Consider the following 56561-nt stretch of genomic DNA (forward strand, 5'->3'; position numbering starts at 1 on the left):
GCCCGGGCGCTGGTCGAGCGCGTACTGCCCCGGGTCGAACGGCGGCTCGATCCCCAGCGCTGGCTGGCCTCGTCGTTCGAGCGCACCGCCCTGCAGGCGCTGCGCCGCCTGCGTCCCGACCCCGAGCGACTGCGCCTGGGCCTGCTCTACGAGAAAGCGCCCCGCCAGTGGGCCGCTCAGGCGGCGTCGCTGTCGGCCTTCAGCGTGCATGTCGACTACCGCCGCCTGCGCGAGCCGCTCGCCCGAACGATCGCCGCCAGCCCCTACCGGCTGGTCTGCTACACCGTCAACGATCCACTGGCCGCCCGCCGACTTCGCGACTGGGGCGCCGCCGCCTTGATCAGCGACGATCCTCCGCGACTTGACCGAGGTCAATTGACGCGGGCAACGCCGTCGGCGGCCCTCAACCCCTGAGCCACCTTGCCGATAGGAGGGTAATGACCCTTCCATTGGCAAGGAGACCCGATGAATGCCTCGACCCTGATCGGCATGGTGGCCAGCTGCCTGCTGCTGGCTTGCGTGCTGCTGTTCACCGCCGAATCCCCGGACAGCTTTATCAACCTGCCGGGCCTGGCGATCGTGCTGACCGGCACCCTGGCCGCCACCTTCATCAGTTATCCCTTGCGGGAGGTGGTGCGCGTGGTCCGGCTGGTGGGGCTGGTCTTTCGCCGCGAGGACACCTACGTACGCGACGATATCCAGGAACTGGTCGACATGGCACGCCTGTGGTTCAAGGGAGACGTGCGCGCCGTCGAACGCGCCCTGGAAACCACCCGCAATCCCTTCCTGCGTACCGGCATCCAACTGGTGATCGCCAACACCAAGGAGCAGGAGATCATCGACCTGTTGCGCTGGCGCATCGCCCGGCTCAAGGCCCGCGAACATGCCGAGGCGCAGATCTTCCGCACCATGGCCGCCTATGCACCGGCCTTCGGCATGCTCGGCACCCTGGTGGGGCTGGTCAACATGCTCGAGGTCATGGACGGCGGCAGTCTCGCCCAGGTCGGCCCGCGCATGGCAGTGGCGCTGCTCACCACCTTCTACGGCATCCTGCTCGCCAACCTGGTCTTCAAGCCGATCGCGGTCAAGCTGGAACGGCGTACCGAGGAGCGACTGATCGCCATGAACATGGTGCTCGAGGGCATCTCGCTGATTTGCCGGCGACGCCTGCCCTCCTTCATCGAAGAGACCCTGAACTCCTTCATGGCCAGCTATCGGGACGAGATCCGCGACCATCGCCCCGTATCGGACACCACCGTGCCGGTTGACGGTGCCGCCCATGAGTGAAACGCATCAGGACCTGCTGCCCGGCCAGGGCGGGCCGAGCGAGGATGGCGAAAGCTGGCTGATGAGCTATCTCGACGTGCTCACGCTGCTGATCACGCTGTTCGTCCTGCTGCTGAGCCTGAGCGACCCGGCCACCGACGACCGGCCACCCTCGGCAGCGACGGCCGACCCCGGACGCCCCGCCACGAGCGGTGTTCAGCCACGGCACTCGGGATTGCTGCCCCAACTGGAGGGGGTCGACGTCTCGCGCAGCGCCGCGGGTCTCAACCTGCGCATCCAGGATCGTCTACTGTTCGCCAGCGGCCAGGCCGAGCTGACCGATGACGGCCGCCGCATCCTGCAAGGCCTGGTTCCCTTCCTGTCGGACGTTCGGGGCGAGATCTCCATCGAAGGGCACACCGACGACATTCCCATTCATACCGCCCGCTACCCGTCCAACTGGGAACTCTCCAGCGCCCGCGCCAGTGCCGTGCTGCGCTATCTGCTGGAGCGCGGCATTCGTGGCGAGCGCCTGCGGGCCATCGGCTATGCCGCGACCCGTCCCCTGCAACCGGGCGAAGACGCCGAAAGTCGGGCGGCGAACCGGCGCGTGGAACTGCTGATCCACGAGAAAAACCCGCGCGATAGCGGCAATTGAGGCCCGATAGTCTTTTTAAGCTATCGATTTTTTTGAGTTTTCATAACCTGTGTTAAACGCAAACCCCGAGTCCCGTGCCATGTTAAAGATGTTGAGCATGGATACGCCCAACGGGACAGCAGGGATGCACAGCGCACGCCCGGTCAGGGACGACCGGGACTTTGAACCCGCCATGGCCCTGTCTCCCGGTCGCGGCGTTGACTTGCCCTCACCACCCCCGCAGAATCCCCCACCGTCGAGTCACAGGTGCTCGGGAAGCGGGTGAGACTCCCGCACTGCCCCCGCAACGGTATTCGCGTCCCTCGATGACAGGCTCAGGCCAGCCACTGCCCCACGGCGGGAAGGCGTCATCGGTTGTCGAGTCGAAAGCCCCCTTTCGTCCGCACGCGTCAGTCCGGAGACCGGCCTGCGTCTCTTCACTGGCTGATGCGGAGGGCTTCACCAGTGGCGACCGGTGCGTGGCTGCCCGGCGGCGCTTACCGTGTCGTCCCGGGCGATCCCCCGAGGCCCCTTGGCGGGCCGTCGTCACCCGTCCTCCTCATCGCGTAGCGATCACACAATACGCGCTTGAGGATCATTCCATGCCGTTCAAGAAGAATCCGCTGTGGCTGGCCCTGGGCCTGACCGCGGCGACCGGCGCCCAGGCCGATCAGCGCCTGGACACCCTGCAGGTCACCGCCAACCGCCTGCCCCAGACCCAAACCGACGTGCTCGCCAGCACCACGGTCATCGACCGCGACGAGATCGAACGCCTGCAGGCCGACTCCGTGGTCGACCTGCTGCAGGCCCGTGCCGGCATCGAACTCACCCAGAACGGTCCGCCCGGCACCCAGTCAAGCCTGTTCCTGCGCGGCAGCGAGTCCGACCACACCCTGGTGCTCGTCGATGGCGTGCGGATCAACTCGGCGACCAGCGGCGGTGCCAGCCTCGAATTCCTGCCGCTCTCCGCCATCGACCGCATCGAGATCGTGCGCGGCCCCCGGGCGGCGGCCTATGGCGCGGATGCGCTGGGCGGCGTCATCCAGATCTTCACCCGGCGCAGCACCGGCGCCGGGACCCAGGGCGCACTCAGCGTTCGCGCCGGCGGCAACGACACGACGCGCCAGTCGGCCTGGGTCGCCACCGGCGATGACGACACTCGCCTCGATGCCACGCTCTTTCACCGCCGGGGCGACGGCTTCAATGCCACCCGCGCCGATACCAGCGGCGAGCGCGACGGCTTCGACCGCGAAGGGGGCCAGCTGGGCTTCAGCCAGCAATTGAGCGACAGCGCCTCGCTGCGGCTCGATGCCCTGCGTCAGAACGTCGACGCCGAGTACGATAGCTGTTATCGCAGCGGCGACTTCTCGGCCCCGGAATCCCAGGACTGCCTCACCACCGGCTACCAGCAGACCTTCAGCGGCCAGCTGGATGTCGCCGTCGACGACAGCTGGCACATGCAGGTCACCGCCGGGCATTTCGACGAGCGGCGCGAGGAGCGCTACGCGGGCGAGCGTCAGAGCCTGACCGAGACCCATCGCGACGAACTCGGCCTGCAGCATCGCTTCACTCGCGACAACGGCGTCGACCTGATCGGCGTCGACTACCGCCACGACTGGATCGACTTCGACAATCGCGCCGGCGCCGACTACCAGCGCGACAGCCGCGAGAACGTCGGCGTCTATGCCCGGGTCCAGCGCGACTACGGCCCGCACTCGCTGAGCGCATCGCTGCGCCACGACGACGACTCGCTGTTCGGCGGCCAGACCACCGGCAACCTCGGCTACGGCTATCGCCTGAGCGCCGCGCAGCGCATCGGCGCGAGCTACGGTACCGGCTACAAGGCGCCCAACCTGAGCGACCTCTACGGCACCTTCAATCCCAACCCCGACCTGGATGCCGAGACCTCGAAGAACCTGGAAGCCTTCTGGGCCTTCGAACGCGATGCCTGGAACGCCCGCGTCACGGCCTTCGAGAACCGTATCGACGACCTGATCGTCTATACCGGCGTCTACCCCGACGCCAGCTACCGCAACGTCGACGAGACGCGGATTCGCGGTCTCGAACTGAGCGGTGGCTGGCAGGGGCAGCGCCTGACCGGCCAGCTTTCGCTGACCGTCCAGGATCCGGAGGTGCGCCGCTGGTCGGATGACTACGCCGGCATCGAGCCCGGTGACCGGCTGATCAACCGGGCCGAGCGCTATGCCCGCCTCGATCTGGACTACGCGCTGACCCACGACTGGCGGATGGGTTCGACCCTCTGGGCCTACAGCGAGCGCAGCTCCTACGGCGGCGGCGAGGTCGGCGGCTATGGGCGGCTCGACCTGAGGGCGGCCTGGCAGGTCACGCCGCGCGTCGAGCTCTCCGCCAAGCTCGAGAATGCGCTCGACCACGACTACCAACTGGTCGATGGCTACGATACCCGGGGCCGCTATCTGGAGGGCGGCGTCACCGTGCGCCTGTAAGCGAGTCCCGCGCCCCCGGCATGGATTGCCGGGGGCGTATGCGCCTCGTTATATTGACGCGGTTACCGGACGCCCGACGGGGAAGCGAGTCGCCATCGCGGCGTCCCGGCTACGGACCGGCCACGTGCCGAACGCACAGGCACCCGGCCCCATCACGTTCCAGGGAAGACACGATGAACCGACGCGATTTCTTGAAGGCCACCAGTGTCCTGGGTGGCGCCTTTCTCCCCCTGTCATCGGTGCTGGCCGCCGTCGATGCCCCCGCCAAGACCATCGGCCCCAGCGAATCCTTCAGTTATGCCTGGCTCAAGGGGCTGGCCCGTCACCTCTCCGAACAGAAGCACGACGGCGCCCAGGAGAATCTCCCCGCCGAGCTCCAGGGCCTGAGCTGGGACGAGTACCAGGCGATCAGCTTCCGCAAGGACCAGGATCTCTGGGCCGATATCGACCGGGCCCGCTATCGCGCCGAACTGTTCCATCTGGGCCTGTATTTCAGGAAGCCGGTGAAGATCTACGAGATCGTCGACGGCCAGGCCCGCGAGATCGCCTACGACCCGGCGATGTTCGACTACGGCAAGTCCGGCATCGACGGCGACGCCCTTCCCAAGGACCTCGGTTTCGCCGGGTTCCGACTGTTTCACGACAACGACTGGAAGCGCGACATGGTGGCCTTCCTCGGCGCCAGCTACTTCCGGGCCGTCAGCGACTCGATGCAGTACGGCATGTCGGCACGCGGCCTGGCGATCGACACCGGCCTGCCGCGTGACGAGGAATTCCCCGACTTCACCCGTTTCTGGCTGGAGCGTCCCGACCCGCAGAGCAACGTGGTCACCGTCTATGCCCTGCTCGAATCGGCGAGCACCACCGGCGCCTACCGCTTCGCGATCAACATCGACGACGGCGTGACCATGGATGTCGACACGGCCCTCTACCCGCGCAAGGCGATCGAGCGACTCGGCATCGCGCCGATGACCAGCATGTACATGGTCGGCGAGAACGACCAGGCCGCCTACTGGGACTGGCGTCCCGAGATCCACGACAGCGACGGCCTGGCGATGCACACCGGCAGCGGTGAATGGCTGTGGCGGCCGCTGCTCAATCCCCGTCAACTGCGCTTCAACGCCTACGCCGACCAGAACCCGAAGGGCTTCGGCCTGCTCCAGCGCGATCGCAACTTCGATCATTACCAGGACGACGGCGTGTTCTACGATCGCCGACCGTCGGTATGGATCGAACCCAAGTCCGACTGGGGCAAGGGCGCCATCGATCTCATCGAGATTCCCACGCTCGACGAGACCTTCGACAACATCGTCGCCTTCTGGAATCCCGACCAACCCGTCCAGCCCGGCGACGAACTGCTGTTCGGCTATCGCATCTACTGGTGCGACTATCCGCCCTCGCAGCCGGAGCTGGCGCGCTGCGTGGCAACCCGCACCGGGCTGGGCGGCGAGGTCGGCCAGAAGCGCGAGTACTTCAGCTGGCGATTCGCGATCGACTTCCAGGGCGGTCCCTTCCCCTTCGACGCCGACCAGGACGTCGAGGTGGTACCGGTCATCGAGAACTCCGCCGGACGCATCGAGATCACCTCCGCCCGGCCGCTGCATTCGATCAATGGCTATCGGGCGATGTTCGACGTCGTGCCTCCCGACGACGGCAGCGAACCGATCAACCTGCGGGTCTATCTCAAGGCCGGCGACGAACCGTTGACCGAGACCTGGGTCTACCAGTGGACGCCGCCGCCCGCCGAGGATCGCGAACTGCACAACCCCGGGCACCTTTCCTGAGTTCATGGCCTGAATCCATGGCCCTTGCCGTCACGCGGCACCGCCCTATACTGTACATGAATACAGTATAGGGCGAGTCCCGCCATGACCATGAAACATCCCAGCCAGGCCCGCAAGGGCCGCGGCGCGACCTTCGATCCGCACAACCGCTTCGCCCCCAGCGTCAGCGAGGCCGTCGACGATGGCTGGTGGCAGGAAGCGTCCCCCGAACACATGGCCACCGAGGTCCGCGACGAACCGGCCAAGAGCGCGCTGTCGTGGAACCACTCCCCCGATCTCGGCTTCGATCGCTCCCTGAACCCCTACCGGGGGTGCGAGCATGGCTGCATCTATTGCTTCGCGCGCCCCAGCCACGCCTACTGGGACCTGTCACCGGGGATCGATTTCGAGACCCGGCTGATCGCCCGCACCGGCCTCGTCGAACGTCTGCGCGAGGACCTGTGCAAGCCCGGCTACGTCTGCCGACCGATCAACCTGTCGGGCAACACCGATTGCTATCAGCCGCTGGAAGCCCAGCGTCACACCACCCGCCGGGTGCTCGAACTGCTGCTGGAGTGCCGCCATCCGGTGACGCTGGTCACCAAGAGCGCACTGATTCTGCGCGACCGGGAACTGCTCGCGGCGATGGCCGAACGCCGCCTGGTGCGGGTGTTCGTCAGCCTCACCAGTCTCGACGACGATCTCAAGCGCACGCTGGAACCGCGCACCGCCTCGCCCGCGGCGCGCCTCAAGGTGATGCGCGAGCTGAGCGCCGCCGGCGTGCCGGTCGGCGCCCTGCTCTCGCCGATCATCCCGGCACTCAACGATCACGAGATGGAACGCCTGCTCGACGCCGCCAGCGACGCCGGCGCACGCACCGCCGCCTGGATGCTGCTGCGCCTGCCTCACGAGGTCGCGCCGCTCTTCGAGGATTGGCTCGCCACGCATTACCCACAGCGCGCCGCCAAGGTGATGAGCCTGATCCGCCAGAGCCGGGGCGGGCGCGCCAACGACCCGCGCTTCGGCCACCGTCAGCGCGGCGAAGGCGTGTTCGTCGACATGCTCGAACAGCGCTTCCAGCGGGCCAGCCGCCGGCTCGGCCTGGGGCGGCGTGCCGGGATGGGGCTCGAGTGCGGGGATTTCCGGCCACCGCATCGCCAGGGCGACCTGTTCGGGTAGGATGGGGGCCTGTCGATGTCGAGAGAAACCCCATGACCCTCAGCAAGACCCGCAGCAGTTTTCTTCGCCGCCTGTATGTCGCGCATCTGATCGACGCCGGCACCGCCAGCGTGCCGGCGATCGTCACCGCCACCGGCATGCCGCGGCGCACCGCCCAGGATACGATACAGGCCCTCGCGGAGCTGGATATCCACTGCGTCTTCGAACAGAGCCCCGGGGAACGCCACCACATCGGCCGCTACGTGATTCGCGACTGGGGGCCGATCGACAGGGCCTGGGTCGAACGCCATGCCGAGTCGATCGCCACCCAGCTGGGCTATCGCTGAAGGGGATCGACTCCGTCGCCGACGGCCAGCGGGGCCCGGCCGGGATGCACCGTGACGCGATCGCAACCACTCTGCTTGGACTGATACATGCCGGCGTCGGCGGCGCGCAGCAGCTCGCTCGCATCGCTGAATGCGTGCCATTGCTGGGTGGCGATCCCGTAGGAGGCCGTCACGAACAGTGGCCCGCTCTCCAGGTTGGCCAGGGGGGTCACCGCCAGCCGGGCACGCAGCCGCTCGGCGAAGGCCTGAGCGCCATGGGTGTCGCATCCGCCGAGCAGCACCACGAACTCCTCACCGCCGTAGCGACCGGCCGGCGCCTCGTTGCCCTGGGTCAGTTCCGCCAGCAAGGCCCCGAAGCGGCGCAGGACCTCGTCGCCGACCGCATGGCCGTACTGGTCGTTGACCGCCTTGAAACGGTCCAGATCGATGAACACCAGCGACAGGGGCCGTTCGGCCCGCTGCGCGTCGTCGAAGGCGCCGGCCAACGCCTCTTCGAGCTGCAGGCGATTGGCGAGGCCGGTCAAGGCGTCACGGCGTGCCTGCTGCGCCAGCTCGGCATGTTCGCGGCGCAGGGCTTCCAGCTCCTGGCGCTGCCGAAGCAGATCCTGCTGCAACTGCGCGTTGCGCTCCGCCAGCAGCATCTTGGCCTCGAGCATCAGCTGCTGGGGGTCGAGCCGCTCCGGCACGGCGACGTCGTAGAGGTTCGCCACGCCGGGCAACTGTTCCTGCAACCCCATCAGGCGCTCGATCAGGCTCTCGGTATCCAGGGAAAAGCAGGCCTCCACCGCCGCCATCTCGAGACTGAGGGCCGCTTCACCCTGCAGCCAGCCATCGGCGATCCCGCCCGCGGCGATGATGCAGTTGGCCGCCCGAGCGGCCGGTCCGGCATCCTCGATCAGCGGGTCGTGACTGCCCGCGATCCAGTCGCGCATGCGCTGGGACAGCCCCCAACGCTCGGCCAGCCAGGCGCCGACCATGGCGTGGTCGACGCCGAAGGCTTGCCGTTCGGCCTCGACCAGGCGGCGATGGTCGCCGGCCTCGGCGTGCAATGCCCGATAGCGTGCCGGGACACTGGCATGGAGCGCCAGAATGCCGATGTCCTGCAGCAGGGCAGCCGTGAAGAGCGCCCCGCTATCGGGCAGACTCAGCGATTCGGCCAGCGAGCGAGCGATCAACGCGCCGATCAGGGAACGCTGCCAGTAACGCTCGAGATCGAGCGCCTGCGCATCGTGCTCCGTGGCGGTGAAGACGAGACTGCAGCCCAACGCCATGGACAGGGTGCCTTCGAGCCCCACCCGGTGGACCGCCTGAGACAGGTCCTCGGCCGGCCGATAGCCCGCATAGATGACGGTATTGGCCAGCGACAGCAGGCGCGCCGAAAGCGCCGGGTCGCTGCCCAGCGTGGTCACGATCTCCTGGGTGTTGACATCGGGAGCGCGCGCCAATTCGATGACCCGCATCACCACCGTCGGCAGCGAGGGAAGCGTCGAGCAACGTTCGAGGGATTGGCTGAGCGTGTCGGGCAGCACGGGGGTCTCCTTGTCGTGTGTACCCGCATCGCGGTGAAACCGCCGGCGCTGGCGTCGACTCACGTCACCGCTCGATGTTGCCTGTCCCCTCGTCCCTGACGGATTCAGACATTCTTCGGGTATCTGGGCCAATACTTGTCATTCGGGGGCCTTACGTCAACCGAAATCGAGGGAAAAACCGGCGACATGACGGCATAATCCTGATGCAGTATCGACGGGCATTTTCACCGCATTTCTTGACCGGCATGAAAGCCATTGCGATCAAAGACCTGCCCGGTTCTCTTATCACCGTCCTTAAATTCAATCGTTTCAATCAGGCGTTTTTTTTCAGAGGCTTTTTCATGAGCGATCGCGACACACGACACCAGCGTTCCATGCAGAAACTCAAGCACCGCGTCGACGAACGCGTCGCCGCCGCGCAGGAGCAACGCGGCCTGCTGCTGGTCTTCACCGGCAATGGCAAGGGCAAGACCACCGCGGCCTGGGGCACGGTGACGCGGGCACTCGGCTATGGCTACAAGGTGGGGGTGGTCCAGTTCATCAAGGGACTGTGGGAATGCGGCGAGCGCGAGCGACTGCACGACGACCCCAACCTCGACGTCGCGGTCATGGCCACCGGTTTCACCTGGGAAACCCAGAATCGCGACAGCGACACCCGGGCCTGTGAGCAGGCCTGGCAGCACGCAGAGCGCATGCTGGCGGACCCGGGGACCTATCTCGTGGTACTCGACGAGATCACCTACATGCTCAAGTTCGGCTATCTGGATATCGATACCGTGACCCGCGCCCTCACGCAGCGCCCTGCCGAGCAGACGGTGATCGTCACCGGGCGCAACGCCCATCGCGAATTGATCGAGATGGCCGATACCGTGACCGAGATGCACGACGTCAAGCACGCCTTCAACGCCGGCATCCAGGCCCGGCGGGGTATCGACTACTGAGTCGCGGCGGTGTCCGCCAGCGCCGCGCAGACCTCGGCCATGCCGTCGAGAAGCCGCGGCCCGGGACGGCTGATCAGATCCGGGCTCAGCGTGTAGAGGTGGTTCTCGCGCACCGCCGGAAGCAGTGACCAGCGCTGCCAAGCCGCCTGCCAGCCATCATCGGGCGCGGCGGCCAGAATCGCCTCGGGGTGCGCGGCGATCAACGCCTCCCGGCTGACCTGGGCCACCAGTACCGGCTGGTCGGCGAACAACGGCTCGCCGCCACAGGCGCGGATCACCTGGGTGACGATCTGACCGCCGGCCAGGGTGGTCAACGGCTCATGGCCGAGCTGGTAGAACACGCGAGGCGGCTCGGCCAGACGCTGGCGCTGGCTTGCCAGGCGTGCCAGGAATGCCCTGGCCCGCGTCTCGCCGCCGGCGGCGTGTCCAGTCAAGCGGCCCAGCTCGCGCAGTTCCTCGGGGACGTCCGCGAGACGCCGCGGCTCGCTGGCGTAGACGGCCACCCCCAGTTCGCGCAGCCGAGCCACCAGCGCCGAGGGCGTGCCGCTGAGCCAGGTCACCACGAGATCGGGGCGCCGGGCGAGGATCGCCTCCGCCGACAGGCCTCGATAGCTGCCGACCCGGGGCAGCGCCCTGGCGGCCGGGGGATAGTCGCTGCCCGCGATGGCACCGACCAGGGCGTCGCCGGCACCCACTGCATAGAGCATCTCCACGGCGTGCGGGGCCAGGGCGACGACCCGCGTCGCCGGCGATTCGAGCGTCACCCGCTTGCCAGTGGCGTCCACCGCGGAGACACTGGCCCGAGCCTCGGGCAGGCAGGCACTCAGCACCAGGGCCAGCAGCAGGCAAGGCCCGGGCCCGATTCGTGAAAGAAACGTGCAACGCCGGAGCCGCCGGGAACCGTCGGCGTTTCCCGGGCTCCCATCAGGATACCGTGCCGCGGCGCTAACCCGACGATCGCCTCGGCCCCGGTCGGCGCGGTGTTCGGCCGCTCTTTTCCAGACAGGAGGTCTCATGTTGTCAGCCATCCCTCGCCGCTCGCTGTCGCGAGCCATGATCTTCGCCGGCCTGATGGGCGCCAGTCTGCTCGCCCAGGCCCAGCCCGACACGCCCCCCAACCGGCTCAGCGTCCAGGCCCAGGCAACGCTGGCCGTGGCCCCGGACATCGCCACCTTGAACGCACGGCTCTGGGAGCGCACCCCCGCGGTGGCCGAGAGCGACGCCCGGCATGCCGATCCCGAGGCGCTGGCCAAGGCCAGGGAGCGGCTGGAATCACGCACCGCCGAACTGATCCGCACGCTGGAGAAACAGGGTATCGACGACGGAGCGATCAACGCGGGCTCGCTGGTGGTCCGCCCCGACAGCGTCCAGCGTCGCGACGGCGATGGCCCTGGGGAAACCCTGGTGCGCACGCAACTGGAACGCCCGATCAGCCTGCGCATCGACGACCTCTCGCGGCTGCCGGCGATCCTCGACGCCCTGACCCGAGCCGGCGTCGATGCCCTGGACGGCGTGAGCTACGACCTGGCCGATCGCGACGCCGCCACCGACCAGGCCCTCGAGGACGCCCTCGAGAAGGCCCGTCACAAGGCCCAGTTGATGGCCCGGACGCTGGGCGTCGAACTCGGTGAGGTGCTGCAGGTCGACGAGACCGGCGTGCCCCGCTACACCCCGCAGATGATGAGCCTGCGTGCCGACGGCGCCGAGCGCAAGACGACCGCCGAATACCGCCCCGGCGAGATCGAACTCGATGCCGGAGTGTCGGTGGTGTGGTCGATCGAGAGCGCCGAAACACCGTAGCCGCAAGCCCCGGCGATCGACGCCGGGGCCGGGTGACCCTCAATCGACGTTGATCACCTCGAGGCCGCCCAGATAACCGCGCAGGGCCTCGGGCACGCGAATCGAACCGTCCGCCTGCTGGTAGTTCTCGAGCACCGCCAGCAGGCAGCGCCCCACCGCCAGCCCCGACCCGTTCAGGGTGTGCAGCAGTTGCGGCTTCTTCTGCTCCGGGCGCCGGAAGCGCGCCTGCATGCGGCGTGCCTGGAAGTCCTCGCAGTTGGAGACCGAGGAGATCTCGCGATAGGTCTCCTGGCTGGGCAGCCAGACTTCGAGATCGTAGGTCTTGGCGGCACCGAAGCCCATGTCGCCGGCACACAGCGTGACCACCCGATACGGCAGTTCCAGCGCCTGGAGAATCGCCTCGGCGTGGCCGCGCATCTCCTCGAGCGCCTGATAGCTGGTCTCGGGATCGACCATCTGGACCATCTCGACCTTGTCGAACTGATGCTGGCGGATCATCCCGCGCGTGTCCTTGCCATAGGCGCCGGCCTCGCTACGGAAACACGGCGTATGCGCCGTCAGCCGCACCGGCAGCTCGCGAGCCTCGAAGATGTGGTCGCGGGCAAAATTGGTCAGCGGCACCTCGGCGGTGGGGATCAGGTAATACTCGTTGTCGCCCTCGAGGCGAAAGAGATCCTCGCCGAACTTGGGCAACTGGCCGGTGCCGGTCAAGGAGTCGCGATTGACGATGTAGGGGACGTAGCACTCCTCGTAGCCATGCTCGAGGGTCTGCTTGTCGAGCATGAACTGGGCCAGCGCCCGGTGCAGCCGCGCGATGGGGCCGCGCATCACCGCGAAGCGCGAGCCGGTCAGCTTGGCGGCCATCTCGAAGTCCAGATAACCATGCTTGGCGCCGAGATCGACATGGTCGCGCACCGCGAAGTCGAAGGTGCGCGGCGTGCCCCAGCGGTGCAGCTCGACGTTGTCGGCCTCGTCGTCGCCCGGCGGCACGCTCTCGTGGGGCAGGTTGGGCAGCCCGGCCAGCAGCGCCTCGAGTTCACCGCTGACCTCGGCCAGCCTGGCCTTGGCGGCATCCAGCCGCTCGCCCATGTCGCTGACCTCGTCGAGCAGCGGCTGGATGTCCTCGCCCGCCGCCTTGGCCTTGCCGATCGCCTTGGAGCGCACGTTGCGTTCGTTCTGCAACCGTTCGGTCTCGGTCTGGAGGTCGCGCCGCTGGCCTTCCAGCGACTCGAACCGCGCGGTGTCCAGCGTGAAGCCGCGGGTGGCCAAACGTTGCGCCACGTGGGCGAGCTCACTGCGAAGCAGCCTGGGATCGAGCATAAGAGCCTTTCCATTGACAAATAGCGATGGGAACGGCCGTCGCCCGCGGACAGCAGCGCGGCGGACGGCGAGGCCAGCCATTGTAAAGAATTCGCCGGACGCGAGCCACGCGCCCACTCGCTTATCGGGCTGAATCGATGAACCTTCCTGCCGATAGCACGTATGTCTAGCCGGTTCATGGCCTATCGTCTATGATCGGTCTGACAAAAAGGCCCATAAGGCCTTATTCGAACGAATTCGTAAGACAAATTCAGCCCTCTCCTCTTTCACAAAGGCATCACGATGACCCCGACCGCAAAGCGATCCCTGTTCTCCGGCCTGATCATGGCCGGCACCCTGGCCATCACCAGTCAGGCGCTGGCCGCCACCACCATCCGCCTGGGCTGGACGACCGCCGACAGCGACGTCGACCCCTACGCGATCACCGCGCACTACTTCGCCGAAGAGCTGGACAAGGCCGCCCCCGACGAATTCGAGGTCAAGTTCTTCCCCAACCACCAGCTCGGCGATGACACGGAAATGCTGCAGGGGATGCAACTGGGCATTCTCGACGCCGGCGTGATCACCGGCACGCAGATCAGCACTCTGGACACGGCCTTCCAGCTCAACGACCTGCCCTTCCTCTACGCCAACAGCGAACAGGCCCACGAAGTGCTCGACGGCGAGATCGGCCAGGCGCTGATGGACCGCCTGGACGCCCAGGGCATCGTCGGGCTGGGCTTCGCCGAAGCCGGCTTCCGGAACACCATCAACAACGTGCGTGCCATCCAGACTCCCGACGACTTCGACGGCATCAAGCTGCGCGTCCAGCCCAGTGACCTGTACATCGCCAGCTTCCGGGCGCTGGGTGCCAATCCCACGCCGCTGGCCTGGAGCGAGGCCTTCACTGCCGTACAGCAGGGCACCGTCGACGGCCTGGAAATCCCCTTGCCGGTGATTTATGCCAACAAGTATCCCGAAGTCACCAAGTATCTCTCGTTGACGCAGCACACCTACAACGCCCTGGGGCTGTTGATCTCCAAGCAGACCTTCAAGAGCCTCTCCGCCGACCAGCAGGCGACCGTCCGCCAGGCCGCGCAGAAGGCGATCGCCCGCCAGCGCGAGACGGTGGCCAGCAACAACGACAAGATCCTGGATCAGATCGAGAACCAGGGCATGCAGGTCAACCGGGTCGAGAACGTCGCCGCCTTCCGCGACAAGGTCAAGCCGGTGTACGAGGAGTATCGCGACAAGATCGGCAGTGACCTGCTCGATCGCGCCCTGCAGATCACGACTCAGTAATCCCTCGAGGCCCGGCCTGGCGCCGGGCCTTCCTGCGTGGACTCCCCGTCATGTACCGCTATCTCGACGACGCCAGTCGGCTGTTGGCCAGGGCGACCCGATACCTGGGCGCCATCACGGCATCGATCATGATTCTCACCCTGCTGCTGGGCGTCTTCTATCGCTACGTGCTGCAGGACTCCCTGGCCTGGTCCGATGAGGTCGCCCTGCTGGCCGCCTCCTGGACGGTCTTCCTGTTCGCCAGCGAGCTGGTGCGGCGCTTCGAGCACGTGCGCGTCACCCTCCTGCTCGGCTGGCTTCCCGGTCGTCTCGCGGGGCTGCTGGAGCGCCTGAACGTGCTGCTGGTGCTGCTCTTCGGCATGGCCATGCTCTGGACGGGCTATGGCTTCATGGAGTTCACCCTGGGCCAGGTCTCGCCGGCGATCCGTTATCCGTTGTGGCTCAGGAACGCGGCGCTGCCGGTCAGCGGCCTGCTGATCAGTTTCCACGCCGCCGTGCTGCTGCTACGCCCCCACTCGCTGAACGACTTGAGGACACCGCAACATGGGTGAAACGGGACTCGTGCTCACGCTGGGCCTGTTCGGCCTGCTCGCCCTTGGCGCGCCCATCGCCATCGCCCTGGGCCTGCTGACCCTGGTGGGCATCTGGATGGCGGATCTCAACCCGCTGATCGCGGCCCAGCGTTTCATCGCGGGCAGCAGCTCGACGGCACTGCTGGCCATCCCGGGCTTCATCTTCGCCGGTGAGCTGATGGGCGCCGGCGGTCTATCGCGGCGCCTGGTGAAAGTCGCATCGGCCTTCGTGGGCCATCTTCCCGGCGGCCTGTCGATCTCCACCGTCGGCGCGGGGACCTTCTTCGGCGCGATTTCCGGTTCGGCGCCGGCAACCACGGCGGCGATCGGCTCGATCATGATCGACGAGCTGGAAACCCGGGGCTACAAGCGGGGCTATGCCGCCGCCCTGGCCACCGCCGTCGGCCCCCTGGGCCAGATGATTCCGCCATCCATTCCCATGGTGATCTGGGGCGTGCTCTCCGAGGAATCGATCTCCCAGCTGTTCCTCGCCGGCGTGATCCCGGGTCTTCTCGCGGCTGCCGGCTTCTGCGTGATCAGCGTCCTCTACGCCAGGCGCCAGGGGATCCAGGGCCAGCCACGCGCCTCCGGTCGCGAGATCGTCGACGCCCTGCGCGACGGCATCTGGGCACTGATCGCGCCCGTGGTGATCCTGGGGGGCATCTACGGCGGGATCTTCACGCCCACCGAGGCGGCGATGGTCGGGGCGCTCTACAGCGCCATCATCGGGGTGTTCGTGCATCGTGACCTGCAGTTGCGGCAACTGCCCGGCCTGCTGATCGGCGCCATGCGCACCACCGCGGTGATCATGTTCATCATCGTCACGGCATCCGGTTTCGCCTGGGTGATCGCCAGCGAACAACTGCCGACCCGGATCACCGAGCTGATCCTGGGGCTGACCAGCAATCCGATCCTCCTGCTGCTGTTCATCAACCTGCTGCTGCTGGCGCTGGGCGCCGTAATGGACAATATTTCCGCCATGGTCATCATGAGCGGCGTTCTCATCGGACTCGGCACGCAGATCGGCCTGGACCCCATCCAGCTCGGCGCCATGGTGGTGATCAACTTCGCCGTCGGCATGGTCACGCCACCGCTGGGCTATTCGATCTTCGTCGCCTCCTCGGTGAGCGGCATGAGCATCGAGCGCATCGCCAGGCACTTGCTGCCCTTCCTGGCGGTGCTGCTGATCGTCGTGGGTTTGATCGCCTACGTGCCGGCCGTGACGCTATGGCTGCCCGGGCTGGCCCAATGACGCACGCACGAAAACCGGCCCCGACCGCCGCGCGGCGCGGTCAACGCCTGTCGGCCACGATCGTCGCCACGCTCGAGCGGGAAATCCGCGAGGGCCACTATCCGCTGGGCTCCCGGTTCCCCACCGAGGCCAAGCTCATGGCCCGCTTCGGCAGCAGCCGCGCGGTGATCCGCGAGACGATCGCCGAGCTGCGACAGGCGAACCTGGTGGTCACCCAGCAGGGCAGCGGCACCTATGTCGCCTCGGTGCTACCCGAACGCTCGGTGTTTGCGATGACGGCGGACGCCGTCGACCAGCAGGAACTGCGCTACATCTACCAGATGCGCCGCGAGATCGAGGCCGGCGCGGCGGCGCTCGCCGCGACCCACGCCACACCGAAAGATCGCGACGCGATCGCCGGGGCCCTGGCGCGGCTGGCGGAAAGCCTGCAACACGGCGATCCCGGCGACGCCCACGACCTGGCGCTTCACCAGGCCATCGCGCAGGCCACCGGAAATCACTACTTCTCTGATTTCATTGATTTTTGTTATAACCGAATGTCGACGGCAATCAGCACGGCCCGGCACAATTCGGCCCGTGATGCCACCCTCGAGCAGATCGCCCAGGCCGAACACCACAACATCGTCGACAGTATTCTCAACCGGGAGCCCGAGGATGCCCGCGCCGCCATGCGCCTGCACCTGACCAACGCCATGCGCCGCCTCGGCCTGCAGTCTCCCACCGGATAGATCCGTGACCATGCACAGACCCGACATACCCGGCCCCAACCCGGCCCCCCGAACACCGCACCAGGCCTTGCCCGCCGGTGCCTGCGATTGCCATGCCCACCTGTTCGGCCCGGCGACCCGCTACCCCTACCACCCCGACCGCGGCTATACGCCACCGGACGCCAGCGCCGAGGCGTATCAGCGGTTATTGACCACCCTGGGCTTCGAGCGCGCGGTACTGGTGCAACCGAGCGTCTACGGGACCGACAACCGGCGGCTGCTCGACGCCCTGCGCGAGGCCCGGGAGGCCGGTCTCGAACGACGCGGCATCGCCGTCGTCGACGCCTCGGTGACGGATGCCCAACTGCGGGACATGCACGACCTCGGCGTGCGCGGCATCCGCGTCAACCTGCTGTTCCCGGGCGGCGTGGATTTCCGTGCGATCCGGGCACTCGGCGAACGTATCGCCGAACTCGGCTGGCACGTCCAGTGCCTCGTCGACGTTTCGACGGTCGGCGATCTGCGGGCCATCCTCGAGCCGCTGCCGGTCCCCCGGGTCATCGATCACATGGGCCACGTGCCCACGCCCAAGGGCATCGGCGACCCCGGCTTCGAGAGCCTGCTGTCACTGCTCGCCGAGGGCAGGACCTGGGTCAAGCTCTCGGGTCCCGATCGGGTAACGGCGCTGGGCGCTGCCGCCCCGCCCTACAGCGACGTGGATCCCTTCCTGCAGGCCCTGGTGGCGACCAATCCCGAGCGCTGCGTCTTCGGCACCGACTGGCCGCACGTCAAACTGCCCGGCACCATGCCCGACGACGGCGACCTGGTGGACGAGCTGCTGCGTCTGGTTCCCGACACCGCCACGCGCGACAGGATACTCGTGCACAACCCCGCCAGGCTCTATGGCTTCTAGGCTCTGTACGCAAACGGCCTGCGCGCGCCGACTTTCGTATAACCCCTGGCCATCGTCCGTGGCAGGAACATGAGACCCCCGGGTTCCGGGTCTTGTATTGGCACACCATGTTGGAGGCTCCATGATCGAGCGCCTTACGCCCGCTGAAGCCGGGGAGGCCCGCTACAGCCACTTCCTGCAGGCCCTCGCCGAGGCGGGATTCGCCGGCGACATCGCCCCGGATTACGCCAACCGCACGGTACTGGCCACCGACAACTCGATCTACCAGCGCCTGCCCCAGGCGGTGCTCTACCCGCGCGATGCCGACGACCTGGAGCGCATCGCCCGCCTGGCGAGCCAGACCGACTTTCAGGATATCGTGCTCGCCCCCCGCGGCGGCGGCACCGGCACCAACGGCCAGTCGCTCACCGACGGCCTGGTGGTCGACGTTTCCCGGTACATGAACCGCATCCTCGAGATCGATGTCGAGAACCGTCGGGTGCGCGTCCAGGCCGGGGTGGTCAAGGATCAGCTCAATGCCGCGCTGGCCCCCCACGGGCTGTTCTTCGCCCCGGAGCTGTCCACCTCCAATCGCGCCACCATCGGCGGGATGATCGCCACCGACGCCAGCGGCCAGGGCAGCTGCGAGTACGGCAAGACCCGCGATCACGTGCTCGAACTCGACACGGTGCTGCTCGGCGGCGAGCACTTCACCAGCCGGCCGGTCGACGACGCCGAACTCGACACGCTGTGCGCCCGCGAGGGCGTCGTCGGCGATATTCACCGCACCGCGCGCGAGATCATCGATACCCAGCGCGAGCGCATCGCCGCCGTCTTCCCGCCGCTCAACCGCTGCCTGACCGGTTACGATCTGGCGCACCTGCGCACCGCCGACGGGCGCTTCGACCTCAACAGCGTGCTGTGCGGCGCGGAGGGCTCGCTGGGCTTGCTCGCCGAGGCGACCCTCAACGTGCTGCCGATCCCCAGGCACTCGACGCTGGTCAACGTGCGCTACGCCGGCTTCATGGACGCGCTGCGCGATGCCAAGGCGCTGATGGGGGGCGATGCGACCGACGGCGAGCCGGCGATACCCCGACCCACCTCGATCGAGACCATCGATGACAGCGTGCTGCTGCTGGCGATGGAGGACTTCGTCTGGGACAGCGTCGCCGAGTTCTTCCCCGACAACGCGCCCACCGGCGACGGCGAGACCGCCACGGCCGCGCACGCCGGCCAGGCCACGGCAACGCGCGGCATCAACCTGGTCGAATTCAACGACGACGATCCCGAACGCCTCGCCGCACGGGTCGCCGCCTTCTGTCGCCACCTGGAGAGCGATCAGCGGGTCGACCGGCTGGGCTACACCCTGGCCGAGGGCCGCGGCCAGATCGGCCGGGTGTATGCCATGCGCAAGCGCGCGGTGGGCCTGCTGGGCAACGTCAAGGGCGAGAAGCGGCCGATTCCCTTCGTCGAGGATACCGCGGTGCCGCCGGAGCACCTCGCCGATTACATCGCCGAGTTCCGCGCCCTGCTCGACGCCCACGGCCTCAAGTACGGGATGTTCGGCCACGTCGATGCCGGCGTGCTGCACGTGCGTCCGGCGATCGACATGAAGGATCCCGACCAGGCGACGCTGATCCGCACGCTGTCCGACGCGGTCGCCGCGCTGACGAAGCAGTACCACGGCCTGCTGTGGGGCGAACACGGCAAGGGCGTGCGTTCGGAATACGCCCCCCGGTTCTTCGGGGAGCTCTACCCCAGTCTGCAGCGTCTCAAGGCGGCCTTCGACCCGCGCAATCAGCTCAATCCGGGCAAGATCGCCACCCCGGCCCGAGCCGACGAGACGCAACCGGCACGGACTGGCGATCCGATTGCCGTGCAGTCGGCCGATCCGGGCCTTTTGACCATCGACGGCGTGCCGACCCGCGGCGAACTCGACCGTCAGATCGACGAGCGCGTCTGGCAGGCCCACGCCAGTGCGGTGTACTGCAACGGTAACGGCGCCTGCTACAACTACGACCCGAAGGACGCCATGTGCCCGTCGTGGAAGGCGACTCGACAGCGCATTCACTCGCCCAAGGGGCGCGCCAGCCTGATGCGCGAATGGCTGCGCCTGCAGGGCCGGGCCGGTGGCGACGTGCTCGAAGCATCGCGCCAGCAGCGGGCCGAGGGCACCTGGGGCTTCGTTCGCCGCCTGCCACAGCGAGTGCGCAACACCCTGGCCAAGCGTCGCGGCGAAGCCGATTTCTCCCATCAGGTCTACGACGCCATGGCCGGCTGCCTGGCGTGCAAGTCGTGCGCCGGCCAGTGTCCGGTCAAGGTCGACGTGCCGGACTTCCGCTCGCGCTTCCTCGAGGTCTATCACGGCCGCTATCTGCGCCCGCCCCGCGACTACCTGATCGGCGGGCTGGAATTCTTCGTGCCCTATCTCAAGCCGGTGGCCCCGCTCTACAATGCCCTGCTCGGCAACCGGCTGGTCGACCGCCTGCTCGCCGGGCCGATCGGCATGGTCGACAGCCCGCGGCTGTCGCGGGCGAGCCTGACCAAGCAGCTCGAGGCCTGGGGCATCGCCGAGGCCACGCCGACCACGCTGGGGCTGCTCAGCGACGCCCATAAGGCGCGCAGCGTGATCCTGGTGCAAGATGCCTTTACCAGCCACTTCGAGGCGAAACTGGTGATGGACATCGTCGAGCTGCTCACGCGCCTGGACATCCGGGTGTTCGTCGCCCCCTTCGGGCCCAACGGCAAGCCGCTCAATGTCCAGGGCTTCCTCGGCGCCTTCCAGCGCACCGCCACGAAGCAGGCCCGGCGCCTGTCGGCGCTGGCCGAGACCGGCGTGCCGCTGGTCGGTGTCGACCCGGCGATGACGCTCACCTACCGTCAGGAGTACGTCAAGGCGCTGGGCGCCGAGGCGGTGCCCGAGGTGCTGCTGCTTCAGGAGTGGCTGGTCTCGCTGGGCCCGCGGCTGCTGCCCGCCGGCGTGAGTCTCGACGACCCCGGCTTCCGGCTGCTCGCGCACTGCACCGAGAAGACCACCGCCCCCGGCAGCCCCAAGGCCTGGCAACAGGTGTTCGCCAACGCCGGGCTGGACCTCGAACTGCTCGCCAGCGGCTGCTGCGGGATGTCCGGCACCTACGGTCACGAGGCCCGCAACCGCGCGACCTCCGAGGCGATCTACGACCTCTCCTGGCGCGAGCCAGTCGAGGATCCGGCCAACGCCGGACGCCTGCTGGCCACCGGCTACTCCTGCCGCAGCCAGGCCAGGCGCCTGTCGGACACCGCGCTGGCCCACCCGCTGCAGGGGTTGCTGGCCGCGCTCAAGCGCAGCCAGAAGGGCGTCTGAAAGCGCCTTATAATGGGACCAAACACTTGGTCCCATTATTCAACGCTCATTTTCCGCCAGCCAGCGCCTCTACACTGCGCCAAGTACCAGCAATATCTCGGGATGTCGCCGAATATGCCACAGCGTATGTAGCAGTTCGGCGACGACCCGACCCCCTTCTTCGTGGCACAAAATACCTAATCCGTGCGGTATCCAACCTCGATATGTGTCTTGCCCGACAATCGATAGATCGAGACGTGTTCGTGCAACGGCAGTGCCTTCATCCAATGGCGAAAGTCGGATGGTGTCACGTCATCCGGCATCCCCTTGGCAAAAGTGACGTCGTCCGCCGCCGTCCTGTACAACGTGAACCCGTCCAACCGGTTCCGATAGAAGGCCACGACGTCTTCGACAGTATCTGAGGTCGTCATCATGACGACGGGTACCGCTTCCTCCCCTAGCGGCTCACTGTCGATTCCGGGAATGCCGCTCGCATCCTGGTGATGCGCCGTCAGCTCATGATCCGGATATAACGGGAGGGTCACCGCGTCCCGCGTCGCTTTGGCGTCCTGGGCCATGGCGGCCTTGGCGTCCTCGAGTCCACGCACCGCTTCCTCGGTGGAAGGCGGGGCATGCGCTACGCCCTCGACTTGGGACCGGCACGACTGCAACTTGGCCTCTGTTACGCCGGTACGCTGTCGGGTCTGGCGAGCGATGCAATCGCCGAAGGCGGCCATGGGCTCTTGCTCTGCTGGCGCGAAGTGCTCCGAACAGGCTTTCACCACCTCCTCCGCGAGGCGTTCACACCGGGACGTCTCGACGCCCAGGCAGGAGGCCATTCCCCCCGCCGAACAGGACTGTGCCAACTGTTCCCTGACCCGCTCGAGCCCTTGCTCGCGGTCGACCGAATGAGCGGGCATCGACGTGATCATTCCAAGCGTCAGAAGCGACGCGTATCTGCTCAGCATCATGATTCAACGCTCCTTATCGATGCTCATCACCCAATGCCTGGGGAGGTTCTGGCGACAGCCACGAGAACGTCCGCTCCAGGAAGGCGCGGCCATGGCCCCGTTGCCAAGCACCATGGGCCATGATGACGTTCTCGGGGTCGTAGGCGAGCAGGCGCTGGATGGCCGCTCGCGCAGCGCGCCGGCGGATGGTGGACAACCGAACCTCGAGTGGGGCCTTCGGCGCCGCCTCGGTGATGCTCCACAGGCGGGCAATGAACCGCTGCCATGGCGCCCAGCGGCGTACCAGGAATTCACGGCTCAAGGCCTCACTCAAATCGGCCAACAGGACGGTACGCGACGGCCGATGGAAGAACATCATCTCGTCGAGCAAGGGGGAACCGCGAAACATGACGTGGTCGAGAGTGCCTTGCCAGGCATCCGGTGGCGTGTCTTCCAGAACGCCATCGAAGCGCAGATCCCGGCGCTTCCGGACCGTCGATGGCAAGCCCCACAATCGAGCCGCCGGAAACGCCGCCCGCCAATCCGCCAGGCCTAGATGATGAAGCTTATTGGGGCTGATTAGATGTGCCACGGGCCCTATCCCTGACACCTCGGTCATCAGTGCGTCGTCCAAGGGAATGGGCGACCACACCCATAAGGCGCCATTCGGCAGGCGAACGATCACACTGCGGGTGGGATAGGGAAAACCATAGAAACTGACGACGGGCCCTTCCGCTATCCAGATATCGGCAGCGACCCGTTCCAGCCGGGAAGGTTGAGACATCTCTTCCTCACGATCCACAAGTGTGGTGCAGAAATGTGGGCCTCGCTGGAAACCATTCCGTATCGGCAACTCCCGCCGCATGGCCTCCATGAGAGACACCGCTGACACGAAGAACGCGACCTAACGACACGAGCTGGATTGCGCCACTGTCGCGAACTCGCATGGCAATTTCTTATCCATCGGATGAATGCCCGATCCCTTCGCGCCGGATCGACAGGCCTTCCGAGCTAACGCCAAGGGAGGGGTTACCCTGCCCCTGAATCGGGGCAGGCCGCCCCTGGGCTACGCCGGCGCTACGCGCAGAAAGCCACGCACCAGGCGCACGACACGACCCGCGATGTCATCGATCTCGGCCTGCGTGCAAATCAGCGCCGGCAGCAGCCGAATGGTTTTATCCCGTGTGACGCTGATCAACAACCGCTGATCCGTCAATGCCTGGGTGACCAACTCCATGCAGGAGCGATCCAGCTCGATGCCCACCATCAAACCATGCCCCCGAATGGCGACGACGGCCGGTTGATCGGCCAAGCCTTCCTGCAGTGCCTCAAGCAGCCGCCGGCCCATTGCTGCCGCATGAGGTAACAGCCGTTCACGCTCGATGATATCGAGCACTGCACAGCCCACCCGGCATGCCAAGGGGTTGCCGCCGAACGTCGAGCCATGGTTGCCCGGCATGAACAGCTCTGACGCTTGGCCCTGCGCCAGACATGCCCCAATGGGAACGCCATTGCCCAACCCTTTCGCCACGGTCACGACATCCGGCAGCACATCCGCATGCTGATAGCCGAACCAGGCACCGGTACGGCCAAGCCCCGCCTGGACCTCGTCCATCATGAGCAGCCAGTCGTTCTCCTGGCACAGCCGCCGTAGGTCGCGAAGATATTCCATCGAAGCGCCCCGTACGCCCCCTTCGCCCTGCACGGACTCGAGTAGAATCGCCACGATGCCGCAGGTCTCTTGCGCAGCCTGTTGCAGCGCCTCGATGTCGTCATATGGCACGCGCACGAACCCTGGCACCAGGGGCGCGAAGCCCCGCTGCACCGCAGGGTTGCCGGTTGCGGCCAAGGTTGCGAGGGTGCGGCCATGGAAGCTGTTCTCCATGACCAGCACCTTGGGTGACACCACTCCTCTGCAGTGTCCATGCAAGCGCGCCAGCTTCAGCGCCGTCTCGTTGGCTTCGGCACCCGAGTTGCAGAAGAAAGCACGCTGCATGCCGGAGAGCGCGCACAAGCGTTGCCCCAGGAGTTCCTGCCACTCGATGCTGTAGAGATTGGACGTATGTATCAGACGGCTGGCCTGATCGGCGATGGCTTCAGCAATTTCCGGATGCGCATGCCCCAGGTTCGTGACGGCAACCCCGGCGATTGCATCCAGGTACGCTTCTCCTTCAGCATCCCAGAGGTAGGCTCCCTTCCCCTGTTCGAAGACGACGGGCTCGCGTGCATAGGCCGGCATCAGGTAGGGCGAAGGCTCAGCCTCCTGTCGTGAGTCATCACACGTCACGTCGGGGTCTAGGATCGAGTTCATGATAAGGTCCTGAAGATAGGTTCCCTGCCGATGACGCGCATGCCATCGGGTCCCGTTTCCAACCAGCGCCGTTCATCCTCGGCAGCCAGTAGCGCCAGTTCGATACTCTCGCCACCGGCAAGCAACTCGGCGATCTCCTGGACCACGGCAAATGCGCCGGGCACATCCGTATCGAAATGCCCCAGCAGGCGACCGTGCCGCCGAACGACGAGGCGATACATCGACATGATCAAAGCTCCTCCTTCTTAGCGAGCCGGGGCATGAGCCACGGCCTCACCGGTATCCGCAGCAAAGGAGATGTCTTCCTCTACCAGGCCATCCAGCCACGCCGAGAAAACCGTCCGCGACGACGTCTTCAGCCGCTCGTCCAACTGCTTTGCCTCATTGCGCAGCGTGCGCGGGTCGATGCCGACTCCTTCCAGTTCGCAAGCGTGCCCCACCAGCCAGCACTCGATCCCGTTCACGTCGGCTTCCAGGTGGAATTGCAGCCCCAGAACGTTGCGCCCGATCGAGAAGGCCTGATTGTGGCCGATGACGGTGCTGGCTAGCCGGGCCGCGCCCTCCGGGATTTCGAACTGGTCACCGTGCCAATGCAGCACCGGCATTTCGCCGAGCGGAGCCAGCACGGAGTCCTCGCCCTCGGGTGTCAGTGTGAGAGGGGTAAAACCGATCTCCTTGACGCCCAGGGGCGACACCGTCGCCCCGCCTGCACGCGCGATCAATTGGGCTCCCAGGCAGATGCCGAGCAAAGGCCTACCCGAAGCCAAGCGCTGGCGCACGACGTTCAGCTCCCGCTCGAGGAAGGGGTAACGCGCGTCATCGCTGGCTCCAATGGGACCGCCCAGCACGATGAGCAGATCGGCCTGTCGCACCTCGGGATCGTCGAGGTCGTCCAGGCCGGGGTCGAGATACGTCACCGCATAACCACGCTCGAGCAGCACGGGCTCCAGGGTGCCGAGATCCTCGAAGTGGATGTGACGGAGTGCTAATGCTGTCTTCATAGTGAATATTCTTAGCCGTGAATGAAAAAAGATGGCTCATGCAGAGGGCCAGAAATGGCTGTCGGGCAGGCGCCGGGCGCCATAGATCGCTTGCCCCACTCGGACAATCGTGGCGCCCTCCTCGATGGCGGTCTCGAAGTCGCCGGACATGCCCATGGACAGTTCGGCCACTCTTTCGCCTTCAGGCAGCGCCTGCCGAATCCGGTCCCGCAGTTCCCTGAGCCGAACGAAGCACTGCCGTACCCTAGACTCGTCCGACGACAGCAGGGCCAGCGTCATCAGGCCACGCACGCGTAGGGAGGAGTACGCCGGCAGACAACGCAAGAAAGCCTCGACCGCATCCGGCGCCAAACCGTACTTGCTCGACTCCCCCGAGGTGTTGACCTGAACGAAGACGTCGAGACCACGCCCCAGTGCCTGCAAGCGACGGTCCAGCGCCTCGGCCACGCGCAGACTGTCGAGAGCCTGGAACTCGGAAGCGAAGCGCGCCACCAGCTTGGCCTTGTTGGTCTGAAGGTGGCCGACGAGAGACCATCGCAAACCCTCCAGGTCGGATAACGCCTCCCGCTTGCGATACGCCTCCTGCACCTTGTTCTCGCCCAGCTCCCGGCATCCCGCCTCGACGGACAGACGGATTCGTGCCTCATCCACGGTCTTGCTGATCGGCAGCAGGCGCACCTCGGCAGGATCGCGGCCAACGCGTCGGCTGGCATCAGCGATGCGCTCACGGACACTCGCCAGATTACGAGTGAAGTCCTCGACCGTTCTGGCCTGCGGATATGGCGACGGAACGTCGGCACTCTGGGGGAACGAATCACTCAAGACCGGGGCCTCCCTGATGGAACGAAGTGAGACTGTACGGGCTCGTGGCGGCCCTCTAGAATCTTACTATGTCAGATTTAAATATGTCATAGGACAAAATGCAAATCACCGGAACATCCGCCGCCGAAATCTTCGACAGCGTTCGTCTGCTGGCTCAGTCGGGCCAACTGCAACCAGGGCAGTCGCTGCCGCCCGTGCGCGACCTGGCCACCAGGCTGGAGGTCAACCGCAACACGGTGGCGGCTGCCTACAAGCGGCTGGTCGCCGCCGGGATCGCCGTCACGCGAGGCCGCCTGGGCACGGTCATTCGCGAGCCGCCCAGACTGGGCGAACAGGAAGGCGCCACCCCGGACACGCGCCTCAGCGATGTCGCGAGTGGTAACCCCAATCCCGACTGGCTGCCGGATATCAGCGAGGCGGTGGTGCGAGCAGGCTACCGGCCGCGGCTGTACGGCGAGGCCACCGTCAATCCGAGCCTGGCCAACTACGCCCGCCAATGGTTCGCGGGGGACGTCACCGAGCGACACGAGTTCGAACTGGCCCACGGCGCCGTGGATGCCATCGAGAGACTCCTCGCCGCGCACCTCGTGACCGGCGATCGAGTGGTGGTGGAGACCCCCTGCTTCCTGGGCAGCCTCAACGTGTTGCGTGTTGCAGGCCTGGAGCCGGTGGGGGTGCCGGTCGACCGCGAAGGCATGCGCGTCGACGCCCTCGAGCACGCCCTGTCCGCCGGGGCGCAGGCGGTCATCCTGACACCGCGTGCGCACAACCCGACGGGATGCGGCCTGAGCGCCCAGCGCGCCCAGGCGTTGAGGCGGGTCCTCGAGCGCCACCCGCACGTGCTGATCGTCGTGGACGATCATTTCGCCCTGCTGGCCGACACGCTGTACCACTCGGTGATTCCCGAGTCGGCGCAGCGCTGGGCACTGGTGCGCTCCCTCTCCAAGGCCCTCGGACCGGATCTGCGCATCGCGCTCATCGCCAGCGACCCGCAGACGGCTGAGCGCCTGCGATTGCGTCTCGCTCCGGGCTCTACCTGGGTCAGCCACCTGCTGCAAGACATCGCCCATGCCTGCCTGACCAACGAGGTCGTGGCATCGCAAATCGCCCTGGCACGCGAGGATTACACTCGACGGCGCCATTACCTGACGACCGCCCTGGCCGAGCGTGGCATTGCCGTTGCCACGCCTGCCGATGGCCTGAACCTGTGGATACCGCTCCAGCAGCACAGCCGCCCCCTCGCCTTCGCCATGGCCAAGCGGGGCTGGCTCGTGCGCGGGGGCGAGGGATTCAGCGTCGGCGAACCCGTGCATGGTTTACGGCTCACGGTATCGGAACTCGAGGAGTCACAAGCTGGGCAACTGGCTACGGACCTTCGGGATAGCGTCCATGAGAACGGGGATGACAGCCCCGTCGGCCGATAGGCAACGCCGGATCCGGTCTCCCCTTCGACCGAGGCTCGTGGCGTCACCCCGCTATCGCCTCGCCAGCAGGGCCTCGAGCCCGGCGAGCTGATAGCGCCAGAACGCCTCGAAGGCCGCCCGAATATCGGCTTCATCGTCATGCGAGCGCAGGATCGCGACGATCATGTCGGCGGTGCTCGAGAACAACTGCACCAGCACCACCCGCGGCACGGATGCCGCGCCCTCACCGCCCGGCTGCGACGCCAGGTAGGCATGAGCCAGGCGGGTCAGCTCGCGGACGACCAGCGGCCTCACATGGGCCAGGGAAGAGCCTTCGGCGCCGGCCAGCAAGATCACCACGGACAGGCGCCATTCGACCCAGAAGTCCAGCAAGGCCTTCGCCCGAGCCGAGCCCGGCGGCGTTGCCGAGCGCCACTCCGCCAGGGTGCCCAGTTCCCGGACCCGGGCGCGGATCAGCCGCACCAAGCGGGCGGCGACGCCCCGGGGCACCACGGCCTCGAACAGCGCCGCCTTGTTCGGGTAGTAGCGGTAGAGGTTGCCGGTCGAGACGCCGACCTCGGCGGCGATATCGGTCAGCCGCGCCGCGGCGAAGCCCTCGCGCGCGAAGGCCTCGGCCGCGGCGGCCAGAATGCGGGCGCGAACGGCGGTCTTGAGCGTCTGTGCCATGGGCCTACTCCGCCCCCGTCGGCCAGCGATGGTGCCAGGGCGCCGCCTGCTCGAGTTCCAGGGCCAGCCCCAGCAACCGCGCCTCCTGGCCCAACGGGGCGGCGAAGTGCGAGCCGATCGGCAGTCCCGTGGGCGAGACGTGCAGCGGCACCGACATGGCCGGCCAGCCGGCGATGGAGGCGATGGCGGTGTAGCCGGCCAGGGCTTCGGTGAAGGCCGCCGCCGCCTCATAGGGCTGGGTGCCCCCGTGGCGGCCGAGCGGAAAGGCGGGAAAGGCCACGGTGGGGCACAGCAGCACATCGAACCCGGCCATGGCACGCTCCGCCGCGTCGGCGGCGGCCTGCAGCGCGGTGGCCGCCTGCGCGCCTGCCTCGGGCGGCAGCGCCCGGGAGCGCGCGATCAGCTCGCGGGTGTAGGGCTCCAGGCGCGCCTCGTCGAACGCCGGGCCCATCAGGGCACGCAGCTGCTCGCAGGCCCCACCCAGGGTCAGCGATGCCGAGGTGAAGAAGGCGTCCGCGGCGGCCCGGGCGTCATGCCGCGGGCCCTCGATGTCCACCACCTCATGGCCCAGCGACTCGCAGAGCCGCCGGGTCTCCGCCAGCGCCTGCGCCACCTCCGGCTCGGGCCGGGTGCCGTCGGCGGTGCGGTCATAGAGCCCGATGCGCAGCCGGCGGCGCAGCGGCTGGGTCACCCGGCCGACCTTCCCACCCGGCAGGCCTGCCTCGTCGCGTTCCACCACGGACAGCCAGGTGGCGCTGTCGCGTACGCTGCGCGACACGCAGTGCTCGCTGATCATGCGGGTGAAGGGGGTATCGGCGGCCTGGCCGGTGGACAGATGCCGGCCTCGACTGGGCTTGAAGCCGAACAACCCGCAGAAGGACGCCGGAGCGCGGATCGAGCCGCCGCCGTCGGAGGCATGGGCGACGGGCACCATGCCGGCGGCCACGGCGGCCACCGCCCCGCCGGAGGAGCCGCCAGGTGAGCGGGAAAGATCCCAGGGATTGCGAGTGGCCCCGCAGGCCAGGGTCTCGGTGGTGCCCAGCAGGCCGAACTCCGAGGTGGTACTCTTGCCCAGCACGATCAGCCCGCTGGCGTCCAGGGCCTCGGTGTAGGCCGAGCCGGCCGGTGGCACCTGCCCCTGAAACAGCCGCGAGCCCATCCCCAGCGGCAGGCCGGGGTAGGTGACGAGATCCTTCAGCAGGGTGGGCACCCCGGCGAAGGGGCCCGTCGTCTTGGCATGGCGGGCCTTCTCCCGGGCGAGCTCGGCGTCGCGCGCCGCCACCGCATTGACCGTCGGGTCCAGCCGCTCGATACGGCGGATGGCGGCCTCCACCAGCTCCAGCGGCGATACCTCGGCGCGCTCGACCAGCTGCGCCTGAGACGTGGCGTCCAGGCGGGCGAGCTCATCATCCCTATACGTACTGACTTGATCCGACACCATGGTGTCTCCTCATATTCAGCCATAAGCGAATAGTGAATTTACTATTCAATTTATCAGCGTACCGTGAAATCGCAAGCCAAAGACACCACTGGAACACCTACCTATGAATGACTAGACAGACGGGCATACTAAGAGGGTGTTTACAACGTTGGCGAGCGAAGGCCAGACCGGGGCGCGTAGCTAAGGCAAAATCGACCGAAAAACGGACCGGGCTGGCGCTCCAGTTTACACGGGTTAAATGAGCATTTTGACCGGGCTTGCGTACGAGGCCGATTTTAACGCCGTATTGTCGAGCGCAGGCATTTTGTAAACACCCGCTAAAGAACTCTAACCTTTGACCTTCGCCTCCGGAGGACCCATGTCGCGTACCTTGATTCTGATCGGCCTGGCGATCGTCGCCGTCGGCCTGCTCTGGCCCTGGGTCTCCAAGCTGCCGTTGGGGCACCTGCCCGGCGACATCGTCATCAAGCGCGAGAATGTCGCATTCTATTTCCCGATCACCACCATGATCCTCGTCAGCGTCATGCTGTCGCTGCTGGTCTGGCTGTTCCAGCGCTGACCGCGACACATCGACGAGGATTGCACCCGGCAAGGCCGGCGGTTAGGCTTCGCGGTCGTTCGCCGTTCCAGGACCCTCGATCATGCAGTATCCCGCCCTCGCACTGACCGGCATCGGTCTGCTGGCCCTGCTCTGCCAATGGGCGGCCTGGCGCCTGCGCCTGCCGGCCATCCTGCCGTTGCTGCTCGGCGGCATCGTCGTCGGGCCGGTCACCGGCTGGCTGGAGCCCGACGCCCTGCTCAGCGACCTGCTGTTTCCGCTGGTCTCGCTGGCGGTGGCGGTGATCCTCTTCGAGGGCAGCCTGACCCTGGACTTCAAGGACCTGCGCGGGCACGGCCGCACCGTGCGCCGCCTGGTCACCTGGGGGGCATTGATCACCGCCGTGGTGGGCACCGTGGCCGCCCGCACCATCCTCGGCCTGAGCTGGCAGATCGCCAGCGTGCTGGGGGCGGTCCTGGTGGTGACCGGCCCCACGGTGGTCCTGCCCCTGGTGCAGACGCTGCGCGCCCGGGCCCATCTTACCCAGATCCTGCGCTGGGAAGGCATCCTCATCGACCCGGTCGGGGCGATCGGCGCCGTGCTGGTCTTCGAGTTCGTCGCCCTCGGCCACGCCCAGGGCGCGATCTCGCATACGCTGGTGCTGTTCGCCAAGACCGCGCTGATCGGTTTCGGCCTGGGCATCGTCGGCGGTTACCTGTGGGGGCTGGTACTGCGTCACCACTGGCTTCCCCAGCGCCTGCACAGCTTCGGCACGCTGATGACCATGCTCGGGCTGTTCAGCGCCTCCAACCTGCTGTTCCACGAGTCGGGCCTGCTGACGGTGACGGTGATGGGCGTGTGGCTGGCCAACATGCGCGCGGTGCCCACCCAGCCGATCATCGAGTTCAAGGAAACCCTCTCGGTGCTGCTGATCTCGGGGCTGTTCATCCTGCTCGCCGCTCGCCTGACCGCCGAGCAGCTGGCGATGCTCTCGTGGCCGGCCTGGGCCTTCCTGGTGGTGCTGGTGTGGGTCGCGCGGCCGCTGGCGGTCTGGCTGTGCACCTGGGGCAGCGGCCTGCACTGGCGCGAGAAGGCCCTGCTCGCCTGGCTGTCGCCGCGCGGCATCGTCGCCGCCGCGGTGGCCTCGCTGTTCGCCCTGCGCTTCGAGGAGAGCGGCGTCGCCGACGCCGAGATGCTGGTCCCGGTGACCTTTCTGGTGATCATCAGCACGGTGGTGGTGCAGAGTCTGCTATCGCGGCCCATCGCCCGCCTGCTGGGAGTCAGCGAACCGCCGCCGTCGGGCTTTCTGATTCTCGGCGCCAATCCGCTGGCCCGCGCGGTGGCCCGGGCGCTCACCGACGCGGGCTTCGCCGTACGCCTGGCCGACACCAACTGGGATGCCGTGCAGGAAGCGCGCATGGCGGGGCTGCCGGTCTACTACGGCAACCCCCTCTCGGAGCACGCCGCCCAGCACCTGGAACTGACGGGGATCGGCCATCTGCTGCCGCTGTCGCCCTACCGCGAGCTCAACAACCTGGCCGCGCTGCATTTCGAGCACATCCTGGGCCACGGCCGGGTCTTCCGGCTCGCCGAGGACACCACGCGCAGTACCCGGCGGCATCGCGAACAGGCGATCGCCCATCTGCCGCTGCTGTTCGCCGACGACGCCACCTACGCCAAGCTCTCGAGCCTGGTCGCCCAGGGCGCGGAGATCCGCAGCGCACGACTCACCGACAGCTTCGGTCGCGACGACTACTATCAGATACACGCCGGCCACCTGCTGGAACTGTTCAGCATCGGCCAGAGCGGCCGCATCCGCATCGCCAGCGACCGCCAGCCCCTCACCCCCAAGGCCGGCGAGACGCTGATCAGCCTGATCTATCCGACATCGCCGGAATACGACCCGCCGCGCCGCGACAGCGAGACCAGCGAGGATGCGGCGGCCTGAAACGACACCGGCCGCCCCGTGGGGCGGCCGGTGTCGATCGAGAAGAACCGGTTTCTCTCTCTAGAAGAACAGGCTTCGCAACGCCGCCCCGGGGTCGGCCTCGCGCATGAACGCCTCGCCCACCAGGAAGCCGTTGACGCCGTGCTCGCGCATGTGCTCGACGTCGCCGCGGGTATGAATGCCCGATTCGGTGATCACGGTCACCCCCTCGGGGACCCGCGACAGCAACTGGAAGGTGGTCTCGAGGCTGGTGTCGAAGGTGCGCAGATCGCGATTGTTGATTCCCACCAGGGTGAGATCCAGCGCCAGCGCCCGCTCCAGCTCCAGGGCGTCGTGGACCTCGACCAGCACGTCCATGCCCAGCGCGTGGGCCTGTTGATGCAGGTCCTGGAGACGCGCATCGTCCAGGGCGGCGACGATCAGCAGGATGCAGTCGGCGCCGATCGCCCGTGCCTCGCTGACCTGATAGCCGTGGACGATGAAGTCCTTGCGGATTACCGGCAGGTCGCAGGCGCCACGGGCGGCGATCAGGTAATCCTCGTGGCCCTGGAAGTAGTCGGCGTCGGTGAGCACCGAGAGGCAGCTGGCGCCGGCCTCGGCGTAGGCACGGGCGATCGACTCGGGGTCGAAGGCCTCGCGGATCACGCCCTTCGACGGCGAGGCCTTCTTGACCTCGGCGATCACCGCCGGGTCGCCATCGGCGATGGTCCGGTCGAGGGCGGCGACGAAACCGCGTGGCGAGGACTGCTCGGCTGCCCGCTCGAGCAGCGTGGCCTCGCTGACACGCCCGCGGCGCTCGGCGACTTCCTCGTCCTTGCGGGCGAGAATCTTGGCAAGAATGGTCGGCAGGCCTTCCTGGCTCATGACGTCGTCCCTCCCTGATCGGCGAAGACGCGGGTGAAATCGGCCAGCTCCTTCATCTTCTCCAGCGCCAGGCCGGAGGCCATGGCGTCCTGGGCCAGCGCCACGCCCTCCTTGATAGTGTCGGCGATATCGCCGGCGTAGAGCGCCGCCCCGGCGTTGAGCGCGACGATATCCGCCGCCTCACCCTCGCCGCGCAACGCCTCGCGCACCAGCCGCAGGCTGTCCTCGGCGGTGACCACCTTGAGCGGTTCCAGCGAGGCCCGCTCGATGCCGAAGTCCTCGGGGACGATGGTGTATTCGCGGATCTCGCCCTCGCGCAGTTCGGCGACCCGGGTGGGGGCCGCCAGCGAGATCTCGTCGAGCCCGTCCTCGGCATGCACCACCAGCACGTGGCGGCTACCCAGGCGCTTGAGCGTCTCGGCCATCAGCCCCACCAGCGACGGCTGGTAGACGCCGAGCAGCTGGTGCTGGGCGCCGGCGGGATTGGTCAGCGGACCGAGAATGTTGAACACGGTGCGCACGCCCATCTCGCGGCGCGGCCCGATGGCATGGCGCATCGCCTGGTGATGCATGGGCGCGAACATGAAGCCCACCCCCACCTGTTCGATGCAGCGCGCCACCTGAGCGGGGGCGAGATCGAGCTTGATCCCGGCGACATCGAACAGATCCGCGCTCCCCGAGGAGGAGGACACGCTGCGATTGCCGTGCTTGGCGACGTGGCCGCCGGCCGCCGCCACCACGAAGCTCGACGCCGTGGAGACGTTGAACAGGTTGGCGCCGTCGCCGCCCGTGCCGACGATGTCGACCAGGTCGTCGCGGGCCACCGTCACCGGGGTCATCAATTCGCGCATCACCTGCGCCGCGGCGGCCACCTCGTCGACCGTCTCGCCCTTCATCGACAGGCCGATCAGGAAGGCGCCGATCTGGGCGTCGGAGGCCTCGCCGGTCATGATCGCGTTCATCACCGCGTGGGTGTCGGCGTAGCTCAGATGGCGGCCGCGCATGACCGCGTCGATCGCCTCTCGCATCTGCATGATGTGTCCCCCTCAGGCCCGGCGTTTCAGGAAGTTCGCCAACAGTTCGTGACCCTGGCGGGTCAGGATCGATTCAGGATGAAACTGCACGCCCTCGATATCCAGCGTCTTGTGGCGCAGCCCCATGATCAGCCCCGGCGTGACGTCGTCGTCATCCACCCAGGCGGTCACCTCGAGACAGTCGGGCAGGCTCGCCGCCTCGACCACCAGCGAATGATAGCGGGTGACCTCCAGCGGATCGTCGAGCCCGGCGAACACGCCCTCGCCGCGGTGACGGACACGCGAGGTCTTGCCGTGCATGACCTGCGGTGCCCGGACCACCTCGCCGCCGAATACCTGGCCGATCGCCTGGTGGCCGAGGCAGACCCCGAGGATCGGCAGGCGACCGGCGAAATGGCGGATCACGTCCATCGAGATGCCCGCCTCGTTGGGCGTGCAGGGGCCCGGCGAGACCACGATGTGACTGGGCGCCAGCCGTTCGATGGCGTCGAGGGTGATGGTGTCGTTGCGATGGGTCTCGACCTCGGCGCCGAGCTCGGCGAGGTACTGCACCACGTTGAAGGTGAAGCTGTCGTAATTGTCGATCATCAGCACGGACATGGCACCAGGGTCCTGTTTCGGTTGAGAGTGAGTCGCGATCATGAGACGCGTCTTCCGGTTCGTCGGGTCCCATGCCAGCCGTGCGGAGTCTCCGGGCACAAAAATGCCGCCCCGCAGGCGGCATTTGGACGTCCCAGACATGCACGTGCCGCCTCGCTCTAGAGGCGCCACCACCGCATGCGTGAGTCGGAGAGATCGGGTGCGTTCATGGCCACAATACTGCGGCGGGTGCCCGGACGTGTCAAGCAAACGCCGCTGCAGGGGAGGCGGAAAAGAGAAACGCGGAAATCAGGAATGAGGAAAAACGTGATAAGCGCCGCCGGCCACTCGCACCGTTAACCGGATGATGATTACCATTCGAAGCGTATACCTTTTGTGATTCTCTCGCCCGGCCGCCACGCCGGGTCGTCATGCGGAAATCCTGGATGTCTCTTTCGCGACTCCCCCTGGCCGGCTCATTCGGCCTGGTCCTGCTTCTCAGTGCCTGTAGCGCCCTGCCTCCGGATAACGACTACCCGGCGCATGCCGAACAGGACATCACGCAGGTCCCCGACTGGTCGGCCGTCTCCGGCGGCGAGCCGGCCACCGGGCTCACCGAGCTGATCGGCGCGCCGCCCTTGACCGAACTGGTCGATCAGGCGCTGGCCGCCAACCCGTCGCTGCAGCAGACCTTGCTGGCGCTCAGGATCCGTCAGGCCGAGCGCGACGAGACCGGGGCCGAGCGCCTGCCCAGCGTGTCCGCCGGGCTCGAGGCCTCGCGGGGCGAGGACCGCGACGCCACGGTCTATACCGGCTCGGCCACGATCAGTTGGGAGCTCGACCTGTGGCACAAGCTGGCCAACGGTTACCGCGCCGCCGGCAAGGACGTCGCCGAGCAGCGCGCGATCTACCAGTCCTCGCGGGACACGCTGGCCGCCGAAGTGATGCAGGCCTGGCTCGAGATCATCGCCGACCGTCACGCCATCGCCATCGAGCAGCACCGCCTCGCGACCCTGGAGAAGAACGAGCGTTTCATCCTGCAGCGCTACCGCAGCGGTATCGGCACTCTGGAGGATCTCGCCAGCGCGCGCCAGTCGGCGGCCAGCTCGCGTGCCAGCCTCGCCGAATACCGCGAGTCGCTGGCCGAGCAGCAGCGCTCGCTGCGCGAGATGCTGGGGCGCAGCGACAAGCAGGCGATCAGCGTCCCCGACGACTATCCGGCAGTAACGCTGCCGCTCGCGGCGCTGCCGGAGCAGACCTTGAGACGCCGCCCGGATCTCAAGGCGGCCTATCTGGCGATCCAGGCCGAGGCCCTGCGCACCCGCGTCGCCTATCAGGAACTGCTGCCCAGTTTCAGCGTGCAGGCGGCACTCGAGGATGCCGCGTCATCGCCCCGGGCGGCGCTGCTCACCGACCCGGTCTGGTCGCTGCTCGGTCAGTTGACCGCGCCGCTCTATCAGGGCGGCGAACTGCGCGCCCGGGCCCGCGCCGCCGAACTCGAGACCGCCCGGGCCTACCAGGCCTATCGCGAGACGCTGCTGAGCGCGGTCAGCGATGTCGAGAATGCCCTCGGCCGGGAACGCAGTCTTGCCGAGCGTCAGCGCCATATTCGCGAGGCGCTGGCCAACGCCCGCGACAACCTCGACCAGTACCAGCGCCAGTATCGTGCCGGTCTGGTCGGCATTCTCGATCTGCTGGCCGTGCAGGAGACGACCTATGACCTGGAAGCCCGGCTCGATGAGCTCACCTACCAGCGATTGTCCAATCGCATCGACCTCGGACTGGCACTAGGCCTGGGAGTCAACGAATGAGGCGTTTTCGCCAGTGGGGCCTGATCGCCGTCGCCGCCGCGGTACTGCTCGGCGTACTCGCCTACGACCGTTGGCAGATCCAGTCTCGGGGGCAGCGCGGGCCGGCCCCCTCCCAGACCGAGCACCAGGCCCCCGACGTCTCGGTGATCGACGTCGAACCGGCCAGCTATCGCGCCCGGCTGACCGGCTACGGTGCCGCCCAGCCGCGCTATTCGCTGGCACTCACGGCACAGGTCAGCGGTCGGGTCACCGCGCTCGACGACGGCTTCGCCAGCGGCGAGCGCGTCGCCCGGGGCACGGCACTGGTCACCCTCGAGGACAGTGACTATGCCGCCGCGCTCGCCGAGGCCCGCTACAATCTGGCCAGCGCCCGGCAGGCGCTTCTCGAAGCCAGGCAGGAACAGCGCCAGGCCCGCCAGGAGTGGCAGGCGTCCGGCCTTTCCGGAGAGCCGGATTCGCCGCTGGTACTGCACGGCCCCCAGGTCGCCACCGCCCAGGCGGCCGCGGACAACGCCGAGGCGGCCATGGCCAGCGCGCAGAAGGATCTCGACCAGACCCGCATCGCCGCCCCCTTCGACGCCCTGGTCGTCGAACGCGATGTCGCGCCCGGCAGCTACGTGCAGGCCGGCGATACCCTGGCAACGCTCTACAGCACCGACCGGGTGGAAGTCACCGTCTCGCTGCCGCAGCGCGACTGGCAGCAGCTACCCGACGCCGCGATCCTGACCCGCGGCGACTGGCCGGTCACGCTCCGGGACGACCAGACGGGCCAACAGTGGCAGGGCCGCGTGGTGCGCGTGGAACGCCACCTCGACGACACCACGCGCCAGCGCGCCCTGGTCGTGGCCGTCGATCAGCCGCTCGACCGCTCCCCGGCCCTGCTGCCGGGCAACTTCCTCGAGGTCCGTCTCGCCGGACGCGAGGTCGCCGGTCTGTGGAAACTCCCCGCCTCGGCACTCAGCCAGCGCGGCAAGCTCTGGTATGTCACCGCCGACGGCACGCTGGCCGATGTCGATGCCGAGCCGGCATTCCGCGACGGCAATGCGATCTACGTCCCCGTGCCTGACGATCTGACCGATCGCCACCAGCGCGTGCTGACCCACCCGCTGAGCAGCTACCTGGCGGGCATGGCCGTGAACGCGGTGCGCCCCGACGCCCCGGATGGCAGCGCGGCCCTGGCCGATGCCGGGACGCCAGCGAGCGAGGGCGGCGACGATGAGTGACCCGACGCCCCCGCACTATCGTGGGCCCATCGCCTGGTTCGCCGCCAACCCGGTCGCGGCCAACCTGTTGATGCTGCTGGTCATCGCCCTGGGCATCACCCAGATGGGGTCGCTGCGCAAGGAAGCCTTCCCGAGCATGGAGCCCGACAGTCTCAGCATCTCGGTCAACTACGACAGCGGCTCCGCCCGGCAGTCCGAGGAGGGCCTGGCGATCAAGATCGAGGACGCCCTGCAGGACGTCGTCGGCATCGACTCGATCACCAGCACCTCCACCGGCGGCGGCACCACCGTCACCGTCGAGAAACGCAGCGACTACGACCTCGACACCCTGCTGCGCGACGTCAAGGCCAAGGTCGATGCCATCTCGAACTTTCCCGTCGCGGCCGACGAGCCGGTCATCGCCAAGGACCGACGCGAGGCTCACGCCCTGTGGCTGCAGCTCTACGGCAATGCCGACCGCCACACGCTGCAGCAGCTCGCCGAGTCGCTCAAGGCGGGGCTGCTCGACCGCGGTGCCATCAGCCGTGTCGACATCGCCGGCGACCTGGACCCGATGATGGCGATCGAGATCGACGAGGCGCGGCTGCAGGCGCTCGGCCTGGCGCTCGCCGACGTCGAGGACGCCATCAATGCCGGCTCCACCGACACCATGACCGCGGTGATGAGCAACGACCAGCTCTACCTCCAGCTCAAGGCTTCCAATCAGGCCTATCTCAAGGAAGCGTTTGCGGCGATACCGCTGATCACCACCACCGACGGCAAGTGGGTGCACCTCGGCGACGTCGCGCGGATTCGCGACACCTTCGACGACGACACGGCCGTGCTGTCGCGCTTCAACGGCAGGAACAGCATCGCCCTCGAGGTAATCACCACCGGTCAGGACGACATCAGCGATTCGGTCAGCGATGCCCGTGCGGTGGTCAAGCAGTGGCAGGAGGGGGGACGTCTGCCGCACGGCGTCTCGCTGGCCACCTGGCACGATCGCAGCGTCGCGATCGGCCAGCGCCTGAGCCTGATGATCGAGAACGCCATCGTCGGCATCCTGCTGGTCTTCGTCCTGCTGGCGCTGTTCCTCAATCTCACCGTGGCCTTCTGGGTAGCGATGGGCCTGCCGTTCATCGTCTTCGGCACGCTGTTCCTGATGGGCGACAACCTGCTGGGCCTGTCGCTCAACGAGTTCACCACCTTCGGTTTCATCATGGCGCTGGGCATCGTCGTCGACGACGCGGTGGTGGTCGGCGAAAGCGTCTACACGGTCCGCGCCAGCGAGGGCGACAGCCTGGCCAATACCATCAGGGGCACGCAGCGGGTGGCGATTCCCACGCTGTTCGGCGTCTTCACCACCGTCGCCGCCTTCGCCGCGCTGGCTCAGCTGGACGGCGGTCTGGGCAAGCTCTATGCCCAGTTCGCGATCATCGTCGCGCTGTGCCTGGTATTGTCGATCATCGAGTCCAAGCTGATCCTGCCGGCCCACCTGGCCCACCTGAATACCCGTCGACGCCGCGTCAGGCACCCCTTGATGCGCGGCTGGCAGACGCTTCAGCAGGGCGCCGACCGTGGCTTGAGCCTGTTCAGCGAGCGCTGCTACCGGCCCTTGATCGGCGGCGCCCTCGAACACCGCTACGCCGTGACGCTGCTGTTCGTGGCGCTGTTCGCGCTGGTCATGGCGATGCCTTTCACGGGCGCGGTCCGCATCAGCTTCTTTCCCTCGGTACCGGGCGACACCGTGCGCGCCACGCTGACCATGCAGGGAGATGCCAGCTTCGGTCAGACCCACGCCGCCCTCCGGCGCCTCGAGGACGAGGCCTACGCAGCCGACCGTGCCCTGCGCGGCGATGCGCCCGGCGCCATCGCGCACCTCCAGTTGCTCTCGGAGGCGGACCAGTCGGGCAAGGTGACCGTCGAGCTCGACGACGACGCCCCCTATGACCTGGTTACCTTCACCCGTCGCTGGCGCGCGCTAGCCGGCGTCCCCGAGGGCAGCAAGACGCTGAGCGTGCAGAGCCACCGGGCGATGGTCGATGCCCTGCGCGTCGAGCTTCGCGCCAGCGATGACGAGGTGCTCAACCGCGCCGGCGAGGCACTCAAGACCGCCCTGCAGGCGATTCCCGCGGTCAACGGCATCGATGACAACCTGACCCCCGGCCAGCCACAGCTGAACCTGTCGCTCACCGCCCAGGGGCGGGCACTCGGCATCACCACCCAGATGCTCGCCGAGCAGGTACTCACCGCCTTTCAGGGCCGGGTGGTCCAGCGCTTCCAGCGCAACGACGACGAAGTCGAGGTCAAGGTGCGCTATCCCGAAGCCGCCCGTCGCAACGCCACGGATGTCCTCGGCGCCCGCCTGCGCACCCCCGATGGCGACGTGGTGCCGCTGTCCAGCGTCGCCACGGCGAGCTACGGCTACACGCGCGATTCGATCACCCGCATCGACGGCGAGCGGGCCGTCTACGTCTCCGCCGACGTCGACAAGCAGCGCCTGTCGTCGACGGAACTGGTGGCGCAGCTGCAGGCGTCCATCATTCCCCGACTCGAGCGTCAGTACCCGACGCTCAGCGTGCATTTCGCCGGCGAGGCCGAGCAGCAGGCCGAGACCCAGTCGTCGATGCTGACGCAGTTCCTGATCGCCCTGCTGGTGATCTACATGCTGCTGGCGGTGCCGCTGAAGTCCTATGTCCAGCCGCTGTTGATCATGACCGCCATCCCGTTCGGCGTGGTCGGGGCGATCCTCGGTCACTGGCTCAACGGTCTGCCGGTGAGCATCCTGTCGCTCAACGGCATCATCGCCCTCAGCGGGGTGGTGGTAAACGACAGCCTGCTGCTGGTGGCTCGCTTCAACGAGCTCCGCCCCGACGCGCGACACAGCCGCGAGGCCATCGGCCAGGCCTGTCGCAGCCGCCTGCGAGCGGTGCTGCTGACCTCGCTGACCACCTTCGCCGGGCTGATGCCGCTGCTCGGCGAGACCTCGCATCAGGCCCAGTTCCTGATCCCCGCGGCGGTCTCGCTGGGCTACGGCATCATGTTCGCCACCCTGATCACCCTGATCCTGATCCCGGTGCTGTTGCTCATCCAGCTCGACGTGGCGGCGGGGCTCGTGCGCATCAGGCAGCGCCTGCTGCCAGCCAGGGAGGACGAGAACGCCGCCTGATGCCACGATGCCATTCAGGCAAGTCCGCCGGTCGGGCCAATAGCGACGCTGCCGGCCCGACTGGCGATGACAGGCTCAGAACTCGCTCCAGTCCGCCTCCGCGGTGACGGACCTGACATGCCGGCCCGCCGCCCCCCGGCCGGTGGTCGCGTCGGCCTCGGCGCGCGAGCCCGGGGCGGCGCTGCGGGATGCCGGCAGGCTGGCCACGGCGGCGTCGAGCTGGAAGGTTCCGACGATCGCCTGTAGATGCTGCGCCTGATCCTCGAGCGAGCTCGCCGCGGCGCTGGACTGCTGCACCAGGGCGGCATTCTGCTGGGTGGCCGAATCCATCTGGGTAAGGGCGTCGTTGATCTGCTCGATACCACCGTTCTGTTCACGGGTGGCGTGGGAGATCTCGCTCATCAGTTCGGCGACACGGCGGATCGACTCCACCGTCTGGGAGATGGTCTCGCCGCTGCGCTCGGCCTGCTGGGCGCCTTTCTCGATGCGCGACGTGGAGGCCTCGATCATGGCGCGGATCTCGCGGGCGGAGTCGGCACTGCGGCTCGCCAGCGAGCGGACCTCTCCGGCCACCACGGCGAAGCCACGCCCCTGCTCGCCGGCCCGTGCGGCTTCCACCGAGGCATTGAGGGCGAGGATGTTGGTCTGGAAGGCGATCGAATCGATGACCTGGATGATGTCGTTGATCTTTTTCGAGTTCTCGGCGATCTCGCGCATCAGCGTCACGGTACGCTCGACCTCCTCGCCACTGCTCTCGGCGGATGTCGATGCCTGACTGGACAAGCGATCCGCCTCGAGCGCCGAGTCGGTGTTCTGGCGCACCGTCGAGGCCATCTCCTCCATGCTCGAGGCGGTTTCCTGGATCGCCGACGCCTGCTCCTCGGTGCGCGACGACAGATCCTGGCTCCCCGCGGCGATTTCACGAGCCCCGGTGAAGACACTCTCGCTGCTCTCGCGCAGCGAGCTCACGACCTCCATCAGCCGTTGCTGCATGCGCTGGAGAGCGGCGAACAACTGGCCGATCTCGTTACGCCCCCGCGCCTCGATGCGCGCGGTGAGATCGCCCTGCGCGATGCGCTCGAAATGCGCGACCGCCTGTTCCAGCGGGCCGACGACGAGGCGGATCATCCCCTGGCGCAGGACGACCGCGAGCAGCACCGCGACGACCAGCAGGCCGACGGCGACGAGCGTGACGATGCCGCCCATGCGTGATGTCTCGCCGATCAATTCATCGCCGCGGGACTCGATATAGCGCACGAAGTCACGCACGGCCTCGTCGAAGCGTGCGAAGTCGTCGTTCATGGCAACCGCCCGCTGCCGCACGGCATCCGGACTGAGATCCGCCAGCAAGGGCTCCAGCGAGTCCGTCACGATCGTCTGATAGGTTTGGGTGATCCGATCGACGTAAGGCGCACGCTGCGAGTCTGCCGCCACCGGCACCGCCTGGAACTGGGCGAAACGCTCGCGGGCCCGCGCGAGATAGTCACGGGCCTGTGTCTTGCTGAGCTGTGCCCCTTGGGTATCGCCTTGCTGGCTGAGTGTCGCGTACTCCTTGAGCGCCGAGGCGGTGTTGAGCAGATTGACCTGGGTGCGGTTGATCGTGTTGGCCTGCTCGACGTTGATCTCCGACAACTCATCCACCGCCGTCGAGCTGGCGTTATTGGCATAGATGCCCAGGGCACTGATCAAGCCGATCATGATCACCAGGGCCGCCAGGGCGAAGGTCAGACTTCGCCGAATCGATATGTCATGCATAGGTATCTTTCCCTTCGAACGCGCGTGGATGTGGTGAAACCACCTGCCCTCCCAATCGGCGCGCCAGGGGAAAAATTAAGTGTAATTAACCGAAAGCCGACAAATCCCTGCAATGAAAAACGGCCCACCGAGGTGAGCCGCCTGTACGAAGGTCCCGCGGAACGTCTCAGGACAGGTTGTCGAGCCCGCGCTCGGCCATCGCCACGGCACGGAACAGCGCGCGACGCTTGTTGATCGTCTCCTGCCATTCGCTGTCGGGATCGGAGTCGGCGACGATCCCGCCCCCGGCCTGCACGTGCAGTTCGCCATCCTTGATTACCGCGGTGCGGATGGCGATCGCCATGTCCATGTTGCCGTGCCAGGAGAGATAGCCCACCGCGCCCGAATAGATGCCGCGCTTGACCGGCTCGAGCTCGTCGATGATCTCCAGGGCGCGGATCTTGGGCGCCCCGGAGAGCGTGCCCGCCGGGAAGGTGGCACGCAGCACGTCCATGGCACTCATCCCCGGCTTGAGGCGGCCGGTGACCTGGGAAACGATATGCATGACGTGGGAGTAGCGCTCCACCGCCATGTTGTCGGTGACGGTCACCGAGCCCGTCTCGCTGATGCGGCCGATGTCGTTGCGACCCAGGTCGATCAGCATGACGTGCTCGGCGATCTCCTTGGGGTCCTCGAGCAGGTCGACCTCCAGCGCGCGATCCTCGTCGGGCGTGGCGCCACGCGGACGGGTCCCGGCGATCGGCCGCACGGTGACCTCGCCCTCCTCGAGACGGGTGAGGATCTCCGGCGAGGAGCCCACCACGTGATGATCGTCGAGGTTCAGGAAGAACATGTACGGCGACGGATTGAGGCTGCGCAGCGCGCGGTAGAGATCCAGCGGCGGCGCCTGGAAGGGGATCGACATGCGCTGTGAGGGCACGCACTGCATGACGTCACCGGCCCGCACGTATTCCTTGATGCGCGCCACCGCGTCCTTGTAGCCCTGCTCGCTGAAACTGGCATGGAAGTCGTCCTCCGACACGCTGTCGCGGCCGGTGCCCGGGCTGACGGTATTGAGCGTGGCGCTGCGCAGCCGGACCTCGAGCGCCTCGAGGTGCTGGGTGGCCCGTTCGTAGGCGCCGGCGTCAGACGGATCGACGTGCGTCCACAACGTCAGCCGCCCGGACAGGTTGTCGAACACCACCAGGTCGTCGCAGACCATCAGCAGGACGTCGGGAACACCGATGGGATCGGGCTTGTCCGCGACGTGCGCCCCGCGCAGGCGCGGTTCGATGTAGCGGATGGTGTCGTAGCCGAAATAGCCCACCAGGCCGCCGTCGAAGCGCGGCTGATCATCGAGCCGGGGCACCTTGAAACGCCCCTGGAACTCCTCGACCCAGGCCAGCGGATCGTCGACCTCGCCCGCGCCGAGGATCTCGTCGTCGACGAGGTGGCGGACCTCGAAGCCGCGCACCTCGATGCGCTCGCGGGACGGCAGGCCGATGATCGAGTAACGGCCCCACTTCTCGCCGCCCTGCACCGATTCGAGCAGGAAGGTCCAGGGCGCGTCGGCCAGCTTCAGGTAGGTGGACAGCGGCGTATCGAGGTCGGCGAGGACCTCGCGGGTGACCGGGATGCGGTTGTAGCCGGCCTCGGCCAGCTCGGCAAAGCGTTCGGGAGTCATCATACCCGTCAGTTCCTTCGAAGGCGTGGAAAGTCTCGGTTGTCGCGGGACCGCGGCGTCACGGCCGGTCGGGCGTCACCATCGCCAGCGACGGGCGTCGGCGGTCGGCGCGCGCCAGGGCGCGAAAAGGGCCTTCGAAGACTGACGTGCATTCAGCATGGTACGGGTCCGTTGTTTGCCGAATCTCGGGGGTGGGGCCCCCTCTTGGGCGGGCGAAATCACCCTAAACGAGTTCCCGCAGCGATTCAACTTCGCCGTCCGGACCGGCAAGCCCCACCGGTTCACCGTGGTTGTAGCCGTAGGGCACCGCCAGCGTGCGAAAACCGGCGCGGCGGCCGGCCTCGATGTCGTGGCGCGAATCGCCGACCATCAGCGCCTGCCCCGGGGCGATCCCGAGACGCTCGGCCACGTATGTCAGCGGCAGCGGGTCGGGCTTCCGGCGCGGCAGGGAATCGCCACCCACCGTCAACTCGAACAGTCCCTCGACACCCAGCGCGGAGAGGATCGGCGCGATGAAGGCGTGCGGCTTGTTGGTCACCAGTGCCAGGCGCAGGCCGCGCTCGCGCAGCCCCTCGAGGGCCTCGCGCACCCCCGGATAAAGTCGGGTGTGCACGCAGGGCGCCTCGCCGTAATGGCGGAGAAAGGCCTGATGCCCCCTTTCCAGCCGCGCCTCGTCGACGTCTCCGCCCAAGGCGTGCGCCAGGGCCCGTTCGACGAGCTTGCGCGCGCCGTTGCCCACCCAGTCGCGCACCCGCGCCTCGCCGGCGGCGGGCAGATCCATGTCGCCGAGCATGGCATCGACGGCCACGGTCAGGTCAGGCACCGAGTCGACCAGTGTCCCGTCCAGGTCGAAGACCACCAGACGGATGCCTTCGAGGGGGTCTGTCATCACGCTCTCCCGGTCGGTTGGCGGCAGCTATTGCCGATCACGCATGTAATATTACGAAAAAAACACCCCGCCTTGGGGCCCCAAAGCGTAGGAATCCTTCATGGGGAGGATTATCCTAGGCCCCATTCGTCGCCGACTCCAGGCGCACGCCCTCGTCCTCCGGACCCGAGCCGCTCCCTGACCCTGGCGACACCGTGCTTTCGTTCGTCCTTTCCCACCTTCCAAGGAGCCACACATGGCCATCCCACGCATCGTGGTCGTCGGCGGCGGCGCCGGCGGGCTGGAGCTGGTGACCCGCCTGGGTCATCGCCTCGGCAAGCGAGGCCGCGCCGACATCGTCCTCGTCGACCGCAACCCCACCCACATCTGGAAGCCGCTGCTGCACGAAGTCGCCACCGGCGTGCTCGACTCGGGGCTCGACGAGGTCTCCTACCAGGGCCACTCCAAGGCCCACGGCTACCGCTTCCAGCGCGGCACCCTGAGCGACCTGGATCGCGAGGCGCGCACCCTCACCCTGGCGCCGATCCTCGATGACGACGACAGCGTGGTGCTGCCGGCGCGCCGGATCGACTACGATTACCTGGTGCTGGCGCTGGGCAGCGTGTCCAACGACTTCGGCACCCCCGGGGTCGCCGAGCACTGCCACTTCCTCGACAGCCCGCAGCAGGCCGAGGCCTTCCGCAAGGACATGCTCAAGACCTTCATGCGCTACAGCGATCCCGAGCGGCGCAGCCATCCCACGCTGTCGGTGGGTCTGGTCGGCGCCGGGGCGACCGGCGTGGAACTCGCCGCCGAACTCTTCGATGCCTCGAAGATGCTCCACAACTACGGCTTCACCTCGCTCGACAGCGGCAAGCTCGACGTCCACCTGATCGAGGCCGCCCCGCGCATCCTGCCCGCCCTGCCGGAGCGTTTCGGACGCACGGTGCATCGCGAACTGGAAAAGCTCGGCGTGCACATCCACGTCGACACCCGGGTCACCTGCGCCGACGAATCGGGCTTCGTCACCGCCGACGGCGAGCGCATCCAGACCGCGCTCAACGTCTGGGCCGCCGGTATCCGCGCGCCGGCCTTTCTCTCCGAGCTGGGCCTGACCACCGAGCGCAACCACCAGATCCGCGTCGAGCCGACCCTGCAGAGCGTCGACGATCCGCGCATCTTCGCCCTGGGCGACTGCGCGGCCTGTCCCCAGGCCGACGGCAAGCGTGTACCGCCGCGCGCCCAGGCGGCCCACCAGCAGGCCAGCCGGCTCTATCGCAATCTGCTCGCGGCGCTCGCCGACAAGCCGCTCAAGGCGTTCGTGTTCCGCGATCGCGGCTCGCTGATCTCGCTGGCGCATTTCGACGCCGTGGGCAGCCTGATGCGCGGCGCCTCGGCGCGCAGCCTGTTCGTCGAGGGGCGGCTGGCCAAGCTGTTCTATGCCTCGCTGTACCGCATGCACCAGCGCTCGATCCACGGCACCGTCAAGACCGGCATGACCGTGATCGTCGACGGCCTCAACCGTTTCCTGCGGCCCAAGATGAAGTTGCACTGAGCGGTTCGCCCCGCCATGCTCGATGGCACAGCGAGCGGGGAGGACCACCATGCAGCATTTCTTCAACGCGCCGTCACGGGTCGTCGACGAGACCCTGACCGCCACCGCCCACGCGGCGCCCTTGCGCATCGCCGAGCCCGGCAGCGGCGTGCGCATCCTGGTCCGCGCCGACTGGCGCCGCGACAGCCACGGCCGCGAGCAGGTCGCCGTGCTTTCCGGCGGGGGGTCGGGTCACGAACCCGCCCACGCCGGTTTCATCGGCGACGGCATGTTGACCGGCGCGATCGCCGGCAGCCTGTTCGCCTCGCCCAGCGTGGAGGCGGTCCTCGCGGCGATCCGCGAGACCTGCGGCGAGGCCGGCTGCCTGCTGGTGGTCAAGAACTACACCGGCGACCGGCTCAACTTCGGCCTGGCCGCCGAGCGTGCCCGCGGCGAGGGCCTGAAGGTCGCCATGGTGATCGTCGGCGACGACATCGCCCTGCCCGATACCGCCCAGCCGCGCGGCCTCGCCGGCACCCTGCTGGTGCACAAGGTCGCCGGCCATCACGCCCGCCAGGGCGAATCGCTGGAATCGGTCCGGCAACGCGCCGAGACGCTCTGTCGTCGCATGGCCTCGCTGGGCATGGCCCTGGGCGGCGCCACCCTGCCCGGCCAGACAGAGACCCGGCACGACGCCGAGCTGGGCCTGGGCATCCACAACGAGCCCGGCGCCCGCCGGGTCGCCCCCAACGACGCCGACGAGGCGATGGGACTGGTGCTGGGCCCCTTGTGCGAGGCCCTGTCCCGCCGCGACGCGGCGCCGCCATGGGTCGTGCTGCTCAACAACCTGGGCGGCTGCTCGACCCAGGAAATGGCAGTACTCGGTGCCTCGCTGATCGCGCGCCTGGGCGACGACGCCACCGACCTGATCGGCCCGGCCGCGCTGATGACCTCACTGGACATGCCCGGCTTCTCGGTCACCCTCGCCCCCGCCGACGACGACCTGCTGGCGGCACTGGACGCGCCCACCACGGCGCCGGCCTGGCCGGGTCTTGCCCGGCTGCAACCACCCGCGACCTTCTCGCCGAGGCTGGACAGCGACGATGAGGCCCTGCGCGACGACGCCCCCCAGGACGAGCGTCTGGCGGCGCCCCTGCGCCGCGCCCTGGACGCGCTCGACGCGGCGCGCGAGGAACTCGACGCCCTGGACGCCCGCAGCGGCGACGGCGACGCCGGCAGCAGCCTGGCGGAAGGCGCCGCCTCGGTGCGCCGGGCCCTCACGTCACGGCGCCTCGATACGGTCCATCCTGCGGCGCTGCTGGCCGGTATCGGCCAGTGCCTGGCCCGCGACATGGGCGGCTCCAGCGGCGTGCTGCTGTCGATCCTGTTCACCGCGGCAGCCGCCAGCGATGACGCCACGCCCGCTGCGCGGCTCGCCGCCGGCATCGAGCGCCTGCAGGTCTACGGCGGCGCCGGCGCCGGTGACCGGACGATGCTCGACGCCCTGCTGCCGGCGATCGAGGCCCTGCAAGACGGGCAGGGATGGCAGGCGGCCGCGCGCGCCGCCCGCCAGGGGGCCGACGCCACGGCAGACATGCACCAGGCCCGGGCCGGGCGCTCGGCCTACGTGCCGCCCGAGTCGCTCGACGGCGTCGTCGACCCGGGCGCCGAGGCCGTCGCACGGGTCTTCGCGGCACTGGCCGCCGCCGACTGAGGCGGCGATGCCGCCTCGCCACCGCGTGTCGCCAGCCAGGCGCGCTTGGCCGGCGCGCTCTGGCGCTTGAGCCAGGCTTCCAGCCTCAGGGCATCGCCGTGATCGCCCACCCGCTGGCAGTGCACGAGCCGCAGGGGCCCCTTGCCACGCAGCGCGCGGGCCCCGCGTCGGCCGTGCCGATGCTCGCGAAAACGCCGCTCGACATCGGTCGAGATACCGGTATAAAGCGCCCCCGCCGCGGTCTCGACGACGTACAGCCACCAGCACTGCGGCTCGGCCGTGCTCTCGGTCATCGCTCAGATCCCGGCGAGCTCGCGGCGCAGCGTCTCGATCACGCTGTCGTAGCGATGCGGGTCGTCGGCGTTGCGCGCCTTGAAGATCGCCGAGCCGGCGACGAAGGTATCGGCGCCGGCCCGGGCGATCTCGGCGATGTTGTCGGCCTTGACCCCGCCGTCGACCTCGAGGCGGATCGCCCGGCCGCTGGCATCGATGCGCCGGCGCGCCTCGCGGAGCTTGTCGAGCGTGCCGGGAATGAACGACTGCCCCCCGAAGCCGGGGTTGACGCTCATCAGCAGCACCATGTCGAGCTTGTCCATCACGTAGTCGAGGTAGTGCAGCGGCGTCGCCGGGTTGAACACCAGACCCGCCTTGCAGCCGCCGTCACGGATCAGCTGCAGCGAGCGGTCGATGTGCTCGGAAGCCTCGGGATGGAAGGTGATGTAGCTCGCCCCGGCGTCGATGAACTGACGGATCAGGTCGTCCACCGGCTTGACCATCAGGTGCGCATCGATGGGCGCGGTGACGCCGTGCTTGCGCAGCGCCTCGCAGACCATCGGCCCGATGGTCAGGTTGGGCACGTAGTGGTTGTCCATGACATCGAAGTGGACGATGTCGGCACCGGAGGCGAGCACGTCGTCCACCTCCTGACCCAGCCGGGCGAAGTCGGCGGAAAGGATCGAAGGGGCAATCTTGAAGTCGTTGGTCACGTCGGGCATGGCTCTTCGTCGGGTTGGCGAAAGTCGACATTCTAACCGACAACGTCCGGCTCTGTAGGCGCCGGGTTTGCAGGCCCGTGCAGCGGCGTCGATAGTTAAAGGGATCCTTCATCCGTCCTGCCAGGGAGAGCTTCCGATGCCGACCGCCCCTCGTCGATCGCACCGTCCGATACGCCATCTCTTCAGCCTGCTGGTCACCACCACGCTGGTGACCAGCGTTCCGCCCGCCCTCGCCGATTCCCGGGCGATCCTCGAGGGTGAACGCTTCCACCCCGAGGTCGGCAGCCACGCCATGGTCGCCACCAGTCACTTCCTGGCCTCGCAGGTCGCCCACGACGTGCTCGCCGATGGCGGCAACGCCGTGGATGCCGCGGTGACCGCGGGCTTCGCCCTGGCGGTGACCCAGCCGCGCTCCGGCAACATCGGCGGCGGCGGCTTCATGCTGATCTCCGACGAGAAGCGCGACAAGGTGATCGCCATCGACTACCGCGAGAAGGCCCCGTCCCACGCCTACGAGACGATGTTCCAGAACGACGCCGGCGAGGCCGTCCCGGAACTGTCCCGCTATACCCATAACGCCTCCGGGGTGCCCGGCACGGTGGCCGGGCTGGCGCTGGCGCTCGACGAGTACGGCACCCTGAGCCTCGCCGAGGCCCTGGCGCCGGCGATCGACCTGGCCGAGAACGGCTTTCCGCTGCCGCAGCGCTTCGTCGACGGCGTCGAACAGGCCCGCGACCGGCTCGAGAAGTGGCCGGCGACCCGCGCCAAGTTCTTCAAGGCCGACGGCAGCAGCTACCGGGTGGGCGAGATCTACCGCCAGCCGCAGCTCGCCGCCACCCTCAAGCGTATCGCCACCCAGGGCCCGCGCGAGTTCTACGAGGGCGAGACGGCCCGACTGATCGCCGCCGAGATGCAAAAGCACGACGGCCTGATGACCCGTGAGGATCTCGCCGCCTATCAGCCGACGATCCGCGAGCCCAGCCACGGCAGCTACCGCGGCTACGACGTCTACGCCATGAGCCCGCCCTCCTCCGGTGGCGTGCACATCGTGCAGATGCTCAACATCCTCGAGGGCTACGACATCGGCGCCATGGGCTTCAATTCGGCGCGCACCATCCACCTCATGGCCGAGGCGATGAAGCGCGCCTACGCCGACCGCTCGAAGTACCTGGGCGACACCGACTTCGTCGACGTGCCGCTCGCGGGGCTGACCTCCAAGGCCTACGCCGAGGCGCTGCGCACCGAGATCCCGCTAGACCGGGCCACGCCGAGCAGCGAGATCGCCCCCGGCAAGCCGCTGCCCTACGAATCCAACGAGACCACCCACTTCTCGATCGCCGACGACCAGGGCCTGGCGGTCTCCAACACCTACACCATCAACTTCAGCTACGGCTCGGGGATCGTCGTCGACGGGGCGGGCTTCCTGCTCAACAACGAGATGGACGACTTCTCGGCCAAGCCCGGCGTGCCCAACGCCTACGGCCTGATCGGCGGCGAGGCCAACAAGGTCGAACCCAACAAGCGCATGCTGTCGTCGATGACCCCGACCATCGTCAAGAAGGACGGCCGGAACTTCCTGATCACCGGCAGCCCCGGCGGTTCGCGGATCATCACCACCACCCTGCAGGTGCTGATGAACGTCATCGACCACGACATGAACGTCCAGACCGCGGTCAGCGTGCCGCGCATCCACAATCAGTGGCTGCCCGACGAGATCCGCATCGAGCAGGGCGTGAGCCCCGACACCATCGCGCTGCTGGAGGCGATGGGGCATACCGTCAGCCAGCAGGACGCGATGGGCGCCGCGCAGTCGATCCTGATCGACGACGGCGTCTTCTACGGCGGTGCCGACCCGCGCCGTTCGACCTCCTCGGCGATGGGCCTCTGACCCGTCGCTCGCCGGGCGGGCCCGTAGCGGGGCCCGCCCGCCCCCGCGAAACGCCACGCCGCGACCAAGGTGTCATCGACACATCGGCACCGCCATGGGCCAATCGGAAGCCGACGCCGCCCGGAGACGCTGCATGCCGATACTCGTGATCGCCCTCGCCGAATGGTTCGGCACCGCCCTGTGGTTCACCCCCAACGCGGTGATCGGCGCGCTGCAGACGGTCTGGTCGCTGGATCCCACCGATCTGGGCTGGCTGACCGGCGCGGTGCAGGTCGGCTTTCTGCTGGGTACGCTGGGCATCGGCCTGAGCGGCCTGGCCGACCGCCTCGATGCCAGCCGCCTGTTCGCGCTCGCCTGCCTGATCGGCGCCGTCAGCAATGCCCTGCTGCCCTTCGCCGGCGGGTTGTGGCCGGCGGTCGGCCTGCGCCTGATCACCGGCATGACGCTGGCCGGCATCTATCCGATCGGCATGAAGTTGATGGTCGGCTGGGCACCGGGACGCACCGGACTGGGCCTGGCCTGGCTGGTGGGCATGCTGGTGCTGGGCACGGCGCTCCCCCATGCCCTGCAGGGGTTGAGCCTGCTGGATCGCTGGCAACTGCCCTGGGCCAGCGCGGTGTGGGGCGCCTCGCTGCTGGCGCTCGGCGGTGGCGCGATGCTCCTGACCCTCGGCGAGCCCGAGACCATGCGCGCCACACGACGCGACCACCGAGGGCGTTCACGCCCCGGCATCCGGCTCGATGTCAGCGTGTTTCGGATTCCCGGCTATCGACGCGCCGCCGGGGGTTACTTCGGTCACATGTGGGAGCTGTACACGCTGTGGGCCCTGCTGCCGCTGCTGCTGGCTCACGCCCTGCCCGGCACCGACGCCGTCACGCTGGCGCTGGGCAGCTTCGCGCTGATCGCCATCGGCGGCCCGGCCTGCTGGCTGGGCGGCTGGCTGAGTCAGCACGTCGGCAGCCGTGCCGTGGCGGCCGCCGGCCTGGCCGGCTCGGCGGGCTGCTGTCTGCTCTACCCGTGGCTGAGTCAGTTGCCCGCTTCCTGGCACGTGGTCCTGCTGGGCGTCTGGAGCGCGCTGGCGATCGTCGATTCGGCGCATTTCTCGGCGCTCTCGGCGCGGGCCTGCCCGGCGGCACTGCTGGGCACCGGCCTGACCCTGCAGAACGCCATCGGCTTCGGTATCTCGGTGCTCTCGCTGATCCTGCTGATGCCGCTGTGGCCGGTGAGTGGCGTGTGGCTGAGCTGGCTGCTGCTGCCCGGCCCGGCCATCGGCCTGTGGCTGGTCAGCCGCCCCCTGTCGGCGCCCCGTGACGCCTCACCGCGCTGAGGCCGATATGAGAGAGCCGCGACACGCTTATTCAAATAACGAATAACCGGCATTGTTGTCATTCCATTGGAGTTGGATTAGCCTTCGCTCAACTCACACGTTTCCTGGAGCCGACATGCCGTTCTTCACTTTCCTGCGGCGCAGCGTCGTCGCCACGGCCACCGCCGCCACCCTGGCCGGCGGGATCGCCTCCCCGGCCATGGCCGCCGATCGCGAACTGCTCAACTCCTCCTATGACATTGCCCGCGAGCTCTTCGCCACCATCAATCCCAAGTTCGTCGACTGGTGGCAAGCCAGCCACGACCAGAGCGTCGAGGTGAAGCAGTCCCACGGTGGCTCGTCCAAGCAGGCCCGTGCCATCCTCCAGGGCCTCAAGGCCGACGTGGTGACCTACAATCAGGTCACCGACGTCAACGTGCTCGCCGACGCCGGCCTGGTCGCCGAGGACTGGCAGCAGCAGTTCCCCAACAACGCCTCCCCCTACTTCTCCACCACCGCCTTCCTGGTGCGCGAGGGCAACCCGAGGCACATCGAGAGCTGGGACGACCTGGTCGCCGACGACGTCGACATCGTCTTCCCCAACCCCAAGACCTCGGGCAACGGGCGTTACACCTATCTCGCCGCCTGGGCCTACGCCGACCAGAAGTTCGACGGTGACGAGGCGAAGATCCGCGACTTCATGAAGCGCTTCCTCGGCAACGTCAAGGTGTTCGATACCGGCGGTCGCGGCGCCACCACCACCTTCGTCGAGCGCAACATCGGCGACGTGCTGATCAGCTTCGAATCCGAGGTCAACAACATCAGCCAGGAATACGGCAGCGACGAGTACGACGTGGTCGTGCCACCGGTGAGCATCCTCGCCGAGTTCCCGGTGGCGGTGGTCGAGGAATACGCCGAACGCAACGGCAACCGCGAGCTGGCCCACGACTACCTCGACTACCTCTACACCGAGGAGGCACAGCGCCTGCTGGCCGGCTTCAACTATCGCGTCAACGACGAGACGGTGAAGGCCGAATTCGCCGACCGCTTCCCCGACACGCAACTGCTGCGGGTGGAGGACGTCTTCGGTAGCTGGAAACAGGTGATGGACACCCACTTCGCCAGCGGCGGCGTGCTGGACCAGTTGCAGCGTCGATGAGCCGACTCGCCGTGCTGACCGGGGCAGCGTCCCAGCGGGTACTGCCGGGGTTCGGGCTCTCGCTGGGCGTGACCCTGCTGTTCGTGTCGCTGGTTCTGCTGCTGCCGATGACCAGCCTGGTCGGACAACTGTCGCAGCTCAGCCTGGCGCAGTACTGGGCGATCATCAGCGAAGGCCGGGTGGTCGCCAGCTACCTGGTGACCCTCGGCGGCGCCGCCGTGGCCTCGCTGATCAACGCCGTCTTCGGCCTGCTGATGGCCTGGGTGCTGGTCCGCTACGAGTTTCCCGGCCGGCGCCTGCTCGATGCGCTGATGGACCTGCCCTTCGCCCTGCCCACCGCGGTCGCCGGCATCACCCTGGCGACGCTGTATTCGAGCAACGGCTGGATGGGGCGGCTGCTCGCGCCGCTGGGCATCGAGATCGCCTATACCTGGGTAGGCATCGCCCTGGCGATGGCCTTCACCAGCATTCCCTTCGTGGTGCGTACCGTGCAGCCGGTGCTCGAGGACCTGCCCGGCGAGGTCGACGAAGCGGCGCTGACCCTCGGCGCCAGCGACGCCAAGGCCTTTCGGCGGGTGATCCTGCCGCACCTGTGGCCGGCGCTGGTCACCGGCACCGGCCTGGCCTTCGTGCGCTCGCTGGGCGAATTCGGCGCGGTGATCTTCATCGCCGGCAACATGCCCTACGAGACCGAGATCACCTCGCTGATGATCTTCGTCAAGCTGCAGGAATACGACTACGTGGGCGCCTCGGCGATCGCCTCGGTGGTGCTGGCCACGTCGCTGGTCCTGCTGCTGGCGCTCAACCTGTGGCAGGGCCGCTTCATCCGGCGCCTGCATGGAGGTCGATGATGCATCGCATCGGTGACACGCCCGGTACGCGCCGGCTGCTGATCGGTCTCGCCGTGCTGCTCGCGGCGCTGTTCCTGCTGCTGCCGCTGGTGGCGATCTTCGCCCAGGCCTTCGCCGAGGGCGTGACGACCTTCTGGGCCAACCTCAGCGACGAGTACACGCTGGCGGCGATCGGCCTGACGCTGTTCGTCGCCCTGCTGACCATCCCCGTCAACCTGGTGTTCGGGGTCTTCCTGGCCTGGCTGGTCACCCGCTTCGCGTTCCCCGGGCGGCGTCTGCTGCAGACCCTGATCGATATCCCGTTCGCGGTCTCGCCGGTGGTCGCGGGTCTGGTCTACCTGCTGCTCTACGGCCGCAACGGCTGGCTCGGCGGCTGGCTGGACAGCCACGACATCCAGTTGATGTTCGCCTGGCCGGGGATCGTGATGGTCACCCTGTTCGTCACCTGCCCCTTCGTCGCCCGCGAACTGATCCCGCTGATGCAGGCCCAGGGCGCCCGCGAGGAAGAGGCCGCGGTCACCCTCGGCGCCTCGGGGTGGACGATCTTCCGCCGGGTGACCCTGCCCAACATCCGCTGGGCCCTGCTCTACGGGGTGATCCTCACCAACGCCCGGGCGGTGGGCGAGTTCGGCGCGGTGTCGGTGGTATCCGGCTCGATCCGCGGCGAGACCAACACCCTGCCGCTGCACGTCGAACTGCTCTATCAGGACTACAACACCGTGGGCGCCTTCACCGCCGCATCGCTGCTGGCGCTGATCGCCCTGCTCACCCTGGCCGCCAAGGCCGGGCTGGAATGGCGCGCCGCGCGCCGGGAGACCGCCGCATGAGCATCCAACTGAGCAATGTCGCCAAGCATTTCGGCCGCACCACCGCGCTGGAACCGCTCGATCTCGAGATCGGCGACGGCGAGCTGGTCGGCCTGCTCGGGCCCTCGGGGTCGGGCAAGACCACCCTGCTGCGAATCATCGCCGGGCTGGAGCGCGCCGACAGCGGCACCATCCGCTTCGGCGAGCGCGACGTCACCCGGGTGCACGTGCGCGACCGGCGCATCGGGTTCGTCTTCCAGCATTATGCGCTGTTCCGGCACATGAGCGTGTTCGACAACGTCGCCTTCGGCCTCACCGTACTGCCGCGTCGCGAGCGGCCGAGTCGCGGCGAGATCCGCGCCCGGGTCCAGCGCCTGCTGGAGATGGTGCGCCTCGAGGCGTTCGCCGACCGTTACCCCGCCCAGCTCTCCGGCGGCCAGCAGCAGCGCGTATCGCTGGCCCGGGCCCTGGCGCTCAAGCCCGACGTGCTGCTGCTCGACGAGCCGTTCGGCGCGCTCGACGCCAAGGTACGCCAGGACCTGCGCCGCTGGCTGCGGCGCCTGCACGACGAGCTGAACTTCACCAGCGTGTTCGTCACCCACGATCAGGAGGAGGCGCTGGAGCTATCGGACCGGGTGGTGGTGATGAGCGACGGCCGCATCGAGCAGATCGACGCGCCCGAGACGCTCTACCGCCGCCCCGCGAACCGCTTCGTGTTCGAGTTCCTGGGCGACGTCAACCGCCTCGAGGGCGACGTCCGCGACGGCCAGTTCGTGTGTGGCGCGGCGCGGCTGACGGTGGATCTCGACGATGGCCGCGAGGAACTGCTGCTGCGCCCCCACGAGCTGCGCCTCGCCGAGGCGCCGAGCGAGCGCGCCCACATGCCGGTCTGCGTGACGGCGGTATCGCCGGTGGGGGCCGAGGTGCGCGTCGAGCTCGAGGCCGACTGGCTCGCCGAGCCGTGGCTGGCCACCGTGCGCCACGCCGACTTCGAGCGCCTGGCGATCCGC

Annotated in this window: 48 protein-coding genes and 1 riboswitch (2 of these 49 cut by a window edge); of the genes, 29 read left to right on the top strand and 19 right to left on the bottom strand. The window is 67.7% G+C overall.

Annotation, left to right across the window (positions count from 1 at the left end; translation table 11 throughout):
• The 7 genes from KGR00_RS09850 to KGR00_RS09880 form a co-directional block, all read left to right on the top strand.
• A protein-coding gene (locus KGR00_RS09850) for a glycerophosphodiester phosphodiesterase family protein (RefSeq protein ID WP_224416954.1) crosses the window boundary here: on the top strand, positions 1-414 show its 3' portion. Its footprint begins 378 nt before the window's first position; only the last 414 of its 792 coding nucleotides appear in the window; its start codon lies beyond the left edge, outside the window; its stop codon occupies positions 412-414.
• A 51-nt stretch (positions 415-465) separates the two neighbouring features.
• Positions 466-1287: a MotA/TolQ/ExbB proton channel family protein gene (locus KGR00_RS09855; protein ID WP_129142011.1), complete on the top strand. Its 822-nt coding sequence runs from the start codon at positions 466-468 to the stop codon at positions 1285-1287.
• Positions 1280-1924, top strand: coding sequence for an OmpA family protein (locus KGR00_RS09860; RefSeq protein ID WP_224416953.1), 645 nt, complete (start codon positions 1280-1282; stop codon positions 1922-1924). Before KGR00_RS09855 ends, KGR00_RS09860 begins: the two co-directional genes overlap by 8 nt.
• Before the next feature lie 227 nt (positions 1925-2151).
• Positions 2152-2349, top strand: a riboswitch (cobalamin riboswitch).
• Positions 2350-2505: 156 nt separating this feature from the next.
• The gene (locus tag KGR00_RS09865; protein ID WP_224416952.1) at positions 2506-4368 is read left to right on the top strand and encodes a TonB-dependent receptor; all 1863 of its coding nucleotides are present in this window, start codon (positions 2506-2508) and stop codon (positions 4366-4368) included.
• A gap of 173 nt (positions 4369-4541) precedes the next feature.
• A complete protein-coding gene (locus KGR00_RS09870) occupies positions 4542-6152 on the top strand; it encodes a glucan biosynthesis protein D (RefSeq protein WP_224416951.1) in 1611 nt (536 codons plus the stop codon).
• An 84-nt stretch (positions 6153-6236) separates the two neighbouring features.
• Positions 6237-7310 carry a PA0069 family radical SAM protein gene (locus tag KGR00_RS09875; RefSeq protein WP_224416950.1) on the top strand — a complete coding sequence of 358 codons (1074 nt, stop codon included), beginning with the start codon at positions 6237-6239 and terminating at the stop codon, positions 7308-7310.
• A gap of 32 nt (positions 7311-7342) precedes the next feature.
• The gene (locus KGR00_RS09880; protein ID WP_224416949.1) at positions 7343-7636 is read left to right on the top strand and encodes a winged helix-turn-helix domain-containing protein; all 294 of its coding nucleotides are present in this window, start codon (positions 7343-7345) and stop codon (positions 7634-7636) included.
• On the opposite strand, the gene KGR00_RS09885 is transcribed toward KGR00_RS09880, so the two are convergent.
• Complete coding sequence (locus KGR00_RS09885) at positions 7627-9228, bottom strand: GGDEF domain-containing protein (protein WP_224416948.1); 1602 nt, start codon at positions 9226-9228, stop codon at positions 7627-7629. The genes KGR00_RS09880 and KGR00_RS09885 overlap by 10 nt on opposite strands.
• Positions 9229-9506: 278 nt before the next feature.
• On the opposite strand from KGR00_RS09885, the gene cobO reads away from it, so the two are divergent.
• Positions 9507-10106 carry a cob(I)yrinic acid a,c-diamide adenosyltransferase gene (gene cobO / locus KGR00_RS09890; protein ID WP_224416947.1) on the top strand — a complete coding sequence of 200 codons (600 nt, stop codon included), beginning with the start codon at positions 9507-9509 and terminating at the stop codon, positions 10104-10106.
• On the opposite strand, the gene KGR00_RS09895 is transcribed toward cobO, so the two are convergent.
• Entirely contained in the window at positions 10100-10936 is an 837-nt protein-coding gene (locus KGR00_RS09895; protein ID WP_224416946.1) for a cobalamin-binding protein, read from the bottom strand. The two genes, cobO and KGR00_RS09895, sit on opposite strands and share 7 nt — an antisense overlap.
• A 184-nt stretch (positions 10937-11120) precedes the next feature.
• On the opposite strand from KGR00_RS09895, the gene KGR00_RS09900 reads away from it, so the two are divergent.
• Complete coding sequence (locus tag KGR00_RS09900) at positions 11121-11906, top strand: SIMPL domain-containing protein (RefSeq protein WP_224416945.1); 786 nt, start codon at positions 11121-11123, stop codon at positions 11904-11906.
• Positions 11907-11945: 39 nt separating this feature from the next.
• Here KGR00_RS09900 and serS read toward each other — a convergent pair whose 3' ends face one another.
• Entirely contained in the window at positions 11946-13226 is a 1281-nt protein-coding gene (gene serS / locus KGR00_RS09905) for a serine--tRNA ligase (RefSeq protein WP_224416944.1), read from the bottom strand.
• 282 nt (positions 13227-13508) lie between these two features.
• Between serS and KGR00_RS09910 the strand changes: the two genes are divergently transcribed.
• From KGR00_RS09910 to KGR00_RS09935, 6 genes are all read left to right on the top strand, one after another.
• Complete coding sequence (locus KGR00_RS09910; protein WP_224416943.1) at positions 13509-14507, top strand: TRAP transporter substrate-binding protein; 999 nt, start codon at positions 13509-13511, stop codon at positions 14505-14507.
• A gap of 50 nt (positions 14508-14557) precedes the next feature.
• Entirely contained in the window at positions 14558-15058 is a 501-nt protein-coding gene (locus tag KGR00_RS09915) for a TRAP transporter small permease (RefSeq protein ID WP_129142024.1), read from the top strand.
• Positions 15051-16331 carry a TRAP transporter large permease gene (locus KGR00_RS09920; RefSeq protein WP_129142025.1) on the top strand — a complete coding sequence of 427 codons (1281 nt, stop codon included), beginning with the start codon at positions 15051-15053 and terminating at the stop codon, positions 16329-16331. Before KGR00_RS09915 ends, KGR00_RS09920 begins: the two co-directional genes overlap by 8 nt.
• Complete coding sequence (locus KGR00_RS09925; RefSeq protein ID WP_224416942.1) at positions 16328-17059, top strand: FadR/GntR family transcriptional regulator; 732 nt, start codon at positions 16328-16330, stop codon at positions 17057-17059. Before KGR00_RS09920 ends, KGR00_RS09925 begins: the two co-directional genes overlap by 4 nt.
• A 10-nt stretch (positions 17060-17069) precedes the next feature.
• Positions 17070-17951: an amidohydrolase family protein gene (locus KGR00_RS09930; protein WP_224416941.1), complete on the top strand. Its 882-nt coding sequence runs from the start codon at positions 17070-17072 to the stop codon at positions 17949-17951.
• 121 nt (positions 17952-18072) lie between these two features.
• Entirely contained in the window at positions 18073-21273 is a 3201-nt protein-coding gene (locus tag KGR00_RS09935) for an FAD-binding and (Fe-S)-binding domain-containing protein (RefSeq protein ID WP_224416940.1), read from the top strand.
• 176 nt (positions 21274-21449) lie between these two features.
• Here KGR00_RS09935 and KGR00_RS09940 read toward each other — a convergent pair whose 3' ends face one another.
• From KGR00_RS09940 to KGR00_RS09965, 6 genes are all read right to left on the bottom strand, one after another.
• Complete coding sequence (locus tag KGR00_RS09940; protein ID WP_224416939.1) at positions 21450-22223, bottom strand: hypothetical protein; 774 nt, start codon at positions 22221-22223, stop codon at positions 21450-21452.
• A gap of 13 nt (positions 22224-22236) precedes the next feature.
• Entirely contained in the window at positions 22237-22986 is a 750-nt protein-coding gene (locus KGR00_RS09945; RefSeq protein WP_224416938.1) for a DUF4336 domain-containing protein, read from the bottom strand.
• A 282-nt stretch (positions 22987-23268) separates the two neighbouring features.
• Positions 23269-24513 (bottom strand): aspartate aminotransferase family protein, encoded by a 1245-nt coding sequence (locus KGR00_RS09950; protein WP_224416937.1) that lies wholly within the window; start codon positions 24511-24513, stop codon positions 23269-23271.
• Positions 24510-24740 (bottom strand): cytoplasmic protein, encoded by a 231-nt coding sequence (locus KGR00_RS09955; protein ID WP_224416936.1) that lies wholly within the window; start codon positions 24738-24740, stop codon positions 24510-24512. Before KGR00_RS09955 ends, KGR00_RS09950 begins: the two co-directional genes overlap by 4 nt.
• Before the next feature lie 18 nt (positions 24741-24758).
• Positions 24759-25514, bottom strand: a complete 756-nt coding sequence (locus KGR00_RS09960; RefSeq protein WP_224416935.1) for a glutamine amidotransferase — start codon at positions 25512-25514, stop codon at positions 24759-24761.
• Positions 25515-25550: 36 nt separating this feature from the next.
• Positions 25551-26336 carry a YggS family pyridoxal phosphate-dependent enzyme gene (locus KGR00_RS09965; protein WP_224416934.1) on the bottom strand — a complete coding sequence of 262 codons (786 nt, stop codon included), beginning with the start codon at positions 26334-26336 and terminating at the stop codon, positions 25551-25553.
• Positions 26337-26434: 98 nt separating this feature from the next.
• Between KGR00_RS09965 and ptsJ the strand changes: the two genes are divergently transcribed.
• On the top strand, positions 26435-27760 hold the full coding sequence (ptsJ, locus tag KGR00_RS09970; protein ID WP_224416933.1) for a transcriptional regulator PtsJ: 1326 nt from the start codon (positions 26435-26437) through the stop codon (positions 27758-27760).
• 51 nt (positions 27761-27811) lie between these two features.
• On the opposite strand, the gene KGR00_RS09975 is transcribed toward ptsJ, so the two are convergent.
• Positions 27812-28426, bottom strand: a complete 615-nt coding sequence (locus tag KGR00_RS09975) for a TetR/AcrR family transcriptional regulator (RefSeq protein WP_224416932.1) — start codon at positions 28424-28426, stop codon at positions 27812-27814.
• Positions 28427-28430: 4 nt separating this feature from the next.
• Positions 28431-29867, bottom strand: a complete 1437-nt coding sequence (locus KGR00_RS09980) for an amidase family protein (RefSeq protein ID WP_224416931.1) — start codon at positions 29865-29867, stop codon at positions 28431-28433.
• Positions 29868-30225: 358 nt separating this feature from the next.
• Between KGR00_RS09980 and KGR00_RS09985 the strand changes: the two genes are divergently transcribed.
• Positions 30226-30426 (top strand): DUF2905 domain-containing protein, encoded by a 201-nt coding sequence (locus KGR00_RS09985; protein WP_224416930.1) that lies wholly within the window; start codon positions 30226-30228, stop codon positions 30424-30426.
• An 82-nt stretch (positions 30427-30508) separates the two neighbouring features.
• Entirely contained in the window at positions 30509-32353 is a 1845-nt protein-coding gene (locus KGR00_RS09990; protein WP_224416929.1) for a sodium:proton antiporter, read from the top strand.
• Positions 32354-32413: 60 nt separating this feature from the next.
• On the opposite strand, the gene trpC is transcribed toward KGR00_RS09990, so the two are convergent.
• Genes trpC through KGR00_RS10005 form a run of 3 tightly spaced genes read right to left on the bottom strand, consistent with a single transcriptional unit; the run spans position 32414 to position 34851 of the window.
• Complete coding sequence (gene trpC, locus KGR00_RS09995; RefSeq protein WP_129142031.1) at positions 32414-33217, bottom strand: indole-3-glycerol phosphate synthase TrpC; 804 nt, start codon at positions 33215-33217, stop codon at positions 32414-32416.
• A complete protein-coding gene (gene trpD, locus KGR00_RS10000; RefSeq protein WP_129142032.1) occupies positions 33214-34251 on the bottom strand; it encodes an anthranilate phosphoribosyltransferase in 1038 nt (345 codons plus the stop codon). The genes trpC and trpD overlap by 4 nt, the downstream gene beginning before the upstream one ends.
• A gap of 12 nt (positions 34252-34263) precedes the next feature.
• Positions 34264-34851, bottom strand: a complete 588-nt coding sequence (locus tag KGR00_RS10005; RefSeq protein WP_129142033.1) for an aminodeoxychorismate/anthranilate synthase component II — start codon at positions 34849-34851, stop codon at positions 34264-34266.
• Positions 34852-35276: 425 nt separating this feature from the next.
• Between KGR00_RS10005 and KGR00_RS10010 the strand changes: the two genes are divergently transcribed.
• The 3 genes from KGR00_RS10010 to KGR00_RS10020 are packed head-to-tail and all read left to right on the top strand — an operon-like array spanning position 35277 to position 41012.
• The gene (locus KGR00_RS10010) at positions 35277-36641 is read left to right on the top strand and encodes a TolC family protein (RefSeq protein WP_224416928.1); all 1365 of its coding nucleotides are present in this window, start codon (positions 35277-35279) and stop codon (positions 36639-36641) included.
• Positions 36638-37864 carry an efflux RND transporter periplasmic adaptor subunit gene (locus KGR00_RS10015; protein ID WP_224416927.1) on the top strand — a complete coding sequence of 409 codons (1227 nt, stop codon included), beginning with the start codon at positions 36638-36640 and terminating at the stop codon, positions 37862-37864. The genes KGR00_RS10010 and KGR00_RS10015 overlap by 4 nt, the downstream gene beginning before the upstream one ends.
• On the top strand, positions 37857-41012 hold the full coding sequence (locus tag KGR00_RS10020) for an efflux RND transporter permease subunit (protein WP_224416926.1): 3156 nt from the start codon (positions 37857-37859) through the stop codon (positions 41010-41012). Before KGR00_RS10015 ends, KGR00_RS10020 begins: the two co-directional genes overlap by 8 nt.
• 75 nt (positions 41013-41087) lie before the next feature.
• On the opposite strand, the gene KGR00_RS10025 is transcribed toward KGR00_RS10020, so the two are convergent.
• The 3 genes from KGR00_RS10025 to KGR00_RS10035 all read right to left on the bottom strand — a co-directional run bounded on the left by KGR00_RS10025 (position 41088) and on the right by KGR00_RS10035 (position 45319).
• A complete protein-coding gene (locus KGR00_RS10025) occupies positions 41088-42767 on the bottom strand; it encodes a methyl-accepting chemotaxis protein (protein WP_224416925.1) in 1680 nt (559 codons plus the stop codon).
• A gap of 166 nt (positions 42768-42933) precedes the next feature.
• Entirely contained in the window at positions 42934-44430 is a 1497-nt protein-coding gene (gene trpE, locus KGR00_RS10030; protein ID WP_129139660.1) for an anthranilate synthase component I, read from the bottom strand.
• Between the two features lie 223 nt (positions 44431-44653).
• Complete coding sequence (locus KGR00_RS10035) at positions 44654-45319, bottom strand: phosphoglycolate phosphatase (protein ID WP_224416924.1); 666 nt, start codon at positions 45317-45319, stop codon at positions 44654-44656.
• A gap of 235 nt (positions 45320-45554) precedes the next feature.
• Here KGR00_RS10035 and KGR00_RS10040 point away from each other — a divergent pair, with 235 nt between their 5' ends.
• Both KGR00_RS10040 and KGR00_RS10045 read left to right on the top strand, forming a co-directional pair.
• Positions 45555-46853, top strand: coding sequence for an NAD(P)/FAD-dependent oxidoreductase (locus KGR00_RS10040; protein ID WP_224416923.1), 1299 nt, complete (start codon positions 45555-45557; stop codon positions 46851-46853).
• A 49-nt stretch (positions 46854-46902) separates the two neighbouring features.
• Complete coding sequence (locus KGR00_RS10045; RefSeq protein WP_224416922.1) at positions 46903-48546, top strand: dihydroxyacetone kinase subunit DhaK; 1644 nt, start codon at positions 46903-46905, stop codon at positions 48544-48546.
• On the opposite strand, the gene KGR00_RS10050 is transcribed toward KGR00_RS10045, so the two are convergent.
• Positions 48456-48839 carry a GIY-YIG nuclease family protein gene (locus KGR00_RS10050; protein ID WP_224416921.1) on the bottom strand — a complete coding sequence of 128 codons (384 nt, stop codon included), beginning with the start codon at positions 48837-48839 and terminating at the stop codon, positions 48456-48458. The genes KGR00_RS10045 and KGR00_RS10050 overlap by 91 nt on opposite strands.
• Before the next feature lie 3 nt (positions 48840-48842).
• Positions 48843-49541, bottom strand: a complete 699-nt coding sequence (gene rpe, locus KGR00_RS10055; RefSeq protein ID WP_224416920.1) for a ribulose-phosphate 3-epimerase — start codon at positions 49539-49541, stop codon at positions 48843-48845.
• A 136-nt stretch (positions 49542-49677) separates the two neighbouring features.
• Between rpe and ggt the strand changes: the two genes are divergently transcribed.
• The 6 genes from ggt to KGR00_RS10085 form a co-directional block, all read left to right on the top strand.
• Complete coding sequence (gene ggt, locus KGR00_RS10060; protein WP_224416919.1) at positions 49678-51429, top strand: gamma-glutamyltransferase; 1752 nt, start codon at positions 49678-49680, stop codon at positions 51427-51429.
• Between the two features lie 133 nt (positions 51430-51562).
• The gene (locus KGR00_RS10065) at positions 51563-52756 is read left to right on the top strand and encodes an MFS transporter (protein WP_224416918.1); all 1194 of its coding nucleotides are present in this window, start codon (positions 51563-51565) and stop codon (positions 52754-52756) included.
• 115 nt (positions 52757-52871) lie between these two features.
• A complete protein-coding gene (gene cysP, locus KGR00_RS10070) occupies positions 52872-53894 on the top strand; it encodes a thiosulfate ABC transporter substrate-binding protein CysP (RefSeq protein WP_224416917.1) in 1023 nt (340 codons plus the stop codon).
• Positions 53891-54745, top strand: a complete 855-nt coding sequence (gene cysT, locus KGR00_RS10075) for a sulfate/thiosulfate ABC transporter permease CysT (protein ID WP_224416916.1) — start codon at positions 53891-53893, stop codon at positions 54743-54745. The genes cysP and cysT overlap by 4 nt, the downstream gene beginning before the upstream one ends.
• A complete protein-coding gene (cysW, locus tag KGR00_RS10080) occupies positions 54745-55572 on the top strand; it encodes a sulfate/thiosulfate ABC transporter permease CysW (RefSeq protein ID WP_224419788.1) in 828 nt (275 codons plus the stop codon). Before cysT ends, cysW begins: the two co-directional genes overlap by 1 nt.
• On the top strand, positions 55569-56561 hold the 5' portion of the coding sequence (locus KGR00_RS10085; RefSeq protein ID WP_224416915.1) for a TOBE-like domain-containing protein. 87 nt of this gene lie beyond the right edge of the window; only the first 993 of its 1080 coding nucleotides appear in the window; its start codon is at positions 55569-55571; its stop codon lies off the right edge, out of view. Before cysW ends, KGR00_RS10085 begins: the two co-directional genes overlap by 4 nt.

Source organism: Modicisalibacter sp. MOD 31.J (genome assembly GCF_020147985.1).
GTDB classification, from domain to species: domain Bacteria; phylum Pseudomonadota; class Gammaproteobacteria; order Pseudomonadales; family Halomonadaceae; genus Modicisalibacter; species Modicisalibacter coralii.

What these genes read in the sequence shown, in the direction of transcription:
- KGR00_RS09990 (WP_224416929.1), top strand. Translation starts at nt 30,509, where the DNA reads ATGCAGTATCCCGCCCTCGCACTGACCGGCATCGGTCTGCTGGCCCTG.
- KGR00_RS09910 (WP_224416943.1), top strand. Translation starts at nt 13,509, where the DNA reads ATGACCCCGACCGCAAAGCGATCCCTGTTCTCCGGCCTGATCATGGCC.
- KGR00_RS09860 (WP_224416953.1), top strand. Translation starts at nt 1,280, where the DNA reads ATGAGTGAAACGCATCAGGACCTGCTGCCCGGCCAGGGCGGGCCGAGC.
- trpE (WP_129139660.1), bottom strand. Translation starts at nt 44,430, where the DNA reads ATGACTCCCGAACGCTTTGCCGAGCTGGCCGAGGCCGGCTACAACCGC.
- cobO (WP_224416947.1), top strand. Translation starts at nt 9,507, where the DNA reads ATGAGCGATCGCGACACACGACACCAGCGTTCCATGCAGAAACTCAAG.
- KGR00_RS09855 (WP_129142011.1), top strand. Translation starts at nt 466, where the DNA reads ATGAATGCCTCGACCCTGATCGGCATGGTGGCCAGCTGCCTGCTGCTG.
- KGR00_RS09985 (WP_224416930.1), top strand. Translation starts at nt 30,226, where the DNA reads ATGTCGCGTACCTTGATTCTGATCGGCCTGGCGATCGTCGCCGTCGGC.
- trpC (WP_129142031.1), bottom strand. Translation starts at nt 33,217, where the DNA reads ATGAGCCAGGAAGGCCTGCCGACCATTCTTGCCAAGATTCTCGCCCGC.
- KGR00_RS10035 (WP_224416924.1), bottom strand. Translation starts at nt 45,319, where the DNA reads ATGACAGACCCCCTCGAAGGCATCCGTCTGGTGGTCTTCGACCTGGAC.
- KGR00_RS09930 (WP_224416941.1), top strand. Translation starts at nt 17,070, where the DNA reads ATGCACAGACCCGACATACCCGGCCCCAACCCGGCCCCCCGAACACCG.
- KGR00_RS10020 (WP_224416926.1), top strand. Translation starts at nt 37,857, where the DNA reads ATGAGTGACCCGACGCCCCCGCACTATCGTGGGCCCATCGCCTGGTTC.
- KGR00_RS09955 (WP_224416936.1), bottom strand. Translation starts at nt 24,740, where the DNA reads ATGTCGATGTATCGCCTCGTCGTTCGGCGGCACGGTCGCCTGCTGGGG.
- cysP (WP_224416917.1), top strand. Translation starts at nt 52,872, where the DNA reads ATGCCGTTCTTCACTTTCCTGCGGCGCAGCGTCGTCGCCACGGCCACC.
- ptsJ (WP_224416933.1), top strand. Translation starts at nt 26,435, where the DNA reads ATGCAAATCACCGGAACATCCGCCGCCGAAATCTTCGACAGCGTTCGT.
- KGR00_RS09980 (WP_224416931.1), bottom strand. Translation starts at nt 29,867, where the DNA reads ATGGTGTCGGATCAAGTCAGTACGTATAGGGATGATGAGCTCGCCCGC.
- KGR00_RS09935 (WP_224416940.1), top strand. Translation starts at nt 18,073, where the DNA reads ATGATCGAGCGCCTTACGCCCGCTGAAGCCGGGGAGGCCCGCTACAGC.
- trpD (WP_129142032.1), bottom strand. Translation starts at nt 34,251, where the DNA reads ATGCAGATGCGAGAGGCGATCGACGCGGTCATGCGCGGCCGCCATCTG.
- KGR00_RS10010 (WP_224416928.1), top strand. Translation starts at nt 35,277, where the DNA reads ATGTCTCTTTCGCGACTCCCCCTGGCCGGCTCATTCGGCCTGGTCCTG.
- KGR00_RS09915 (WP_129142024.1), top strand. Translation starts at nt 14,558, where the DNA reads ATGTACCGCTATCTCGACGACGCCAGTCGGCTGTTGGCCAGGGCGACC.
- KGR00_RS10005 (WP_129142033.1), bottom strand. Translation starts at nt 34,851, where the DNA reads ATGTCCGTGCTGATGATCGACAATTACGACAGCTTCACCTTCAACGTG.
- KGR00_RS10050 (WP_224416921.1), bottom strand. Translation starts at nt 48,839, where the DNA reads ATGACCGAGAGCACGGCCGAGCCGCAGTGCTGGTGGCTGTACGTCGTC.
- cysT (WP_224416916.1), top strand. Translation starts at nt 53,891, where the DNA reads ATGAGCCGACTCGCCGTGCTGACCGGGGCAGCGTCCCAGCGGGTACTG.
- ggt (WP_224416919.1), top strand. Translation starts at nt 49,678, where the DNA reads ATGCCGACCGCCCCTCGTCGATCGCACCGTCCGATACGCCATCTCTTC.
- KGR00_RS09950 (WP_224416937.1), bottom strand. Translation starts at nt 24,513, where the DNA reads ATGAACTCGATCCTAGACCCCGACGTGACGTGTGATGACTCACGACAG.
- KGR00_RS09925 (WP_224416942.1), top strand. Translation starts at nt 16,328, where the DNA reads ATGACGCACGCACGAAAACCGGCCCCGACCGCCGCGCGGCGCGGTCAA.
- KGR00_RS09975 (WP_224416932.1), bottom strand. Translation starts at nt 28,426, where the DNA reads ATGGCACAGACGCTCAAGACCGCCGTTCGCGCCCGCATTCTGGCCGCC.
- KGR00_RS09900 (WP_224416945.1), top strand. Translation starts at nt 11,121, where the DNA reads ATGTTGTCAGCCATCCCTCGCCGCTCGCTGTCGCGAGCCATGATCTTC.
- KGR00_RS09865 (WP_224416952.1), top strand. Translation starts at nt 2,506, where the DNA reads ATGCCGTTCAAGAAGAATCCGCTGTGGCTGGCCCTGGGCCTGACCGCG.
- serS (WP_224416944.1), bottom strand. Translation starts at nt 13,226, where the DNA reads ATGCTCGATCCCAGGCTGCTTCGCAGTGAGCTCGCCCACGTGGCGCAA.
- KGR00_RS10015 (WP_224416927.1), top strand. Translation starts at nt 36,638, where the DNA reads ATGAGGCGTTTTCGCCAGTGGGGCCTGATCGCCGTCGCCGCCGCGGTA.
- KGR00_RS09945 (WP_224416938.1), bottom strand. Translation starts at nt 22,986, where the DNA reads ATGTCTCAACCTTCCCGGCTGGAACGGGTCGCTGCCGATATCTGGATA.
- KGR00_RS09880 (WP_224416949.1), top strand. Translation starts at nt 7,343, where the DNA reads ATGACCCTCAGCAAGACCCGCAGCAGTTTTCTTCGCCGCCTGTATGTC.
- KGR00_RS10040 (WP_224416923.1), top strand. Translation starts at nt 45,555, where the DNA reads ATGGCCATCCCACGCATCGTGGTCGTCGGCGGCGGCGCCGGCGGGCTG.
- KGR00_RS09940 (WP_224416939.1), bottom strand. Translation starts at nt 22,223, where the DNA reads ATGATGCTGAGCAGATACGCGTCGCTTCTGACGCTTGGAATGATCACG.
- KGR00_RS09870 (WP_224416951.1), top strand. Translation starts at nt 4,542, where the DNA reads ATGAACCGACGCGATTTCTTGAAGGCCACCAGTGTCCTGGGTGGCGCC.
- KGR00_RS09920 (WP_129142025.1), top strand. Translation starts at nt 15,051, where the DNA reads ATGGGTGAAACGGGACTCGTGCTCACGCTGGGCCTGTTCGGCCTGCTC.
- KGR00_RS10045 (WP_224416922.1), top strand. Translation starts at nt 46,903, where the DNA reads ATGCAGCATTTCTTCAACGCGCCGTCACGGGTCGTCGACGAGACCCTG.
- rpe (WP_224416920.1), bottom strand. Translation starts at nt 49,541, where the DNA reads ATGCCCGACGTGACCAACGACTTCAAGATTGCCCCTTCGATCCTTTCC.
- KGR00_RS09960 (WP_224416935.1), bottom strand. Translation starts at nt 25,514, where the DNA reads ATGAAGACAGCATTAGCACTCCGTCACATCCACTTCGAGGATCTCGGC.
- cysW (WP_224419788.1), top strand. Translation starts at nt 54,745, where the DNA reads ATGCATCGCATCGGTGACACGCCCGGTACGCGCCGGCTGCTGATCGGT.
- KGR00_RS10025 (WP_224416925.1), bottom strand. Translation starts at nt 42,767, where the DNA reads ATGCATGACATATCGATTCGGCGAAGTCTGACCTTCGCCCTGGCGGCC.
- KGR00_RS10065 (WP_224416918.1), top strand. Translation starts at nt 51,563, where the DNA reads ATGCCGATACTCGTGATCGCCCTCGCCGAATGGTTCGGCACCGCCCTG.
- KGR00_RS09875 (WP_224416950.1), top strand. Translation starts at nt 6,237, where the DNA reads ATGACCATGAAACATCCCAGCCAGGCCCGCAAGGGCCGCGGCGCGACC.